Source organism: Coleofasciculus sp. G2-EDA-02, from assembly GCF_040226375.1.
Taxonomy (GTDB): domain Bacteria; phylum Cyanobacteriota; class Cyanobacteriia; order Cyanobacteriales; family Coleofasciculaceae; genus Coleofasciculus.
In genome coordinates this window covers 1-53029 of sequence record NZ_JAVKEW010000171.1, presented here as the reverse complement: position 1 = coordinate 53029, position 53029 = coordinate 1, and the positions used below count along the sequence as shown (strand labels likewise).

General features: G+C 46.4%; 47 protein-coding genes, 1 tRNA gene and 1 pseudogene. 28 read left to right on the top strand and 21 right to left on the bottom strand.

The window, feature by feature from the left end; all coding sequences use genetic code 11:
• Window positions 1–264: 264 nt before the first annotated feature.
• The 6 genes from RLO19_RS20635 to RLO19_RS20610 all read left to right on the top strand — a co-directional run bounded on the left by RLO19_RS20635 (window position 265) and on the right by RLO19_RS20610 (window position 6178).
• Window positions 265–1449 (top strand): NAD(P)H-quinone oxidoreductase subunit H, encoded by a 1185-nt coding sequence (locus tag RLO19_RS20635; protein ID WP_446359307.1) that lies wholly within the window; start codon window positions 265–267, stop codon window positions 1447–1449.
• 135 nt (window positions 1450–1584) lie between these two features.
• Window positions 1585–2466 carry an ACP S-malonyltransferase gene (fabD, locus tag RLO19_RS20630; protein ID WP_446359306.1) on the top strand — a complete coding sequence of 294 codons (882 nt, stop codon included), beginning with the start codon at window positions 1585–1587 and terminating at the stop codon, window positions 2464–2466.
• Window positions 2467–3216: 750 nt separating this feature from the next.
• Window positions 3217–3930 carry a PspA/IM30 family protein gene (locus RLO19_RS20625; RefSeq protein ID WP_446359305.1) on the top strand — a complete coding sequence of 238 codons (714 nt, stop codon included), beginning with the start codon at window positions 3217–3219 and terminating at the stop codon, window positions 3928–3930.
• A 3-nt stretch (window positions 3931–3933) separates the two neighbouring features.
• Window positions 3934–4863, top strand: a complete 930-nt coding sequence (locus RLO19_RS20620) for a phosphate ABC transporter substrate-binding protein (RefSeq protein ID WP_446359304.1) — start codon at window positions 3934–3936, stop codon at window positions 4861–4863.
• 173 nt (window positions 4864–5036) lie between these two features.
• The gene (locus RLO19_RS20615) at window positions 5037–5498 is read left to right on the top strand and encodes a TAXI family TRAP transporter solute-binding subunit (RefSeq protein WP_446359303.1); all 462 of its coding nucleotides are present in this window, start codon (window positions 5037–5039) and stop codon (window positions 5496–5498) included.
• Window positions 5499–5539: 41 nt separating this feature from the next.
• Entirely contained in the window at window positions 5540–6178 is a 639-nt protein-coding gene (locus tag RLO19_RS20610) for a lysophospholipid acyltransferase family protein (RefSeq protein WP_446359302.1), read from the top strand.
• A 42-nt stretch (window positions 6179–6220) separates the two neighbouring features.
• On the opposite strand, the gene RLO19_RS20605 is transcribed toward RLO19_RS20610, so the two are convergent.
• Window positions 6221–6724 (bottom strand): DNA recombination-mediator protein A, encoded by a 504-nt coding sequence (locus RLO19_RS20605; RefSeq protein WP_446336392.1) that lies wholly within the window; start codon window positions 6722–6724, stop codon window positions 6221–6223.
• A 187-nt stretch (window positions 6725–6911) separates the two neighbouring features.
• On the opposite strand from RLO19_RS20605, the gene RLO19_RS20600 reads away from it, so the two are divergent.
• A tRNA-Val gene (locus RLO19_RS20600) sits at window positions 6912–6985 on the top strand.
• A gap of 141 nt (window positions 6986–7126) precedes the next feature.
• Here RLO19_RS20600 and RLO19_RS20595 read toward each other — a convergent pair.
• Together RLO19_RS20595 and RLO19_RS20590 are read right to left on the bottom strand one after the other, a co-directional pair.
• Entirely contained in the window at window positions 7127–9211 is a 2085-nt protein-coding gene (locus RLO19_RS20595) for a thioredoxin domain-containing protein (RefSeq protein WP_446359301.1), read from the bottom strand.
• 195 nt (window positions 9212–9406) lie between these two features.
• The gene (locus RLO19_RS20590) at window positions 9407–10768 is read right to left on the bottom strand and encodes an NB-ARC domain-containing protein (protein ID WP_446359300.1); all 1362 of its coding nucleotides are present in this window, start codon (window positions 10766–10768) and stop codon (window positions 9407–9409) included.
• A gap of 224 nt (window positions 10769–10992) precedes the next feature.
• Between RLO19_RS20590 and RLO19_RS20585 the strand changes: the two genes are divergently transcribed.
• Window positions 10993–11430 (top strand): hypothetical protein, encoded by a 438-nt coding sequence (locus RLO19_RS20585; RefSeq protein ID WP_446359299.1) that lies wholly within the window; start codon window positions 10993–10995, stop codon window positions 11428–11430.
• Between the two features lie 245 nt (window positions 11431–11675).
• Here RLO19_RS20585 and RLO19_RS20580 read toward each other — a convergent pair whose 3' ends face one another.
• From RLO19_RS20580 to RLO19_RS20560, 5 genes and pseudogenes are all read right to left on the bottom strand, one after another.
• Window positions 11676–12017, bottom strand: coding sequence for a DUF5615 family PIN-like protein (locus RLO19_RS20580; RefSeq protein ID WP_446359298.1), 342 nt, complete (start codon window positions 12015–12017; stop codon window positions 11676–11678).
• Between the two features lie 3 nt (window positions 12018–12020).
• Window positions 12021–12347: a DUF433 domain-containing protein gene (locus RLO19_RS20575; protein WP_446359297.1), complete on the bottom strand. Its 327-nt coding sequence runs from the start codon at window positions 12345–12347 to the stop codon at window positions 12021–12023.
• A 176-nt stretch (window positions 12348–12523) separates the two neighbouring features.
• A pseudogene (gene mutT, locus RLO19_RS20570) lies at window positions 12524–13063 on the bottom strand (8-oxo-dGTP diphosphatase MutT); the annotation flags it as partial.
• 99 nt (window positions 13064–13162) lie between these two features.
• Entirely contained in the window at window positions 13163–13498 is a 336-nt protein-coding gene (locus RLO19_RS20565) for a DUF760 domain-containing protein (protein WP_446359296.1), read from the bottom strand.
• Between the two features lie 125 nt (window positions 13499–13623).
• Window positions 13624–14583: an RNA polymerase sigma factor, RpoD/SigA family gene (locus RLO19_RS20560; protein WP_446359310.1), complete on the bottom strand. Its 960-nt coding sequence runs from the start codon at window positions 14581–14583 to the stop codon at window positions 13624–13626.
• Window positions 14584–15071: 488 nt separating this feature from the next.
• Between RLO19_RS20560 and RLO19_RS20555 the strand changes: the two genes are divergently transcribed.
• Both RLO19_RS20555 and RLO19_RS20550 read left to right on the top strand, forming a co-directional pair.
• Window positions 15072–15710 carry a histidine phosphatase family protein gene (locus tag RLO19_RS20555; RefSeq protein WP_446359295.1) on the top strand — a complete coding sequence of 213 codons (639 nt, stop codon included), beginning with the start codon at window positions 15072–15074 and terminating at the stop codon, window positions 15708–15710.
• Window positions 15711–15722: 12 nt separating this feature from the next.
• On the top strand, window positions 15723–16763 hold the full coding sequence (locus RLO19_RS20550; RefSeq protein WP_446359294.1) for a glucokinase: 1041 nt from the start codon (window positions 15723–15725) through the stop codon (window positions 16761–16763).
• A gap of 5 nt (window positions 16764–16768) precedes the next feature.
• Here RLO19_RS20550 and RLO19_RS20545 read toward each other — a convergent pair whose 3' ends face one another.
• Window positions 16769–16924, bottom strand: a complete 156-nt coding sequence (locus RLO19_RS20545) for a hypothetical protein (RefSeq protein ID WP_446359293.1) — start codon at window positions 16922–16924, stop codon at window positions 16769–16771.
• 220 nt (window positions 16925–17144) lie between these two features.
• Here RLO19_RS20545 and cysC point away from each other — a divergent pair, with 220 nt between their 5' ends.
• A complete protein-coding gene (gene cysC / locus RLO19_RS20540) occupies window positions 17145–17699 on the top strand; it encodes an adenylyl-sulfate kinase (RefSeq protein ID WP_446359292.1) in 555 nt (184 codons plus the stop codon).
• A gap of 259 nt (window positions 17700–17958) precedes the next feature.
• On the opposite strand, the gene RLO19_RS20535 is transcribed toward cysC, so the two are convergent.
• The gene (locus tag RLO19_RS20535; RefSeq protein ID WP_446359291.1) at window positions 17959–18468 is read right to left on the bottom strand and encodes a hypothetical protein; all 510 of its coding nucleotides are present in this window, start codon (window positions 18466–18468) and stop codon (window positions 17959–17961) included.
• Window positions 18469–19265: 797 nt separating this feature from the next.
• Here RLO19_RS20535 and RLO19_RS20530 point away from each other — a divergent pair.
• Complete coding sequence (locus RLO19_RS20530; RefSeq protein WP_446359290.1) at window positions 19266–21146, top strand: glycoside hydrolase family 10 protein; 1881 nt, start codon at window positions 19266–19268, stop codon at window positions 21144–21146.
• A gap of 256 nt (window positions 21147–21402) precedes the next feature.
• Here the strand turns inward: RLO19_RS20530 and RLO19_RS20525 are convergent, their stop codons facing one another.
• Window positions 21403–21846, bottom strand: a complete 444-nt coding sequence (locus RLO19_RS20525) for a hypothetical protein (RefSeq protein WP_446359289.1) — start codon at window positions 21844–21846, stop codon at window positions 21403–21405.
• Between the two features lie 755 nt (window positions 21847–22601).
• Between RLO19_RS20525 and RLO19_RS20520 the strand changes: the two genes are divergently transcribed.
• Window positions 22602–23243, top strand: a complete 642-nt coding sequence (locus RLO19_RS20520) for a DUF938 domain-containing protein (RefSeq protein ID WP_446359288.1) — start codon at window positions 22602–22604, stop codon at window positions 23241–23243.
• Here RLO19_RS20520 and RLO19_RS20515 read toward each other — a convergent pair.
• Window positions 23234–23845 (bottom strand): hypothetical protein, encoded by a 612-nt coding sequence (locus RLO19_RS20515; protein ID WP_446359287.1) that lies wholly within the window; start codon window positions 23843–23845, stop codon window positions 23234–23236. The genes RLO19_RS20520 and RLO19_RS20515 overlap by 10 nt on opposite strands.
• A 339-nt stretch (window positions 23846–24184) precedes the next feature.
• Between RLO19_RS20515 and RLO19_RS20510 the strand changes: the two genes are divergently transcribed.
• Window positions 24185–25414: an RNA-guided endonuclease InsQ/TnpB family protein gene (locus RLO19_RS20510; protein WP_446359286.1), complete on the top strand. Its 1230-nt coding sequence runs from the start codon at window positions 24185–24187 to the stop codon at window positions 25412–25414.
• A 109-nt stretch (window positions 25415–25523) separates the two neighbouring features.
• Here RLO19_RS20510 and RLO19_RS20505 read toward each other — a convergent pair whose 3' ends face one another.
• On the bottom strand, window positions 25524–28526 hold the full coding sequence (locus RLO19_RS20505; protein ID WP_446359285.1) for a glycerol-3-phosphate acyltransferase: 3003 nt from the start codon (window positions 28524–28526) through the stop codon (window positions 25524–25526).
• 364 nt (window positions 28527–28890) lie between these two features.
• Here RLO19_RS20505 and RLO19_RS20500 point away from each other — a divergent pair, with 364 nt between their 5' ends.
• Together RLO19_RS20500 and RLO19_RS20495 are read left to right on the top strand one after the other, a co-directional pair.
• Window positions 28891–29376 (top strand): TerB family tellurite resistance protein, encoded by a 486-nt coding sequence (locus RLO19_RS20500; RefSeq protein WP_446359284.1) that lies wholly within the window; start codon window positions 28891–28893, stop codon window positions 29374–29376.
• Between the two features lie 168 nt (window positions 29377–29544).
• Complete coding sequence (locus tag RLO19_RS20495; protein WP_446359283.1) at window positions 29545–30435, top strand: tRNA-dependent cyclodipeptide synthase; 891 nt, start codon at window positions 29545–29547, stop codon at window positions 30433–30435.
• Window positions 30436–30997: 562 nt separating this feature from the next.
• Here the strand turns inward: RLO19_RS20495 and RLO19_RS20490 are convergent.
• Entirely contained in the window at window positions 30998–32920 is a 1923-nt protein-coding gene (locus tag RLO19_RS20490; protein WP_446359282.1) for a transglycosylase domain-containing protein, read from the bottom strand.
• A gap of 492 nt (window positions 32921–33412) precedes the next feature.
• Between RLO19_RS20490 and tyrS the strand changes: the two genes are divergently transcribed.
• The 5 genes from tyrS to RLO19_RS20465 all read left to right on the top strand — a co-directional run bounded on the left by tyrS (window position 33413) and on the right by RLO19_RS20465 (window position 38392).
• On the top strand, window positions 33413–34585 hold the full coding sequence (gene tyrS / locus RLO19_RS20485; RefSeq protein WP_446359281.1) for a tyrosine--tRNA ligase: 1173 nt from the start codon (window positions 33413–33415) through the stop codon (window positions 34583–34585).
• A gap of 750 nt (window positions 34586–35335) precedes the next feature.
• Complete coding sequence (pyrF, locus tag RLO19_RS20480) at window positions 35336–36058, top strand: orotidine-5'-phosphate decarboxylase (RefSeq protein WP_446359309.1); 723 nt, start codon at window positions 35336–35338, stop codon at window positions 36056–36058.
• Window positions 36059–36402: 344 nt separating this feature from the next.
• Window positions 36403–37062 carry a hypothetical protein gene (locus tag RLO19_RS20475; protein ID WP_446359280.1) on the top strand — a complete coding sequence of 220 codons (660 nt, stop codon included), beginning with the start codon at window positions 36403–36405 and terminating at the stop codon, window positions 37060–37062.
• A gap of 119 nt (window positions 37063–37181) precedes the next feature.
• Window positions 37182–37982, top strand: coding sequence for an ion transporter (locus RLO19_RS20470; protein ID WP_446359279.1), 801 nt, complete (start codon window positions 37182–37184; stop codon window positions 37980–37982).
• A gap of 167 nt (window positions 37983–38149) precedes the next feature.
• The gene (locus RLO19_RS20465) at window positions 38150–38392 is read left to right on the top strand and encodes a hypothetical protein (protein WP_446359278.1); all 243 of its coding nucleotides are present in this window, start codon (window positions 38150–38152) and stop codon (window positions 38390–38392) included.
• Between the two features lie 19 nt (window positions 38393–38411).
• On the opposite strand, the gene rsgA is transcribed toward RLO19_RS20465, so the two are convergent.
• The 6 genes from rsgA to grpE all read right to left on the bottom strand — a co-directional run bounded on the left by rsgA (window position 38412) and on the right by grpE (window position 44020).
• Window positions 38412–39515 carry a small ribosomal subunit biogenesis GTPase RsgA gene (gene rsgA, locus RLO19_RS20460; RefSeq protein ID WP_446359277.1) on the bottom strand — a complete coding sequence of 368 codons (1104 nt, stop codon included), beginning with the start codon at window positions 39513–39515 and terminating at the stop codon, window positions 38412–38414.
• Window positions 39512–39781: a sulfurtransferase TusA family protein gene (locus RLO19_RS20455; protein WP_446359276.1), complete on the bottom strand. Its 270-nt coding sequence runs from the start codon at window positions 39779–39781 to the stop codon at window positions 39512–39514. The genes rsgA and RLO19_RS20455 overlap by 4 nt, the downstream gene beginning before the upstream one ends.
• Window positions 39778–40902, bottom strand: coding sequence for a molecular chaperone DnaJ (gene dnaJ / locus RLO19_RS20450; RefSeq protein ID WP_446359275.1), 1125 nt, complete (start codon window positions 40900–40902; stop codon window positions 39778–39780). Before dnaJ ends, RLO19_RS20455 begins: the two co-directional genes overlap by 4 nt.
• A gap of 22 nt (window positions 40903–40924) precedes the next feature.
• Window positions 40925–41056, bottom strand: coding sequence for a hypothetical protein (locus tag RLO19_RS20445; RefSeq protein ID WP_446359274.1), 132 nt, complete (start codon window positions 41054–41056; stop codon window positions 40925–40927).
• A gap of 12 nt (window positions 41057–41068) precedes the next feature.
• Window positions 41069–43039: a molecular chaperone DnaK gene (gene dnaK / locus RLO19_RS20440; RefSeq protein WP_446359273.1), complete on the bottom strand. Its 1971-nt coding sequence runs from the start codon at window positions 43037–43039 to the stop codon at window positions 41069–41071.
• Between the two features lie 174 nt (window positions 43040–43213).
• A complete protein-coding gene (gene grpE / locus RLO19_RS20435) occupies window positions 43214–44020 on the bottom strand; it encodes a nucleotide exchange factor GrpE (protein WP_446359272.1) in 807 nt (268 codons plus the stop codon).
• Window positions 44021–44748: 728 nt separating this feature from the next.
• On the opposite strand from grpE, the gene RLO19_RS20430 reads away from it, so the two are divergent.
• The 4 genes from RLO19_RS20430 to RLO19_RS20415 all read left to right on the top strand — a co-directional run bounded on the left by RLO19_RS20430 (window position 44749) and on the right by RLO19_RS20415 (window position 50252).
• Window positions 44749–46752, top strand: a complete 2004-nt coding sequence (locus RLO19_RS20430) for a GspE/PulE family protein (RefSeq protein WP_446359271.1) — start codon at window positions 44749–44751, stop codon at window positions 46750–46752.
• 112 nt (window positions 46753–46864) lie between these two features.
• Window positions 46865–47986, top strand: a complete 1122-nt coding sequence (locus RLO19_RS20425; RefSeq protein WP_446359308.1) for a type IV pilus twitching motility protein PilT — start codon at window positions 46865–46867, stop codon at window positions 47984–47986.
• An 89-nt stretch (window positions 47987–48075) separates the two neighbouring features.
• Window positions 48076–49296, top strand: coding sequence for a type II secretion system F family protein (locus RLO19_RS20420; RefSeq protein WP_446359270.1), 1221 nt, complete (start codon window positions 48076–48078; stop codon window positions 49294–49296).
• A 371-nt stretch (window positions 49297–49667) separates the two neighbouring features.
• A complete protein-coding gene (locus RLO19_RS20415) occupies window positions 49668–50252 on the top strand; it encodes a hypothetical protein (RefSeq protein ID WP_446359269.1) in 585 nt (194 codons plus the stop codon).
• A gap of 65 nt (window positions 50253–50317) precedes the next feature.
• On the opposite strand, the gene bioU is transcribed toward RLO19_RS20415, so the two are convergent.
• Window positions 50318–51316 carry a (S)-8-amino-7-oxononanoate synthase BioU gene (bioU, locus tag RLO19_RS20410; RefSeq protein ID WP_446359268.1) on the bottom strand — a complete coding sequence of 333 codons (999 nt, stop codon included), beginning with the start codon at window positions 51314–51316 and terminating at the stop codon, window positions 50318–50320.
• 382 nt (window positions 51317–51698) lie between these two features.
• On the opposite strand from bioU, the gene RLO19_RS20405 reads away from it, so the two are divergent.
• From RLO19_RS20405 to RLO19_RS20395, 3 genes are read left to right on the top strand one after another with little or no spacing between them, the layout of a single operon-like run.
• Window positions 51699–51908 (top strand): DUF2997 domain-containing protein, encoded by a 210-nt coding sequence (locus tag RLO19_RS20405; protein ID WP_446359267.1) that lies wholly within the window; start codon window positions 51699–51701, stop codon window positions 51906–51908.
• 33 nt (window positions 51909–51941) lie between these two features.
• Window positions 51942–52328 carry a DUF1257 domain-containing protein gene (locus tag RLO19_RS20400; protein WP_446359266.1) on the top strand — a complete coding sequence of 129 codons (387 nt, stop codon included), beginning with the start codon at window positions 51942–51944 and terminating at the stop codon, window positions 52326–52328.
• Entirely contained in the window at window positions 52328–52783 is a 456-nt protein-coding gene (locus RLO19_RS20395; protein ID WP_446359265.1) for a ferredoxin, read from the top strand. Before RLO19_RS20400 ends, RLO19_RS20395 begins: the two co-directional genes overlap by 1 nt.
• The last annotated feature ends 246 nt before the right edge of the window (window positions 52784–53029 follow it).

Below are 53029 nucleotides of genomic sequence, written 5' to 3'. Positions count from 1 at the left end.
TAAATTTCTTGAGTTTTCTGTTGCTTCTTGCGGCGTGGCATCGTTACTTTTCCTCAACTAGATGCTCTAATCTATGCATAGCTTGCGCCTAAAGAGTTATGCAGAGATTTAAGCATATTTTAGGGGATCTGTCGAACCGCTATCACTAAACGCGCTATCTGGGGCATAATACTATCGTACCCTGACCCCGGAACCTCACCTGAATGTCTATGGTAAATAAATAGGCGTCATCGCTAAAAGTTGGGTAAACCAAATACATTACTTATGGCACAACTCGAAACCAGAACTGACCCAATGGTTCTCAACTTGGGTCCTCACCATCCCTCCATGCACGGCGTTCTCCGCTTAATCGTCACCTTAGACGGGGAGGATGTAATCGATTGCGAACCGGTTCTCGGTTACCTGCATCGCGGCATGGAGAAAATAGCTGAGAACCGCACGAATATTATGTATGTCCCCTATGTGAGTCGGTGGGACTATGCCGCGGGCATGTTTAACGAAGCGATTACAGTCAATGCCCCAGAAAAATTGGCAGATGTTCCAGTACCCAAACGCGCCAGCTATATCCGCGTGATTATGCTGGAGTTGAATCGAATCGCCAATCACCTGCTTTGGTTAGGACCATTTCTCGCCGATGTCGGGGCGCAAACTCCTTTCTTCTACATCTTCCGGGAAAGGGAATTGATTTACGACTTGTGGGAAGCCGCAAGCGGACAACGACTGGTTAATAATAACTACTTCCGCATTGGTGGAGTAGCGGTTGATCTTCCTTATGGGTGGGTTGACAAATGTGAAGACTTTTGCGACTATTTTGACCCCAAAGTCAATGAATACGAACGCTTAATTACCAACAACCCAATTTTCCGCCGTCGCGTCGAAGGCGTGGGTACGATTACCCGTGAAGAAGCGATAAACTGGGGACTTTCAGGTCCAATGTTGCGGGGTTCTGGCGTGAAGTGGGACTTGCGGAAAGTTGACCACTATGAATGTTACGACGACTTTGATTGGGAAATCCACTGGGAAACTGCCGGGGATTGTCTTGCTCGGTATTTGATTCGGATTCGGGAAATGCGGGAATCCCTGAAAATTATTCGTCAGGCATTAAAAGGATTACCAGGCGGTCCCTACGAAAATCTGGAAGCCAAACGCATGGCTGAAGGAAAGAAATCTCAGTGGAATGATTTTGATTACCAGTATATTGGCAAGAAAATCGCTCCAACCTTTAAGATTCCTCAGGGTGAACACTATGTTCGCCTCGAAAGTGGTAAAGGAGAACTGGGAATTTTTATTATTGGGGATGATAATGTTTTCCCGTGGCGTTGGAAGATTCGCCCACCAGATTTCAACAACTTGCAAATTCTGCCCCATATTTTGCGGGGAGTCAAGGTGGCAGATATTATGGCAATTCTCGGTAGTATTGACGTGATCATGGGTTCAGTAGACCGTTGATTGAGCAACAGATATTGAGAGAAAGTGGTACGTTGCTTGACGTGCCACTTTTTTTAATTAGCGTTGAATCAAAATAATTGATTGTGCATTTCTCCTGAGATAATGAATACCCTGACCCACCGTAAGGAGTAGAAGATGACTAAAACCGCATGGGTGTTTCCCGGACAGGGTTCTCAAGCTGTCGGTATGGGAGCGGATTTAGCCGATTTACCCATTGCTCAAGCTAAATTCGCACAAGCCCAGCAAATTTTAGGCTGGGACGTGCTAGAACTGTGCCAAAGTTCCGAAGAGAAACTTTCTCGCACTTTGTATACTCAACCCTGTCTCTATGTCATCGAAAGCATCTTAGCTGATATCATCCAAGAACGAGGACATAAACCGAACCTTGTCGCGGGTCACAGTTTGGGCGAATATGTAGCACTTTATGTGGCTGGTGTCTTTGACTTTGAGGCGGGGTTAAATTTGGTCAAACGTCGTGCTGAACTGATGGATAGTGCATCAGGGGGCATGATGGCGGCTTTAATTGGATTTAACCAGGAACAGCTTGACCAACAAATTCAGCAGCATGATGATGTGGTATTAGCCAATGATAATAGTCCGACGCAAGTCGTGATTTCCGGAACTCCTGATGGCGTGGAAGCGTTATTGAGTCAGGTTAAAGCCAAGCGAGTGGTGCGGTTAAATGTATCGGGGGCGTTTCACTCTCCGTTCATGACATCAGCCGCCACCGAGTTTCAGACGGTGTTGGAGTCTGTTCCCTTTGCTGATGCTAAAATTCCTGTTTTGTCCAATGTAGAACCCATACCCGCCACAGAAGCCACCATACTCAAGGAACGCCTGCAACGTCAGATGACGGGAAGTGTGCGCTGGCGAGAAATTTGCTTACAACTGTCAGAGGAAGGGATTGAGAAGGTGGTAGAAATTGGTCCAGGAAAAGTTCTCACGGGTTTGATTAAACGGATGTGTCGGGATATAGTTTTGGAAAATAGGGGAAGTTTGGCGGATTTAACGGGTTAAAACCACTTTCTCACTGTTGGAATTGTAAGTTCTGCCAGTTAGTCTGACAATATTGAACAGATAATGGCAAACACAAACCCGACGGTAGGGACACTGCAATGCCGTGTCCCTACTGTTGAATAAGAACAGAGCCGCTAGTTTTAGTTATCAATGGATAATTAATAATTGATAATTGACAATTGATTAATTGGGTCTAAGACCTCTTCGTTTACAAAGAAATTAAAAAAGATTTTCCTTAATTTCAATCCTCTTCTTTTAAGGAGAGGTCATTATCCATTGTTCATTATCCATTGTCAATTTGTGAATCTGTGTAGTTTTTGCGTCAAAGGGCAACATCTCGATATCACGCGCACTAAAAAGTCCATTGACAAACTTAACTATTCCCACGGGTACTCAAACTTGAGGCACGGTAACCGTCTGACAAAATTTTTGCTTGTTTAATTTGACTCTTGTAGCCCGACTGATTAATTCTTAATTTATTAACCTAATGTTAACCTAATGAGTCTACTGTAAGTTATATATTTTCCATTTCTCTGTTACCTGTTGCCCAAAATCCGTCGGTGACACTTGCAGGTATGGGATGTGGTCGCTGTTTTCGGAAAATCGTCATTTTGTAAAGAAATATTACAAAATTGATCCTTTTTCGTAAAAGGCAAGACTAAACCTTGAGTGATGTGTAGAACGAATAGTTCTTCTATTGAATCAATAGTCAAAACCAAGAACGAGCGTATTTACAGTGAGTTTAAATCGATGAAAAAAGCAGTTTACTGGCTCATGGGAGAAAAAGCAGGACGGGTTGCCGTCGGCACCTGGAATTGGCTGTGGGGGATGCCTGTAGAAACAGGTGGCAAAGTTGCCGTAGAGGTAGCCGAACAATCCCTGCGCTCCATGCAAGAATCCGTGCAAAAGCTTGCCCATGCCGTTTCTACCCAAGTGGCGGCTTATGAAAGAGCCAAGCAAAAATATGAGGCGAAAACCCAGGAATTGCAGAACTTTGAACGGCAAGCCGCGATCGCGCAGCAAAATGGCAATGAAGAAGGCGCTCGTTTAGCGATGACAAAGGTACTGCAAATTGAGCAGCTTTTGCCTCAGTTAGAAGAGCAAGTTAAACAGGCAGAACAGTTCGTCAATGCCTCAAAAGATAAGCTGAATCGGGAACGAATGAAGCTGGAACAATACAAGACTGACATGCAGAACATGAAAGACATCTCAGAGATTAACGAGGCATTATCGGCAATGGCAAAAGTTAACAGCGACTTGAGTATTGATTCAGCCAGAGCGCAGTTTGAACAAGCCAAAAGTGCGGTTGATCGGCGTAATTTGCGTACCAAAGCCTACGCTGAACTATCTGAAAATCCGGCGGAAAAACTCAGCGCTGACTTGGAAACCATGGCGATAGACGATGCCGTATCCCAACGTCTGCAAATGTTAAACAATTCTAGTCCCAAGGAACTTCCTGAATAAATTATGGCAAAGACAAGTAGCGGTCCTCCTCCGATTGTTTTTATCCTGATTGTTCTGCTGTTGCTGTGTGGTGGTTACTGGTGGTTTGTCATGCGCTCAAAACCAACCCAACCGGGAGCGATCAACCCACCGCCAGGGGGTCAAGTCACACCCCAACAACCCCCTGGGCAATCAGCCCCCACCAGTAGCACATTTCCCTTGCCTACGTCAGTTCCTGCTGGCACAACGGTGAGGATTGATGGCTCAACCAGCATGGTTACCATTAATCAGAACCTCAAACGTGGCTTTGAGACTCAGTTTCCCGGTACAACGGTAACAGCCCAAGCTAGGGGTTCCGAGGTGGGACTTCAAGCTGTCCTAGGGGGTCAAGCAGACATCGCCGCCGTATCCCGCCCCCTCACTCCCGCAGAACAAGGTCAAGGCTTGATGGCACAGCCAATTGCCACGGATCAGATTGCCGTAGTTGTGGGACAAAACAATCCGTTTTCAGGTTCCCTCTCCTTGGCTCAAGTTGCTGGTATTTTCCAGGGACAAATTAATAATTGGTCTGCTGTTGGCACAGCATCAGTTCCGATTCGGGTGATTAATCGCCCACCGGTGAGTGGCACTCATCAAGCGTTTAAGGAATTAGCCCTAAATGGTGGGAATTTTGGCACGACACCCAATATTATTACCTTACCCAGAGATGAGACAACCGGTTTGCTGCGAGAACTGAACACAGACGGCATTGGCTATGCCACTTATGCCCAAGTTATCAACCAGCAAACGGTGCGATCTGTACCAATTGATGGGGCAGCACCAGGAACGCCTAATTATCCCCTGCAACGGCAGTTGTATTACGTGTATAAAAATCCCGCTAACCCAGCCGTTCAAGCCTTTGTGGGTTATACGACTTCACCCCAAGGACAACAAGCTATGTTTATTGGCAATTAAGGAGCTTTGTCATTTGTTTATGTCATTCGTCATTTGTCGTACCTAACTTGAAAAGGGGGTGACTTCATCGGATTTGGTATTACACTAGAACCGTCACCAGTTTCCTATCCGTTCTCACAGCAACAGAAGCCATGCTCCAGACGTAGCCTGTCTGGAAGCGGGGACGAGGAATTGTGTCAGCAGAACGTTTATTAAACTCAGGTACTCTGCTAGCTATGTCCCATCGGTATCCAATTCGGTTAAGCCGTAAAATTTTCCTAATTCTCTTCAGCCTAGGCTTAATTGTAAGTTTAACCGGCTACGTGGTTATTAAGCGTAACCGAGTACATCACCTCACCATCGCCGCCGGGTCGAAACAAGGGGAAAGTTACCTCTTTAGTCAGGCAATGGCACAAGTCGTTGCTAAATATAACCCGAAAATTCAGATCAAAGTCCTGGAAACCAAGGGTTCAAAGGAAAATATAAGACTGCTAGAAGAGAAGAAAGTGCAACTGGCGACAGCCCAGGCGGATATCCCTGCCCTACCCTCGGCGCGGATTGTGTCTAAATTATTCCCTGATATGTTTCAGTTGGTTGTCCAAGCCAACCAACTGGAAAAGAAACAGAAAATTGGTTGTCTCCAACTGATACTCTAATACAACAGCCCCATCAGGGGGGATTATGTTTAAGATGTTCTGTGACTAGAAACCGCGAACCCTTTGCTAGCCTAATCCTCTACCACGCCTTTAAATGGTCGGTAGTCAGCCCAGTGCTTAACATTTACCTACGAGGTCACATTCATGGTGCTCAACATGTGCCGATGGATGGTCCACTGGTTGTCGTCAGTAACCACGCCAGTGACTTTGACCCGCCCATTGTGTCCAATTGTGTGCGGCGTCCGGTGGCATTTATGGCAAAAGAGGAATTATTTCGCGTACCAGGACTCAAGCAAGCCATTCAGTTGTATGGTGCTTACCCAGTGAAGCGGGGTGCAGCAGACCGGAGTGCCATTCGTGCGGCGATTGAGTGTTTATCACAGGGGTGGGCTGTGGGTGTCTTTTTACAAGGAACGCGCACGGTGGATGGTCGTATTCCTGAACCCAAGCTTGGTGCTGCCTTAATTGCAGCTAAAGTAAACGCCCCTCTACTGCCCGTAAGTTTATGGGGGACTCATACCATTTTCCCAAAAGGTTCACCGATACCGCGTCCTGTACCTGTAACCGTGCGAATTGGTCAACCCATTGACCCCCCGGCTTCGACGAAACGACCTGATTTAGCCACAGTGACCCAGAAGTGTCAAGCAGCTATTCATGCTTTACATGATTTAGGACGATGAATCATATCGACCTATCGCATCGGGTACAGGACGTGCTTGTGCTTAATCAAAATAGAAAATTGTCACAACCTTGCGTTGTTCTTCTGCCTCCTCACAGGTTTTCAGCAAGGTTTTGCTGTCATGAAAGGCGAAGCAGATAAGCTGTTGACATCGGGAAATGATTTCGGAGTTACACAATGCACTAGCTTCTGCCAGAGACAGATGATCATTTTCTGGGTTTTCTACTAAGTGCATGACTTGTTGAAGTTGAACTTGCGACTCCCGTGGCTGACGTTCTAAGCTTTGGGGCAAAATGACCGTCAGCAAATTAGCGTCAGCACGCATTGCACCGCGAATCGCGGCTGAGTTCGTACCTGTGGCGCCAGAGGTCATCAGACGATTGCCAGCTAGAACCAAGGCATAACTCATCATCTCGATCAGATGTTGATGGGTAATGGGTACATGACGCGATCCTAACAGGGCAATCCGCTTAGAACCCGTTTGCTGGATTGTCGCAAGTTCTTGCGCTAAGGTATCTACACCGGAGATTTCTACTGATTGATTCAAAGATGCTGGTTTAAGCTGAACAACCTAGGTATTTTAGCAAAACCAGCGACAGTTAGGACTATTAGCTCGCAAAAAGGTGGCGGAGGGGCTCCAGGTTCAGGGTGCGGGGGGATAAAAACCATTTGTACCATCCGACTTGCTTGCCACTTTAGTAATATTCGTGCTATATTTATTTACTGTTTGGTTAGGACGCATAGCTCAGTTGGTTAGAGCACCACGTTGACATCGTGGGGGTCACTGGTTCGAGTCCAGTTGTGTCCATTTAATTCAGAGTAAAAGGAAAAACCATCGGTTCGTGAAGCAGTTTGTTAACAATTCCTCGCGTTAAGGCTCTCCCGTACTTATAGTGAGCCAGTTAGCCTCACTGAACTGACTGATAGATGTAATTCCAATGAAAAATTACTATCCCCTCGTTTGACTTTTCTGCACTTGCGCCAATAATTGTTCTTGAGTATGAGCCGTGGGTTTACAACTGAGTCCCTGACAAACTAAGCCAATCGCATCCTCCGGAAGACTGGTTTCTAATCGATACATGCTTGCCGGAAAATACTGAATCATTAGGGATAAAATCTGATCCGCGCTGGTGCGAATTAGGGTAGAATTGCGGAACCAATCGAGAGCCGTAAACAGACTGGGACAGGATTGGGGCGACTTATTCATCACACTCCCAAACGCATTGAGGGCAAGTTCTGCGCGATCGAGATAGGATAAATTTTCAGTGAGTAACGTCAGACGCACCAAATTCGCGATCGCGACTCCATTCGCTGCCGGTGTGGCATTATCGGTATAACTGCGTTCCCGCACCAATAAATCCCCACTACTATCATTAGCCGCGTTATAGTAGCCTGCGAGTTCTACACTCCACAGATATTCGTCAAATTCTTCTTGTACCTTGATCGCCTCCTCTAACCAGATATCAGGGATTGGCGATTGGGAAGACTCCTGTGCTGTGGCTAATCCTAGTGAAGCTTGATGCAAATCCAATAAGGCTTTAATAAATAAAGCATAATCTTCCGACTGTGCCAATACAGACGCTTGACCTTCGTAATTCAGCCGATGGAAACGCTGATCAACCCATTGATTCTCTAAAATAAATTTAGCTGCCGTTGTTGCTAATTCCAGGTATTCTGGTTTACGAAATACACCATGTGCCTGGGCTAAACCGGAAATCATCAGGCTATTCCATGCCACAATCATTTTCGTATCCGTAACTGGGGGAATACGACCTGACCAATTCCTAGTTTTTGCCTCCTGATTATTCTGGGCTGGGGGGAAGGTTTCTATAGTATTGGGTGGGGAACCATAACGGGCACTAAACAGTTTAGCTAATGCCGTTTCTAAGGTATCATTTAACTGATCCGAGTAACGACGCTGCAAAACATTTTGTCCTTCAAAATTGCCCTCAGACGTCACCGTAAATTGTTCTTGCAGTTCTGCCAATTCTTCAGCGGTGAGGAGTTGCTGCAATTGAGCATAACTCCAGACATAAAATGCCCCTTCTTCCGGTTCGGCGGCGCCAGGTTCAGTAAAACTATCAGCATCTTGAGCGGCGTAAAAATAACCTGAAGATGAGGTCATTTCCCTTGTCAGCCATTGCACTGTCCCCGATATTGCCCGTTCAAAGGCGGCTTCCTTAATCCCCGCACTCCACAGATTTGCCAGATACTCGACAATCTGCCCATTATCGTAGAGCATTTTTTCAAAGTGGGGCACTGTCCAAGTGGCGTCTACGGTGTAGCGATGAAAGCCGCCGGCGACGTGATCATAGATTCCCCCTTTGGCTAAGTCTAACCCACGCGATCGCGAAGCTTGGTAAGCATCAACCTCTGTCGTCTTGTCGAAGCGAATTCCCCGTAATGCTAAATCCGCATAAGGAATCATGGGAAAACTTGGTCCATAACTCCCACTAGCCACAATTTGGATAGTCTTGTCCATCCCTTGGTGGAGTAACTCAGCCGTGAGTTGTCCTGAGGCGGGGAGGATAACCGACTGTTGCAGATGACCAAGAATTTCTGCTTTAAAGTTTTGCAGCTTGGTTTTTTCGACATCATAGAAGCGGCGAATTGCTTGTAATACCTGTAAAAAGCCCGGACGCCCATAGCGTGGTTCGACAGGGAAATAAGTACCACCGTAAAAGGGAACTCGATCATCTGGCGTCAGAAAGATATTTAGGGGCCAACCCCCTTGACCGGTCATCATCTGCAACGCCTGCATATAAATGCTATCAATATCCGGGCGTTCTTCGCGGTCTACCTTAATCGGTAAGAAATTAGCATTCATGTACTGCGCGATCGCTGGATCAGAAAAAGCTTCCCCTTCCATTACCGTACACCAGTGGCAGCTTGAGTAACCAATCGACAGGAAAATCGGCTTATTTTCTGCCTTGGCGGTGAATAACGCTTCATCACTCCAAGGCCACCAATCGATAGGATTTTCCGCATGCTTACGCAGATAAAGGCTTTGGCATTGGGCAAGGCGATTGGTCATGACAACTCAACTGTGGTTACTCTAGATGCTCTCTGGTTTAGTTTATCGCGGTTTGCGGTTTTGTTCGTAGTTCCTAGTAAGGGATGCGAGCCCTTCCCGTTCGTAGTAAGGGCGCGAGTCACATCCCTTGTGCAACCGAAAAGCTAGTCGTGAAAGTGAACCCCGACACAGGCGCCCGGTTAGGAGAATGCAAGTCTATATCTCTTTCACATACGCTTTAACTAAAGCTTGAACAGCGAACAGCGATTCTCCGTTATCGGTTATTTTTTCAATTAAACCCCGTTTTCTCAAAGACTGTACCGCCTTCAAAAAATCGGCGTCAGACAATGCTAATTCTGCGGGTTTGTGGGAAATGTCTGCCGCATTTTGGTGCGCTAACCAAAGCATTACCATTTTCTCCGATTCAGATAACCGTTGATACTGTGCCTGCAATCTGGGTTCTAAGTCTCCCAGAAATAGACTGGGATAGGATAAGAAGCGATTAACGCTACCGTTAAATAAATCTTGGATGGTAGAGGCGATTATATTTAACCAGGAGGGATTGCCACTGTACCGTTTGATAAGTTCTAACCATTTATCATCATCGGTTAACCCTTTATTCGTCAATAGTTCCGCCGCTGACTCTGCCAAACCACCAAGTTGTAACGTGCGGCAGTGGCGGTTTTCTCCTTCTAAGATGGCAATTTCTGTGGGTTTTTCCCAACTCATGAGGAGGAAGCAACTGTGGTGAGGTGTTCGCGCCATTTGTTGCCAGAATTTGCTGTAATTTTCACAGTCTGGCAGATATGTGCCTGCTAATTCTCCAGGGGTAAATAGTTCTTGGAGATCGTCGATGATGATTAGGCATGGATGCGATCGCAGATAGTCAATTAGGGAGGGGAGTTTGGTTTCTCTATCTTGGAAAAACAACTGAATTAAGTTAGTTTGTAGGCATTTCAGCGTCAGAGTTTCAGTACAGTTGCGCCAGAGGATATAATCAAAATCATCTTTAATTTGTTCTACGAGTTCTCTAGCAAGGGTGGTTTTGCCGATACCAGGCAATCCAAAGATAGTGACGATGCGGATTTTTTCTTGGAGTATCCACTGTTTGAGGGTGGTTAGTTCTGTGGTGCGGTTGTAGACGCGATCGCATTCCGGTGCTTCGGTTAAATCATGGCGTTTTTCAGGTTGGGTACTGGTGGCGTTTGAGGGGCGCGATCGGTTTTGTATAGTTTCGTCAGGATGCCGATTTTCTCTACAGAGATTGATGTTACTTCCCCAAAATTTACTCTGTGCAAAATCACCAACATTAGAATTAGAAATATAATAACGTTCCATTGTAGCGCGGAAGTTCGATTTATTAACTTGTTCGTCCAATTCTTCTGATATCAGTTGCCATAAACTGCCCGCTACTCTTTTTACATTCGCTTCAGTACAGTGATAGTCATCCGCGATTTCTCTGTATTTTCGACTATTCCAGACCCCAGCTAACACCGCCTGTTGCAGATTATTTAAGTGTTTTCCCGTTTTGGTAAACACTAATTCATCAGCCCAGTTGAGAACTTCTTGGACATCCATCGGCGAGCCGCATATTTATTTGGGGTTATTTTACTACTTTTTTAAACTTTTAGCAACTTTTTGCGACTAAATTATACTTTTTTTACTAATTCATACTATACAATACTTATTCAAGTCTATACTTATCTAGGCTTTTTATGACTTTGTAAATCAGAAATAAAGTATATTATGAAAAAATATCGTCAGACTGTTTAATATCGTCCATTGAGAAGGAGAAGCATAAAATGACAGCAGCAGTCGTATTGAAACCTCGTCACACTAATTTGTCTGAGTTACCTGAGAATGCTAAGCTACTTGCAAAAATTAAAGCCTGGGACTTTAGTGCGGAAATGCGGCGGTTTCAAAAAGAGTATCCTAGCGAAGATGTACAAAAAGCTGTAGAAGACTTCCGGCATTTTATGTATCTATGCGTAGCTGATGAAGCACAGTATTTTATCCCTTCGTTTGAGGCAGATCACTTCTGGCACGTTTGCTTGTGGTTTACCCACAATTGGATGGCATTTTCCAAGGAAATTTCTGGTAATTTTATTCATCACAACCCACTTGAAGAAGCTTTGTTACCAGAAGACGCACGTATCAAATTAGATGAAATCCGTGCTGCATCTATTCGCCACTTTGGTAAAGAGGTACTTAAAATCTCTGATGTAGTTTGCTGTATGTAACTTTACAGTAACCTGAATTGGATTACAGAAATTTACTATGATTGTTCAATCATAGTAAATTTCTTAAAACACTACTTAAAAAATAATCCCAAAAAGTAATCATAGGAAGCCAAGAGCAAATATTAAAAAAGCTTTTTGTGTAAGTTAATCAATTTAGTATTCAGGGTTATGATAACGAAAGTTGAAAATTAATGGGTATTCCGGACAAGCGTGTGCTAAACTTTATAAAGGATAAAATTCTAGCTTCAACTGGCAGGACGCACGACACGAATTAACTTTCCCCGCAAAGGTTCCTCTCGTGTAACCGCTTCGTCTATCCGAACGGCAAACTCTTCCCAATTGCGATTGTTGGTACAAACAACAATGCCAAAATGATTAGGATCGAGACGATGCAGATGGATGAAATCATCTCGGTTGATTGTCAGAATTGCCCGCTCTTGAGAGATAGCAAACGCAAGCACGGCTTCATCGGGAATTCCTTGATTGGCATTACCCGCTTCCTGAGCCGTCAAAACGTTATGGTCTAAATTGCGTAATAACTCCACTACCGGGAAAGGAAATTGCTCATCGGCATAAAAACGTGCCATAAACTATGCCGCTTCGTTGCGTTGAATGGCGCATTCAATTTCATCAGGGTAGGCTTGTGCATAAGCCCAAGCATTGGCTATATCGACGGCAGAAAGGGTTGGATAGCTCTTCAGGAGATCAGAATCACTATATCCAAGGCGACAAGCTTCCACGAGAACCCAAATCGGAATTCGAGTATTGGTGATACGAGCGTCTCCACCACAAACACCAGGAGTTTTCTTGATTCCTTGCCAAGTATTACCCAAGCTCTGAGCTAGTAGTTGAATGGCTTTTACCTTTTCAGACGGACTTAGGGCTAACAGATGTTGTTTTAGCTCTTTGAGAGTCATAGGAATGGCTTCCTTTTCCTTCTTGTTGTAGTGCTTCCTACTGTGAATTTTAATTGAATAGTATTGAATAGTAATGATATCATGTCTGGTTGAACACCAAGGAAAATGCCTGAAACCTTTGCTGTTAAAGCCTTGCAATTATGGGCAATCATCAGGATATGATATGAATAGCTGAATTAGCCCTCAGTCTCTTGACGTAATGCCGCAATAATCTGACTATTAGCCTTGGGGAACGGAAACTGGTCAATTTCCTCTAGAGTTACCCAACGGATTTCATCACATTCTAAGGCTTGGGGGACACCAGACAGATGACGACAGTGATGAACCATCAACGTCACCCGAAAATGGCTATAGGCATGATCAACCGTGATTACGCGATCGCCTACTTCGATCTCGATTCCTAATTCTTCCCGAATTTCCCGCTTAATACAGTCTGTCACAGTTTCATCTGGCTCAATTTTGCCGCCAGGAAACTCCCATAATCCACCCAGTAACCCTTGAGCAGGGCGGCGGTCAATTAAAATTTGTCCTTGGTCATTCCGAATAACGGCAACACCAATGATTTTGTGAGGTAAGGGCGTAGAGGCTTCACGCATGGGTAACTTAGATGCAATACCTAGATTGTACGCCTGACAGTGACTTTGCCAAGGACAATGGGAACAATCGGGGTTTTTGGGAGTACAGATAGTCGCCCCTAAATCCATTAACGCCTGATTCTAGATGTAACTCGCGCCCGCCCTGACTCAGAGGTCTAGACTTCTAGGGAGGGGTTTTTCCCCTAGTTAAGTGACCAATCGTATCCTTTACTTCACAGCTTACTCTCTGCCGGAGGAATCGGTCTTTTGCAGAGACTTTTCAAACGTCATGCGTTGTTCAGCGTTACGTAGAAAATAACCACTAACCATTGCTGAGGCTAATAAACGTCCGAGATTTTCGCGGCTAGTATTAATGGTGACATCAAAGTGGTCTGAAGGAATATTCCCCAACAATCCCACCACATTACGTTCGATGACCTGAAACACATCAGCCGAGGTGGGTTTGGATAAATGGGAAACGATTTCTGGACTCAGGGATTGTACGTACTCCCACAAAAGATTATTGTCTCCATTGCCGTCAAAAAATTCTGGGTCACGATCAGATTGGTTGTTCACCGTTTACCTCCGAGCAATAGCTCTCTATCTGTAATTTAATTTAACAAGGGACTTTTGATCATCAGGTAGTTGGAACCGAACCTCACCTATTGGGTTGTCCCACAAAACATAAGACATAAGACAAACTAACTGACTGCAATATATTCGCGCATTTCGGCTTGGCGCTTGCGAAGCTTAGACAGGGCTTCCCGTTCAATTTGTCGGACTCGTTCACGGCTGATTTTGAGTTGATCGCCAATCTTGGCGAGTGTCATGGGTTGACCATCGACTAAACCAAAGCGTAGCATTAATACCTCACGTTGCTGCTCGCTCAAATCCGCCATCAGCTTCTCCAGATCGACTTGCATGGCTGAATAGGTGGCAAAATCTTCTGGCGAAGGTCCGCTATCTTCGAGCAGTTCTCCGAGTTCCGTATCTTGATTATCGCCAACCCGCAGATCTAATGACAGAGGTTGACGCGCTTTCTCCAGGTACTCCCGGACTTGCTTTGGTGTCAGGTCTAATTCTGTCGCCAATTCCGACATAGTGGCTGCACGCCCTAGCTGCTGGGAGAGTTGGCGCTGGGCTTTTTTGATTTTGTTGAGCTTTTCTGTGATGTGGATTGGTAAGCGAATCGTTCGTCCTTTTTCTGCGATCGCACGGGTAATGGCTTGGCGAATCCACCAGTAGGCGTAGGTGGAGAAACGATACCCTTTGGTCGGGTCAAATTTTTCTACACCCCGTTGCATACCAATCGTACCTTCCTGAATCAAGTCCAGCAAGTCTACATTGCGCTTGATATACTTCTTCGCCACGGAAACCACCAGACGTAAATTGGCTTCTACCATTTTGCGCTTAGCGACTTGACCCGCCCTAATGCACCCTTTTAACTCAGTTTCCGATAGGGACGAGGCTTTCGCCCACTCACACAGCGTTGGTTCGTAACCCAATTGTTCAAACAGCGACTCTTTGATTTGCTCTAGGGCATTTAAACGCTGTACTTGTTTTCCATATAATATCTCTTGCTCGTGGGTCAATAGGGGTACACGACCAATTTCTTGGAGGTAAGTCCGGACAAGGTCTGTAGAGGTCTGAGCAGTTTTCATAGCGATCGCTATATCATGAGTGAAGTTCAAGCAACTAAGCTCCTTTTCAGGAGGGTTCACCTCAGGCTTGGGTGAACGCTTCTCTATGAGAGAAATGTTAATTTTTATTTCAATAGCGGGAGAATAGATTGATTAGAAAACTCGAAACTTGGATGAACAGAGTAAGTCAAATTCCCCATCCATAACCCCAATTTAGGGCTGGCTATCCGATTTCTTTGTTTTTGCCTCTGCCTATTTCATAAGTTATCTGCCACAATCCAACACTTCGTTAAATATTGTAACATATCTTAATCAAAAACCGTTCATCTAGAACAGGAAGGCAGGGGTGCACCGTTGTAGGGGCGGGTTTTACTGATAACGTTTTGGAGAAAACCTCTAACCTGACTAAACCCGCCCTTGTTAGAGAGCAAGAGCGCAGGTTCTTGATGTGCTATGGCGCTATAGCGAGCGGTTTTCCTAGATTTTTTGTATTATCGGTTATTTATGTCATGACTCAAACCGTCTGGATTGCCCGACACGGAAATCGCCTCGACTTCGTTAACCCGGAGTGGTTTAACACAGCTCAACGTCCTTATGATCCCCCTTTATCGGAAGATGGCGTTGGTCAAGCCAAGGAATTAGGTCAACGGTTACGCGGTGAGACGATTAAGCATATTTTCGCCTCACCGTTTTTGCGAACGGTACAAACAGCGAACCAAATCGCTCAGATTCTGGACTTACCCATTAAGATAGAGGCGGGTTTGAGTGAATGGCTGAATCCGGAATGGATGAAAACAGAGCCAGAACGACTGTCTGTTGAGGAAATGCAAAAGCGCTTTCCCTGTATTGATTCGGGTTATACCTCCCGCGTCATCGCTCACTATCCAGAAACCAACGAGAAGGTGCTAGAACGCACCGCTCAAACAGCACGCCGACTGACCACAGAATTCACAGACGATATCTTATTGGTAGGTCATGGTGCCTCAGTCGTCGGTGCGACCTGGGGATTAGTTGGGGGTCAACCCGAAGTGAACGCGGCTTTATGCTGTTTAGTCAAACTCGTGGGTCATGGGGAAAAATGGGTGATGGAACTCAACGGGGATACATCCCACCTCAGTCAAACTGAGAAGGTAATTCGATTTAATTAAAGTTAAGATTCTATGACATTAATACTGGCAGGAGATATCGGCGGGACTAAAACGATTTTGCGACTGGTGGAGGAAAAAGACTCTCAATTGTTGCAGGTTCTCCATGAAACCCGTTATCCTAGCCGTGATTTCCCAGACTTAGTACCTCTCGTCGAGAGGTTTGTATCGGAAGCGGGACAAAAGCTACAGCGGAAACTGACCATCGAAAAAGCCTGTTTTGCGATCGCAGGTCCTGTAGTCAACGATACCTCCAACCTGACCAATTTGGCGTGGGTACTGGACGCCAGACGCTTAGAGGAAGAACTCGCAATCGCCAAAGTCACTCTAATCAATGATTTTGCGGCGGTTGGTTACGGGATTCTCGGTTTAGACTCGGACGATGTATGTACTCTACAATCGGTTACTCCCCAATCCGAGGCGCCAATTGCGCTACTCGGTGCGGGTACAGGTTTAGGACAAGGATTTCTGATTCAGAACCAGGACAGGTATCAGGTTTTTCCCTCTGAGGGCGGACATGCTGATTTTGCCCCCCGCACTGAACTGGAGTTCCAACTTTTACAATATTTACGCGAGAAATACGATATCCAGCGCATTTCCGCCGAACGAGTCGTTTCCGGTCAAGGAATTGTCGCCATTTACCAGTTTTTGAGAGATCGGCAATTTGCCCACGAATCCCCAGAAATTGCCCAAGTTGTCAGAACCTGGGAAGGAGAAATGGGACGCAGTGAGAAAACCGTTGATCCGGCGGCGGAGATTTCTAAAGCGGCGTTGCAAAAGAGCGATAGCCTCAGTGAACAGACTTTAAAAATGTTTGTGGAAGCCTATGGTGCTGAAGCAGGGAATCTGGCGATCAAACTCTTACCCTACGGGGGGTTATATATTGCTGGCGGGATTGCGGCTAAGATTTTGCCCTTGATGCAGGATGGTACTTTTGTGCGAACCTTTACGGAAAAAGGTCGGGTTAGTCCCCTGTTGGAAAAGGTTCCGGTTCATATTGTGATGAACTCCCAAGTTGGGCTAATTGGTGCAGCAATATGCGCCTCTCAATTGTAAATCCCTCAAAACGTTTTCGGTTGTTGCGATCGCGGCGAAACCAGAGAAGCAGGAGAAGCCATGTTCCAGACGTGCCCTGGCGCGTCTTTGATCAGAGGAGACTTTTGGCACAACAGAGTTAAACTATTGTCAATCCTGAACTTAGGTTGAATAGCACTCAAAAGCGTGCATTTTGGGAGCGCCAAAACCCTTGAGCTACCGTAGGGTGGGCATTGCCCACCAGCATACCAGTCAGTGACATTCAACTTAGGTTAAAATCTAAGCCTGATCAGCAAACAATCTGTTATTCCAGAAAACAGAAGCTTGACGATTAGTGTTTCACCTGAGAAAACAGGATCAGTTGTACTTACATTAGGTTTTAGGACAGCGACAGAAATAATTATGAATCAGCGCGGTGTAACAATATGGTTCACGGGTCTAAGTGGTGCGGGTAAAACCACGATTACCCAAGCATTAGCCAAAACCTTGCAAGACAAGGAATGTAAGCTAGAAGTGTTAGATGGCGACATCGTTCGCCAGAATCTTACCAAAGGATTGGGCTTTAGCAAAGAAGACCGCGACGAGAACATCCGTCGCATCGGTTTTGTCTCCCACCTACTTACCCGCAATGGTGTAGTTGTCTTGGTATCGGCTATCTCGCCCTACCGTGAGATTCGAGAAGAGGTACGCCAAAAAATTGGTGATTTTTTAGAAGTTTACGTTAATGCTCCTCTGGCAACTTGTGAAGAACGAGATGTCAAAGGATTATATAAACGCGCCCGCGCTGGAGAAATTATAGGGTTTACCGGAATTGACGATCCTTACGAACCCCCCCTCAACCCAGAAGTGGAATGCCGTACTGATCAGGAAGAGTTATCGGAGAGTGTTGCCAAAGTGCTGCAAAAACTGGAAGAGTTGGGTTATCTACCAAAGCAGCTTGCTGCCGAAAGCGTTTAGAGACTAGTAAAAGAAGGCTCCAAGGCAGTAATTGGTATCTGCTTTTTAGTCTACTGCACGCTTTGTGGACGTGTAACCACAGCCGTCACCCGAAGTAGAGACGCTTCAAAAGCGCGTCTCTACATAAATGATGTCTCCTAACCGCTATGGCGGTTGCTATCAAAACGTGGGGGATTGGGGGAGCGATAGAACTCCATCCTCAACGAAACGGAGTGAAGTAGGGTGGGGAGGATGTCAAATCACATTCTGAGCTTATTTGTTATTTCACATGAGCGCAAACCATCTTGTAAGCTTGATAAAAAGCTCGCTGGTTGCAGCATTCCAACCGAATGGGATTCGCTGCCCAACTTTTAAAATCAGGAGCTAATCGAATCATCTTTTGCAAAATTCTATCATCGATCCACAAAACGAGTGGAAAAGGAAACTGTTTGCGAAACTCCTCACGCACGAGATTAGTCGCACTCAATACTTGATCAACAGCAACCACCGAATCAAGACCAAAGACGACTAAAGCAGGTGGTGGTGGTTCATCCAATGCTGTGAGGATTGCCGTAAACAGAGTATCTACTGAGGGATGCAACCTCACACCTTGAATAGGAAGTGAAGAGAGTTCTTGCAACTGGTTTAGTACGCATAGCGGTTGGGGTGAAAACTTGCAGCATACCAAAATCAGGGCAAAGTGACCTTGGGACATAACAATCGCTCTGGCAAGCTTTCTCAGAGATTGTCCGTTATTGGCGTTGAAAGCTTGTGCTTCTATATCAGTCATAGGAAAATGCTGACAGTTTGTCCTAATTTGAATGCTTGGATTTTATCTAAATTTTCCGGTGGCATTCTTTTTACTTTTAAATAAAAAATAATCCCACTTCCTAATTTCTAATAAATCTTAGGGGATGGATGAATGAGTATGAACCGATAGAGAACCACAGGGTGTGGGTCTCCTAATCCGTTCAATTGTAATAAAACTTAAAACTTCCATCCAGTTCAGATTCCCTGGGCTAGGGTGGAAGTCTCTAGTGCCCCATGGCAGGCTAACTAGCTCAATCTCCCCTGCACCTTTCCACCCCCTCCTCTCCCGTCTTGTTGCCCTGAACCGTTCTACTCATCTAACGCCCAGTTTTGTTAACCTAGCCGATGGAGATGGGTTCAGCCGTAATGGGATCTTTATCCTAAAAGCGCCTGGGGCAATCATGAGCATAAGGGGAGAGCAGCTAAGATTCCTGACCTGAAGACAGTATTACTCACAAGATACACTTTAAATGTGAAATTTTTGGGTAAGTCTGGAGAGTACCCCAGTCGAAAAATGTTGCAAAACTTAAAATATTGTGCCAATTCACCATGTCATTCACCAAGAACGCAGAAATGTTTGTCGCAAAAAATACAAAAATCTCCCGATCAACATTCCGAATCAGTCAGAGTTTCAAAATTCAAAACGATTCCCTCATTCCTCATCCGATAGCCTTGGGCGACAAGTATCTTTGGCAACCTTTACCTAGCCCAGCCAGTCATTCCTGATCAGTAAGGGGTGCAGCCTCTCAATAGTGATATCTCTAGACTTGCTACTTTATGAAACAATTTGTCAAAACTTTATTGACCGCCTTTGCCAATGGGCTAATTGCGTTTAGCCGTGCTTTTGGGCATCAGGCTTGGTTAATATTTCTATTTATATTTGGCTTGTGCTTAGCCTTATGGCTGCCCACCCTAGCTTATGCTCAAACGCGGCTGAGTGATATCCAAGGAAATTGGGCGCAATCGTGCATTGAAAAGCTAGCACAGCAGCAGATTATTCGCGGTTACCCAGATGGTCATTTTAAACCCGATTCCCCCGTCACCCGGGCTGAATTTGCTGCCATGCTGGGTCAAGCATTTCCGGATGCGCCAGAGATACGCACGGGCGGAAAATTTGCCGATGTGCCAACTCAACACTGGGCAAGTCAGGCGATTCGCCAAGCCTATCAAACTGGGTTTTTAGCGGGCTATCCGGGCGGACTATTCCAACCCAATCAACCGATCCCCCGTGTGCAAGCCTTAGTATCCTTAGCCAGTGGGTTGAAGTATGTTCCCCAGCAACCTGCCATTGAAACCTTGACATCAGCATTTGAGGATGCTAAAGCGATTCCCAATTATTCCCAAGGCGCGATCGCAGCCGCTGTAGAAAACCAGCTTGTGGTCAATTATCCCACCGTACAAACCTTCAAGCCGAACCAAAATGCCAGTCGGGCTGAAATTGCTGCTTTTTTGTGCCAAGCCACTCAAACCGCCGAGTTGATCCCCTCCCAGTACATTGCCAAAGTCGATACTCAAGTCCCCAATTCGGCTCAAGCAGAGTTACGAGGGGTGTGGCTGACGAATATTGATAGCCAAGTCTTATTTTCTACTCAAGGAATTACCGACGCCATTCAACGCCTAGAGCAACTCAACTTCAACACCGTCTATCCTACCGTTTGGAACTGGGGTTATACCCTCTACCCTAGTCAAGTTGCCCAGCGGGAAATTGGGCGGGCGGTGAGGCTTGTGACTCCCCTAGATCAATCCCCTGATCCCGATAGGGGCACCCAAGGACGAGATATGCTCAAAGAAATCATCCAGCAAGCCCATCAAAAGGATATAAGGGTGATTCCCTGGTTTGAATTTGGTTTTATGGCACCGGCTGACTCGGAGTTAGCCAAACGTCATCCCGATTGGCTGACGCAAAATCGCCAAGGTGTGAAAATTTGGCAAGAAGGAAGTCACGATCGCGTCTGGCTCAATCCCTTTAATCCTCAAGTGCAGCAGTTTATCCAGGATTTAGTAGTCGAGTTAGTCAACAACTATGACATCGATGGGATTCAATTCGACGATCACTTCGGCTTGCCCTCTGATTTTGGCTATGATCCCTTGACAATTAAGCTTTATCAACAAGAGCATCAAGGTCAATCACCTCCCCGTGATCCCAAAAACCCAGAATGGGTGCGCTGGCGGGCAAACAAAATTACAAACTACTTAACCCAGCTTTGGAAAGCGATTAAAGCGCAAAAGTCGGATGTGATTATCTCCCTTTCTCCTAATCCTCAACGTTTTTCATATGAATTCTTTCTAGCCGATTGGTATACCTGGGAACGCCGTGGTTTAGTCGAAGAATTAATTGTACAGATTTATCGCGATGACTTTGATCGGTTTATTTCAGAACTCGAACAGCCGGAAGTGCAGGCGGCGCGACGTCATATTCCTGTGGGGATCGGTATTTTAGCGGGTTTAAAAAATAAGCCAATTTCTTTATCGCAAATTCAAAACCAAGTAGCCGCCGTGCGTCAACGGGGATTTGCTGGAGTGTCGTTCTTTTTCTACGAAACCCTGTGGAACAACGCCTCAGAACCCTCACCACAGCGTCAGGCGGCGTTTCAGGCACTCTTTCCTCTGCCTGCGCGATCGCCTGAGATTTCAGCGGATTGGGAAGTCTCTGATTAGATAGGGATTCACCCTGGGGAAGTTTTAAGTTTTGAGTGTTGATCCTTTGCTTCGCTAGTCTGGCATGGTTTGTCGGGGCGGGTTTATGTGATGCCAGTGCCAGCTATTGATGGCAACGTTTATTCAAAACCCGCCCTGACCGATGTGTAGGGGCGGGTTTTACTATTATCGTTTCTTTCCTCACCAGGGATGTGACTAAACCCGCCCTGACAAATGACGAATGACAACCCTAACCCGTTCAATCGTGCTAACCTACTTAGTTATTGGGATCAAGGTTACTGCGTTCTAATTTAACCACGGAACCGGAAGCATCCGTGCGATAGATCCAGCGGCGTTGTCCATTGGCAACAGCCACTTGCCATCCAGAGACAGGCATTGGCTTACAAGAGGCTTTTTCCTCAGCCAATCCTAGACAATTATCAGACCAGGTATGGGGTTGCACATCCACTAGGTCGAGTTTAGAAGAAGGCACTCGCGTATGCTGCGATGCATGTTGCAAAACGATATGACCAATCGCCGCAGATAACTGAGAATTTGCCTGAGTAGACTGATTGATCATTCCTTTATTATTGGGTGATAGATAATCCGCACTAAAGGACAAAATCAGAGTAAAGGCAATGGCTTGCAGAACTAGACGGGGTTGGATGGCACTGTTTTGACGGGTTTGTTTTTCTGAGTTAGTTGCTTTAATCGTTTTCATAACAAATCTCGCATAAGGGGGCTTGAGTCGGATAGCGTACCAATCGGTAGATCACAGCACCCCAATGCCGAATTTATCCGGAATTTAGCAGCTTATTCCGATTGCAGCATTTTTAAATCGATTGCGATAAGATGGTTAACTCAAATAAAGTAGGAAAGATGTTGTTTGATTGGACGCTACCCAAAGGCAACATCTACAGAATCAAGTTAAACGTTGTTCTGTTGGCTTAACTCAATCCTGATAGTTTGTCAGTCTAGTCACTCAGCTTTACAGATACTTGGCTTTCCTACAACTTTAAACAGGGTGAGCTGCTAGGGTATAAGGGTTAACACAAGACCCAATCTATCCTCTTGAGTAAGAGGATCTGTGGTTGAGCGAGTTATTAGTAAGCTCTAGAAAGGCTTAAAGGTCATCCCTCAAGCCGGCGCTGTACCGCTTGTATCGGTCAGCGTGGGGTCAGTGACTCTGGCTGTGTTTACCCTTAGCTGTTCTTTGTATATATTATTTTAACTGATAAAACAATAAATTTCGACGCGCCAAAGACCCGGATGCTTATAAACTAAGCGTTACAAACACTACCCTCGCGATCGCGCCCTGAGCTAATTTCTCTGACAAGCTTTGGCTTTTCCCAGAGGAGCTAATGCCCGATGCTCACCTTCAGCCTTACTGATGCCGACTCCTGCCCTGCTCACGCAACAGATAAGGAACCGGGTAAGTGCTAGACATTAAACCAGTCTAATCGATAAGAATAAATTATGAGTAAAACGGACGACGAACGGCAATACGCACCTGCCACCCAACGCAACCGCGAACCGATTCTGGAGATTCTACGGCGCGTGCTGCCTGCAAAAGGTACAGTTTTAGAAGTTGGTAGTGGTACAGGGGAACATGCCATTTTCCTTGCCCCACGTCTAAAGCCACGTCAATGGTTACCTTCTGATCCCAATCCTCAGATGCGTGCCAGTATTGCCGCATGGTCTGCTGGCGAAGCTGCTGATAATCTTTACCCGCCCCTAGATATTGACGTGCACACACCGGTTTGGTCTGTGGAGAAGGATGCGCCTGTGGATTGGGAAACCTCACCATTAAATGCGATAGTCAGCATTAACCTGATTCACATCGCCCCCTGGTCAGCTTGCTTGGGACTGATAGCCGGGGCGAGTCGCCTGCTTCCTCCAGGGGGCATTCTCTATTTATATGGCCCGTTCAAGCGCAATGGACAGCATACTGCTGCTAGCAATGCTGCTTTTGATGCCTCGTTGCAGGCGTCCAACCCAGACTGGGGCGTGCGTGACCTTGAGCATGTTGTGGCAATAACCCAAGATCAACATCTAGTCTTGCACCAAATCTACCCGATGCCTGCGAACAATCTTTCAGTAGTTTTTCATCATTCTTGAGCGGTTTGCGTCGCTTTCTCCAAAATATTGGTGCGAATACATCCGCTATGCCAAGTCCAGTTCGGTTGAGAGTCTAGGGGATTGTATTGCGCCCAAATCTTGCCACTATGGGTTTGATAAAAGTCTACAATTTCTGCTGTCGCTTCACCGCCCCAAGGTGCTTTTACCGTAATCTGGTCGCCTTTTTGAAACAGTTCGCCTGCTTTGTTTGTCGCTTCTGTAACCGGAGGGGGTGGCGGTTGCTTTTCAATTAATTTGGCGGGGATAGGTTTGGGTTTAATGACTATATAGGGTCTTTTTTCTGCCGCCGGAGGGCTGGCTGGGGCACAACTCTGGGTTGACTCGGTTTTTTTTTCTGCCTCTGGAGGGCTGGCTGGGGCACAACTCTGGGGTGACTCGGGTTTTTTTTCTGCCGCTGGAGGACGGGCTAGGTCAGAACTGTGGGTTGACTCCTCAGTGGGAGGAGGATTAACCTCAGTGGTGTTTTGGGTTGATTCCTCAATTGTTTCTGTGGATTCGGATGTCTCTGACGTTTCAGGAACATTCGGTGTCAGAGATTCGATATGGGTTTTTTTGCGGCTGGATTTTTTTTTGCGAGCCATAGCAGTCTGGTAGTTGTCAGCTTATTAGAACCTGAATTTTCCTGTCGGGGGGGTGGGGGTATTACCCCTCATCCCATCCTGAACGAGTTGGGTTATGTTTTATGTCTGGGGTGCATCTACATTTACCCCATAATACTCATAGATTCAGGAAATTCTATCAAAACGTGGGGGATTGGGGGAGCTATAGAACTCCATCCTCAACGAAACGGAGTGAAGTAGGGTGGGGGTACATTGGACTCCCCCAAGGTAAATTCAATCTGGTCAACCCCGATTGAATTTAAAGAGGTATTGCTTTCTTCTACAAAATAGAATATTCTTTGTAGAAAGGAGGTAAGACGTGTGTTGACATTAACTTACGAGTACAAGATTGAGCCAACAATTGAACAAGTAGCGGCAATTGAGCGTTATTTAGAAGTTTGCCGTAAGGTTTGGAATTACGCCTTGCGTGAACGAAAGGATTGGCTTAATTCTCGAAAGTCTGATGTTAACGCCTGTTCCCTGATTGCTGAATACATTATACCTGCCGATGCGCCATTTCCTAACTACAACAACCAAGCTAAGTCTTTAACAGAGGCAAGGAAAAACAATCCTGACCTTAAATCAGTAAATGCTCAGGTTTTACAACAGGTGTTGAGAAAGCTTGAAACCGCGTTTCTTGATATGAGACGCAAAGGGATGGGTTTTCCTAGATTCAAAAAACCAGGAAGGATGCGTTCCTTTGTGTTCCCTCAGTTTAAGACTAATCCTGTCAAGGGAGACTTAATTAAGCTGCCTAAGTTGGGATGGGTCAAAATGAGGTTATCCCGCCCAATTCCAGACGGGTTTACCTTAAAGCAGGTTCGCATCGTTAAAAAAGCTTCTGGGTATTTTACCATGCTGTCATTACAGTGTGATGTACAAATACCTGATGCAATGCCTCATGGTCATCCTATCGGGATTGACTTAGGGTTAGAAAAGTTTTTGGCAACCTCTGATGGTGAGTTAATCGCTAGACCTCGATTCTTTGATTCATTGCACCGTAAGCTGAAATTGCTACAACGCCGATTGAAGCACAAGAAGAAAGGGTCTAAAAATTGGCGCAAACTTAACCAAAAGATTGCTAGATTACACCAAGGAATTCACGACACTCGAAAAGACTTTCATTTTAAACTAGCTCATCACCTAGTCCAAAATGCCGGAATGGTATTTGTTGAAGATCTTAACTTCAAGACTTGGGCGAAAGGGATGCTAGGAAAACATACCTTGGATGCTGGCTTTGGTCAGTTTATTAATATTTTGCAATGGGTTTGTTGGAAAGAACAAGTTTACTTTGCCAAGGTAGACGCTGATTATACGTCGCAGCAATGTCCTCGTTGTAAAACACACACAGGCAAGAAGGATTTATCAGTAAGAATTCACAGTTGCCATGAGTGCGGATATACAACGGATAGAGATGTAGCTGCGGCACAAGTTGTGATGATTCGAGGTGTAGGTGCGACTGGGCAAGCCGTACCTGAAATTGCCTGGCCAGACGTACTGCCGGGGGTCATTGACCTAGGTAAGTGTCCGCGAACCAGGAAGTCTCCGTAGCGATACTGGGAATCCCCAACTTCAACGAAGTAAGTTGGGGAGGATGTCAAAGATTGATCCTCTCGCTTTCCCACATAGGAAGTCGTGGGAAGCAGAATGAGAGTTATCCTCACTCCAAAACCTCTACGATTCCGGATTGTCCATCAATCCTTACCCGTTGACCATTGCGGAACATCTGAGTCGCGTTATGAATATCCATTACCGCTGGAATTCCATATTCCCGCGCCACGATCGCGCCGTGAGATAGCCGCCCTCCCACCTCAGCAATTAAGCCGCCTGCACGCGCCAATAAGGGTGCCCAACCCGAATCAGTATAAGGGACAACCAGAATCGTTTGGCGGTCAATTTCTGGAACTGATTGTAAGTTATCTAAAACTCTAACCCAACCTTCCACTTGTCCAGCACTTGCACCAATTCCCACAAGACGCTGTTGAGCGGGTTCGGATTGGGTTTGCATCAGCAAGGAAACGGCGGGAGGATTGCCATAGAATAGGGGAGGTACACTGACTAATTGACGATGCTCCTCTAAGAGCGATCGCCGATAGTTAATCAATCTTGGAAGTTCCTCTCGCAAAACCCCATCTGTTTCAGCCATTAGACGCTGAATTTCCGCAAATTCTAAGAAGAAAATATCCCCAGCCTCAGATAGTAAACCTGACTCTAACCAATGCTTTTCCAGTTCCACAAAACTCCAACGCAATTGGGCTAAAAATTGCGAATATACTTCAGTCACTTGCCCTTTTAGATTCAAACGCGCCTGTACCACTTCTGCTTTCCATCGCTGACGCTTGGGTGGTTTAGTCGCTGGGGGAGGATCGCATAAAAACTGAGCAAAGAGTTGCCGTATCGGTCGCGGGTCTTCTTTCCAAGTGGGAACGGCAATATCTGTGGCGACATCGCTGAGATAGCCATATTGTGTCAGAAATTGATCGAATTGTTCCAACACACTTTGAGCATCGGGAATTTCTGACAAGGATGTAAATACAGAAGCGCGATTATCACAATTAATTTGTTTGGGACTTAGTAAATGGCGCGTATCATGGGCTAATTGGGCTAGCGATCGCACGCTGGCAATTTCTGGAGTTTGGCTATTATCTAATTCTTTATCCTTTACCTTTAGCAACGCTTGCCGCAGAGACAGACTTAAAGGGGCGAGAATACTATAATAAGTTGCTCGTTGTAATTCCGATAAAATCTGGTTCACTCGTTCCAGAATTTCGGCGTCTGATAATTCACAAACCGGTTGTTCTTGCAGTTGACTCAAAGCCGGAGCAAAATGGTGTTGATAATCTTGCTCAAAATCCTTATCTAAATTCCATTCTCGACCTAATAGACGAAATAATCCGGGGATGTTCCGCAGCGTGGATTTCAGGGGCGGTTTAGAAAATTTAGCCCCCCGCGTCAGAAATTCCAAACTTTCTGGCGGTAAACCCATGCGCCGGAAAATATCGCCTAACAATGTAGCATTAAAATAGGCGCGAGCATAATGCAGTGTAGCGGTTTGATTAAACTCCAATCCCTGCGCCCGTTCTTTTAACACGATTGTAAAAATTTCCCCCCAAACGCCACAGGTGAGGGGACGGTTAATTGACCAGGTAAGGGGTCGAATCAGTCCGGGAATTACCTCCGCCGCAATCTTGCGCGTCCAGATGGGTTGTAGATTGGTAATCGGTCGCGCTTGCAGTAGCCATAATTGCTGACCATCATAGGTCCATTCAATATCTTGGGGAATCCCATGGTAGCGGTCTTCCAATTCCCGCGCCAAAATAGCCACCTCTTGGACTAACGCTGAGGGTACATCCCCTTGTCCTTCAACTTGTGCGGTTTCTCCGCTTCCAGACACCCCATGGCGCGTCTCTACATTGCTTCCTGACTCCTCCTGGGGGGTGGGTTTAGTCGAGTTATCGGTTTGTTCCTGAATATTATCAGTCAAACCCGCCCCGACAAGCCCAGATTCCGGGAAAGATACTCGATATTGTTCTGGGGTGACTTGACCCGATACAATGCGGGTGGCATCTCCGGGTAATCCTTCTATGACTACGGTGTCTTGTTGTTGCTGGATGGGGTCACGACTAAATGCGACACCGGAAAAGACGCCCTGAATTTGTTTTTGAATTAAGACAGCCATAGCCGTGTCTGGCAAATCCCGGTTACGGCGATACCCTCTGGCGGCGGGGTTATGATAAGAGGCTAAGACTTGGGTAATCGCTTCCTGTAAAGCCGGACGGCTGGTTACCTGTAAAACCGTTTGATATTGTCCGGCGGCTGACGAGAGTGCTGCATCTTCCCCAATAGCAGAGGAACGGACAACCAGGGGTTCTGATTCCGAAACTGGGAGATATTTGACCAAGGGTTCTATATCATCCCCTGGAGGTAAGACCCATCCCTTTGGCACAGCGTAACCCCAACGTTTAAGCTGGGATAAGGTAGCTGCTTTGGCTCCAACCTGTTGTGGCTCAAGCTCGCGCTCAAGAGGAATAATCGCTTTATCGCCTCGGAAAAAATGAAACACGGATTGAGATTCTGATTTAGCTTGTTCGGTGGGAAGGTCTAAGTCATCGGGAATTTTATGATAAATCCAACCGATAATCAGACCCAGCGCGATCGCACTGACAATTCTAGCGAAATCATGGGGGTGCAACAGCGCCAGAATTAGGGGAAATAGAACTAAAACACCGATACGTCCCGTCGTGCGATCGCGGATAATCGTAAAGCCTATACCCCCAATTAAAAATACCAATAACGCCACTCGCCACTCATGCACCACAAATCCCCAGACCACATTTGTGGTTCCGGCACCTTTACCCATCCAGTAGCGCCCCATAACTAGCATAATCAGGGCAATAATTTCCCAGGTGGGTTCCCTGGGAAAGAAATAACCCGCCAGCAAAACAGCCGCGATTCCCTTCAAAGCTTCTGATAATACGGCTAAGATACCCACCCAACGTCCACCGTGGTAGAACGCAGCGGAGACAGATACATTACCCGTACCGACTTGAGAGAGTTGGCGTCTGGTGAGTAGGTAGGTAATCCAGGAAATCAGGGGGAGTCCACCCAGTAGGGGACAGAGGACAAAAATAAGTAAAGCACCCCAAACCTGTGTTAGCGTCATCGGACATTTATTAGTTAGATTTCCTTGATCCTACAAGGGAGATGGGGTAGTACCGACGTGACCGTGAAACGTCTCTACTCTCCATGCTTGCACAAAGGTGGCCAGAAACTTTTGCCGAGATGCACTAGACACAATCTTTTCAAACCTGAAAAACGCCAACTCCTTACTCAGCAACCTTTATCCGGATTGGTATATTTTGGTTACCAGACTATTGACAAATGGAACATAATCTTAAATTGCCGCCAATGGTGGTACACCGATCGCGATCGCAACAGGAGATTTATTCAGCTAGCCTGACTTACTTGCTCAAATGACTCAAGGGTAATAGAATACCGAATGTATGTTCTAAGCAAAGGAGCCAAATATGAGTAGTGGAAACAGTTTGGAACCCACTCAATATGCCAAGCATCGATACAATATCACTCAACCCATTGATTTTGATGTGGCAGTAAAGTATGGTGGTGCCCTGATGGCGATCGCCGGAGCCGATGGCGAACTCAGAGAAGCTGAATTCCAGTGGTATGTTGATGAACAAGAGCTTTTGATAGTAGACCCTCAAGAATACATCGAAGCCCTACGTCAATTCGATTGGAAGGGAGCCAATATTGAGGATCTATTAAAGGGGATCAGCTATGATTTCCCTCTAAATTTTCGCCGCTCCATGTTGTACCAAGCGATTAAGATGAGCCGAGCTGATGGTAATTACCATGAAAAAGAAAAAGCGGCTGTGGCTAAAGCAGCAGAGATTTTAGGCATAGAACGCAGTACTGTTGTGACTCTAGAGTCCTTGGCTGAATTGGAAGAATCAACCCAGCGACTGCGGCTTGCCTTATTTGAGACAGACGTTTAATTTAGGTTAACACCTTTATCTAGAGGATTTTGATAGGTTTGTATTATGAGTAAGTCTATCAAAATCCTGTTTTGATATCTGGGAAAAAACTGTGGAGAAAATAGGGAATCAGGATTTCAGGATAATAGTTATCGTTCTTCCAGACAGTCCCCAAGAATATTTAATTGTATGAATAGTCATAGAGATGAAGAAAAAATCATCGAAAACTTTGACTGGAATCAGCTTTCCCTAGAGCGGTTGAAGCTGATTCAATCTAAAATTGGTAAAGCAATTTACATTAAGAAAAAATGCTTGAACTTGACCAATTCTACAGAAAAAATGTCCCAGATTCATGGGTACAAGGCAAGTTTAGCTAAAGTCTTTCCATCTCGTCTACGTAGTTCACTATCTGAATATAAACAGTGTGTTTTCGGAATCAGCCTTGGCAGTAAAAACTTTGTTGATCCTAAGCGCATCGAAGCCTGTATCAAATGGATTAGCGAAAACTTTCCGGCTTGCCTAGTCCTAGTTTGTGATAGTATATACCGACTGACAATCGAGGTGAGACAGGGAGTGAAAGGAGATGAAGCTCGCTTGGAGGCAATTCGCACTGGAGAGCAGTTTATCGATGAAAACAGTTACCTGTTCAACCAATACTCCGGACGTTGTAAGTTCGAGTTCCAAAAGACTTCGCAAATTGAGAATCAATCAGACTTTGAGATGTATTACCAGGAACTCCACTGTCTTTATCAAAAAGACCAATCTTTTCAAAACATGGTCAACTCATTTGCCCAGAAATATCTCAATCGAGGTGAACAGGTGGAAGCGGGGAATAGGCAAGACGATTATAACTCAGAAAAAATGTATCTGGGTACAACCTACCTGCTTGAGGAGTCAGCTTTATTAACTTGTCTCGTTAAACAAGGATGGTCTGTTTTTGTTTATCCCGGATCAATCAAAACCTTTGAAGAAATTGTGGAGGGTTTATACCCAGAAGTCCCTGAACCACTCAAGCAGATGGTCTGGGTTAGCTTGCGCCTCAAACAGTGGACAGCTAAAAGTGGACATGAAACCCAATAATGGCATCATATCATGTCCGGTGGAATACTTACACGCTCGTTTCGGACATAAATAAAGATAACTGTGTTCATTTTCAGGAACATACAAAATCCTTGCCCTTGAGTGCGATCGCGTAATGTTACAAAAGTTAATCAGCCTGCCGTTTACTTTTCAGTGTCATCAGTTTAATTAGGGATTGCTGCATTAATGTAGAAGGTATACAATACTTGGGTTTCAAGCATTTTTTTACCGGGGATGGTGCAAGCTTTTGGTACATAAATACTCCTCATCCTTGCATCTGGAGCAGGAAAAATGTATCCCCTGCCTCACACAAGACTCCCAACAGCAGCCCCGAATTAACCTCTCACCTCCCTACGCAAATCTGGACAATAAATCTGTGAAATCAGTGTTTTAAGGACGCGGATACTTAGACGCCGGTTCAAAGTAGCGTACAGGCGAAGTCGAAACCCACCCTACGGTATCTCTAACCTGTTGATAGAGAACTAACCTATCAGTGTAATCCGTGTGACTAACCTCTCACCCCCTACCGCCATCTCTCCAATAAATCCGTGAAATCAGTGTTTTAAGGACGAGGATACTTAGACGCAGGTTCAAAGTAGCGTACTGGCTCACCCTTCAACGCCTGACTCATAAAGTCGCGCCATATTGGTGCAGCAAATCCACCCCCTGTCGCCCCACCCCCTAACGGTCTGTAGTTATCATTGCCAATCCAAACCGCCGTGGATAATTGTGGCACATATCCGACAAACCAGACATCTCGTTCTGAACTCGTTGTTCCCGTCTTCCCAGCCGCTGGGCGTCCAATTTGAGCAGCGGTTCCGGTTCCTCCTTCAATCACGCCTTGGAGGACAGCATTCAGCGAAGCTGATGCCCATGGATCAAGAACAAGGCGAGGTTTCGGGGTATTGTCTAATAACACATTGCCCATACTATCGGTCACCCGGACAATGATCGTCGGATCAGAATGCCAACCTGTATTGGCAAAGGTAGCGTAAGCCCCTGCCATTTCCAAGGGCGTCACCCCAATCGCACCTAGGGGTAAAGAGGTGACAGGTTCCATGGGGCTTTTAATCCCCAGGGTGCGGCACACTTCAATCACTTTATCTAACCCAACGGCTCTGCCCAGCTTAACTGCTGGAACATTTCGCGACTGAACCAGCGCAGTACGAATACTCATCGCTCCGCCGTAACCACCTCCATAATTTCTGGGCGAATACCACCCACTCCCATCCCGGTAGCTGACTGGGGTATCCATAACCGTGGAATAGGGGGTATATTTGCCAGTGGCAAAGGCAGTGTAGTAAACAAAGGGTTTAAACGCTGATCCCGGTTGGCGTCGGGATTGAATGGCTCGGTTGAACTGACTCTTTTCGTAACCGATACCCCCCACCAAAGCTTTGACATAATGGGTGCGCGGATCAACGGCGGCTAGTGCGACTTGGTCAGCATATAACCCCCGGCGGCGCAAGTTCTGGTGAGCGCGAGCGATGGTGTTTTCCGCCATGCGCTGGAAATTGTAATCTACCGTGGTTTGGACGCGCATCCCCCCTTTGAGAACCGCATCTCGACCAAATCGCTCATTCAACTCCGCCACGACAGCTTCTGTGATGTAGGGAAGCTGGCTGGTTTGCCAGGAGGTTAACTTGCCCAAACGCAAGGGTTGAGCTAAAGCATCTTTTTTTTCTTGAGTTGTGATCCATCCCAGTTCCCGCATTCTCTCCAGCACGATTGCTTGCCGTTGTTTGGCTAAGGGATAGTTGGCAAAGGGGCTATATTCTTCGGGAGACTGAATCAATCCAGCGAGCATGGCTGATTCTGCCAAGGTTAAGTCAGTGGCTGGCTTGGCGAAGTAACTCTCAGATGCCGTTTGGATGCCATAATTGTTATGACCCCAATAGATCTGATTCAGATACATTTCCAATATCTGGTCTTTGGTGAAGATTTGCTCCAGCCGGATTGCCATGACTGCCTCGGCAATTTTACGAGAGAACTTTCTCTCTCGAGACAGAAACAAGTTTTTCACTAGCTGCATGGTCAAGGTAGAGCCGCCTTCTACTACAGCCCCCTTCTCCCAGTTGGCTAAAAAGGCTCGACCCACACTGTTGGGGTTAACGCCATGGTGAATATAGAAGTGACTATCTTCCATGGCAATAACCGCTCGCTTGAGATCGGGGTTAATGTTTTCTAACTTAACCACCTCTCGATTCGCTTCACCATGCAGGCTAGCCAGGTGCTTCCCCTTAATATCGTAGACGTAGGTCGTTTCGGTGGGAACATAGCCCCTGAGAACTCTCACATCGGGAAGATTGCGGAAGCTTGTCGCCAAGCCAACCAGCCCACCAGCCACAACCGAGCTAGTTAGCATTGTAATGCCGAGAATGGTTCCGCCTGTTACCTGAGTGACTCCTTGCACGAATCGGAAAGCCGGTGGCAATCCCTGTTTACTATCTCTTTGTTGTTTTTGTTGGATGGTACTAGACGACACAGTGATTTCACTTCCTCACTCAAGAAAAAAATACTGGATGGCTGTGTGGGAGGCAACCTTAGGGGGGATACGTTCTATACCTTCTATAGATGATTACAGAAATTTATGGCAAAGTCAGGATTAGCGATCGATTCGGTTTTGGCGATTCTTGTCCCCTGTAGACGTTGCTCCCAGCGTTGAATCAGTGGTCGGGTTCTCCCTTATATTTTAATGTTAAGCCTGAGATAATCGTTCATGATCAAAAACCGAAGTATTTTGGCTTTTGGCTGAAAAAATGGTAACATTACTTTTCTGGATTGGCATAAACAACGGTAAATCTTAAGCATCTGCTACTCTCGTGTACGTTAACTAATCGGGCAAGAAGTCTCCAGCCATAATCGATGATTGGGAGGCGAGATGAATTGCCAATGGTAGAAAACTTGTTTCCATATCCCTAATGAGCCGTTCACTCCTTAAAGATTTCCCAGACGAATGTCAAACTCCTTAAACACAATGTCTCAGTCATTATCTTGGTTATACCGAGGTGTTAGTGACATTTTTCCCAACCAACCCGATTCTCAAGACCAGAATGAGAACCTAGAGCAACGGATTCTCAAAACTGAGCGTCCCTTGCGGGTCAAGTTGGGAATTGACCCGACTGGGACAGATATCCACTTGGGTCATAGTATTCCCGTGCGGAAATTGCGGGCGTTTCAAGATGCGGGTCATACGGCTATCCTAATTATTGGCGATTTTACCGCAAGAATCGGTGATCCAAGTGGCAAATCTGATGTACGCAAGCAGCTTTCTGAAGCACAGGTGCAGCAAAATGCCCAAACCTACTTGGATCAGGTGCGTCCGATTTTGGATTTTGAAACACCGGGGCGCTTGGAGATTCGCTATAACTCGGAATGGCTGAGTAAACTGGATTTGGCGGAGATTCTCGATTTGTTAGCCACGATGACGGTGGGGCAGATGCTCGCTAAGGAGGGGTTTGCGGAACGATTTAAACAGGAAAATCCGATTTACCTGCATGAGTTTCTCTATCCCTTAATGCAAGGGTATGATTCTGTGGCAGTTAAGGCGGATGTGGAGTTAGGGGGAACGGATCAAAAATTTAATATTGCTGTGGGGCGAGACTTGCAGCGGCATTTTGGTCAAACTCCCCAGTTTGGATTACTCCTGCCGATTTTAATTGGTACAGATGGTGTGCTGAAGATGTCTAAGTCGCTGAATAATTATGTGGGGTTGCAGGAGGCGGCTCAACCCATGTACCAGAAGCTGGAAGGGACTAAGGATAATCTGTTAGAGGAGTATTTTGAGCTACTCACCGATTTACCCTTAGAGGAACTCCCGACAAATCCCCGCGATCGCCAACAACTCCTGGCTTGGACAATTGTCGCCCAATATCACGGTAAAAAGGAGGCGGATGAGGCTGCAGGCGGGGGGGCTATCCCAGAATTTTCCCTCTCCCAAGTCGAGTTTCCGGTTAAGTTGTTCTATATCCTCAATGCTAGTGGGCTGTGCAGCAGTAGTGGCGAAGGGCGGCGACAGATCAAAGGCGGAGGCGTGAAGCTAGAGGGCGATCGCATTACGGATGTAGACGGCACCTTTGATTCCCCAGAGGCTTTAGAGGGTAAGGTTTTACAGGTGGGGAAAAAGAAATCTGTACGGTTGGTTTCGTAAGCTACAAAAAGCACAAAAAGCCTCCCCAAGGGCGGGTGCGAGTCAAGTTTCACCGAAAGTCGCATAAGTTATCTGTAAAACCCGCCCCTACACCCACGATCCCTGGCATTAGCGCAAGTTTAGAGATTTGTCAACCAAATCAGTGAGATCAGGTGGTATTATAAAGATAATCAGACTGTGTGTTCCATAGGAGGTTCGCTCATGTCACCATTATTGCCGCTCATACTGCTATGGGTTTTTCTGGGAATGGCTTTTTTATCGAGCATCCATGCAGAAGGCAGAGCCATTACTTAATTTGGCAAAACATAGAAAGAAAAGCAAAAAACCAAGATACAGCTAGTTTTGCTATACTACGAAGAGAACGAACGTCCGAGGAAGTCGGATTCCTGTAAAGCGGTGCCTCGGAACTGAGTATCGTTCCTCAATAGTTTCGTACAAAACAGGCTATATGCCTGTGGGTCGGGAGAAGTCTTTCCCCTTTTGGGGAAAAAGACACTTCACGCATATCAATACAAAAAAGGGGAAAGAAATTTCTTTCCCCTTAAACTATCTATGGGTTTGTAGGGGCGGGTTTAGAGGCTCAGGTTTGCAACTCACCAATAACGGCTCAACAAAACCCGCCCTTATGCAATTGTAGGGACGGGTTTAGACAGTCAGATAAGTTGGTCAGAGCGCCTTCTTCTATTGCATAAGTTGCACGGTTAAATGAAAATGGGATAATCTGTGGCTACTTATCAACAAGCATTTCCCATGTCAGTAGCAGAGCGGATTATCGTCCCCTTAGATGTACCTACCGAAGCCCACGCGATCGCTCTCGTGGAACAATTACCCCAAGTGAAGTTCTGGAAAGTAGGACTGGAGCTATTTGTCAGTAGTGGATCTGCGATTCTTCAGATTCTCAAAGATCGGCAAAAACGGATCTTTTTAGATCTAAAGTTTCACGATATTCCCAATACAGTAGCCGGGGCAACACGGGCGGCTTCTGGGTACGGCGTAGATTTACTGACAATTCATGCCGTAGCCGGTTCCATGGCGCTCAAAGGGGCGGTAGCAGCAGCGAAGCAAGGAGCAGAAGCCGCCGCCTGTTCACCCCCGAAATTAATTGGGATTTCCCTACTCACCAGTTTGAACTCGCGAGATTTAGCCTTTGATTTAAAGGTTCCAATTGAGTTACCCGAATACGCCCTACAGATGGCGCTTTTGGCGCAAAAAGCCGGATTAAATGGGGCAGTCTGTTCGCCCCAAGAAGTGTCCCAGCTGCGACAAGTGTGTGGCGATGATTTTCTCCTGGTTTGTCCCGGTGTCCGTCCCAGTTGGTCTGAACAGGGCGATCAACAGCGCTCGATGACGCCAGCAGATGCTCTGAAAGCGGGAGCTGATTACTTGGTAATTGGACGCCCCATCACGGCGGCACCTGACCCCGTCGCCGCTTGGGAGAGAATCGGCGAAGAATTACAGGAAGTCATAAGTTAATTGAGGGGCGGGTTTAGCCACAATTGTAGGGGCGGGTTTAGCCACAATTGTAGGGGCGGGTTTAGCCACAATTGTAGGGGCGGGTTTAGCCACAATTGTAGGGGCGGGTTTAGGAACTAAAGTCAGCTATTCACCAATAACGGAACAACAAAACCCGCCCTAGCTCACCAATAACGGCACAACAAAACCCGCCCTAGCTCACCAATAACGGCACAACAAAACCCGCCCTAGCTCACCAATAACGGCACAACAAAACCCGCCCTAGCTCACCAATAACGGCACAACAAAACCCGCCCTAGCTCCCTAATAACGGAACTTATTCAGCAAGCCCTATCTACTAAGTTATGAGTCGTAAGTTAATCCAATGCTTAACAGTCGTCTGTTGGCTGGGATTTCAGATGGATGGTGAGGCATTTAACCCTAATGTTACCCTCGGCTCACCAACGCTGAAGATGAAACCAACAAAGCCAAAAGTCTTCCCCTGTACACCTGCACTCCTGCACCCTTGTCCCCCTATACCCACGCTTCTGGCTCAATCGGCGACTTGTCCCTCTGATGTAGAAACCTTAACATCTCTGATGCTGCGGGATTTGCCTAACTACGCGAATCGGGTGATTCAGCGATCGCGACCTGTAAATGAGGAGATTGATATCAATCTATATATCATCGTGGCAGGGCGGGCGGAATTTCAACCCCTGACCCTTGGGCCTGGTTCCTATAATTCTGTGACAACTGCCAACGTAGAACCCCCGCAGCAAGTGTTTTTCACGACTCTAGAACGCCAATATGTCGAGGGAGGTGCAATTGAAACCCAAAGTTTTCACTGGCTCTTTTTAACCCATACCGATAGTGGATGGCGCTTGGCTCTGATGTTTACGCGCCTAGGTTCAGCTTCACCAGAACGCCCACCCACGCCGCCACGAGAGAGTAGTGATGGTATTATGGGTCGAGCCGTGCAGCTCTGGTTGCGAGATTGTCGGGTGGGCGCAATTCAAGTCTCCTAAAGATAGTGGTTTATCTTACAATTGAAATTATAAATTAGTGCTGAATCTGTTAAATTTTCTTGAGGGCATCTTGGGAAATACCTCAACTCAAGTCTTTAATTTTATGATGATAGTATCTGATGCCCGATAATTTGCGACAAACTCTTGCTCGGTATGTAGAAGATATTGAATCGCCTGTAGGTAGGCGATTTAATTTGCTGATCATGGGGTTAATCCTCTTATCTTCAGCAATTTTTGTGTCAGAAACTTATCCCCTTACCCCGCTAGTTCGCCTAACTCTGGATAGTATTGACCGAATTATATTAGTTATTTTTGTCGTCGAATATTTACTACGCTTTTGGGTCGCAGAATCTAAAATAAATTTCTTCTTTAGCCCGGTTTCTCTGATTGACCTGATCGCAATTGTACCTTTTTTCCTCGGTGTAACTGATATTCGATTTATTTTGATTTTTCGCTGGTTCCGGATTTTGCGGTTAGTTCGATTCTTAACGTTAAAGGTTTATGTTTTTAGGATTAGCAATCAAGATAGCATTATCCTTGCCCGCATATTATTTACATTATTTACCATAATATTTGTTTACTCTGGATTAATTTATCAAGTTGAACATCGAATCAATCCTAAAAATTTTAATACATTTTTAGATGCCTTCTATTTTGCCGTAGTCACGATGACCACTGTTGGGTTTGGTGACCTCACACCAATTTCAGAGGGGGGTCGATTACTAACAGTGCTGATGATTTTGACAGGTATTGCTCTCATTCCTTGGCAATTGGGAGATTTAGTCAAGTATTTACTGAAAACGGCTAACCAAGTGGAGAAAGTCTGTGCCGGGTGTGGTTTGCCGTTTCATGATTCTGATGCTCAGTTTTGTAAAATTTGTGGGACTAAATTAGAGCAGGCTGATTTATTTAAATCTTGATTGTTCATTAATTAAACTTTTCGGCAATCTGTCATTAGATAGAGATATTTAATTTTAATTTAAAACTTTGGGTAGACAGGATGAATAGATAATTAGAGTTAGGATTTATTAATCATACTCGTTCATAAAAAACAGTTATTTCCTAAAAAGACATGGTAAAAAACAAATTGAACTACCTGAAAAAATTAATCAGTCCGATGGGAGTTGCTTATACAAGTCTTTTCTTGACTTTTCCAGCCTTAGCACTCCTTGGTTCTTATTCTAGTCCTTCGCCTAACTATCGAGAGCGTCCTCAGTATAATACTGCATTAATGGTGCAAGTTCGGAAATTTTTGGCTCAAAATCAACCCGACAATACACCATCTAATAAGGGAGTAGTAATGAACTTACCTTCACCGGAAAATGAATAGTGGGAGTATTCTAGCTAAATCAAGGTAAATCTTCGATTTCCTGATACAGTTCCTCTAAATCCTGCTGTTGAGTCCGCCGCGATCGCCGGCGATACTTCTTTGTTTCTAACTTGGGTTCGTACTGCGTTTGCCCCTTTCCTTTGGTTTTCGCCTTAAGAGTGGACTCTGGATCAGCTTGTTGATTCAACCGTTCCTGACGCGCGATCGCTTCCTCTAAGAAACCCAGATAATGATCATAGCGTTCCCACTCTCCCCGTACCGCACAGTTGGGTTCATCTCGATGTAAGCAATCACTAAATTGGCAATTGGCTACCGCTAACCGTTGTTGCGCTTCGGGAAAGTAATGGATTAAATTAGCTGGCGTGCAATCCAAGTCAGGCTGATTAAATCCCGGCGTATCTGCCAATAAACCCCCTTGGGGTAACTCAAATAATTCCACATGGCGGGTGGTGTGGCGCCCCCTTCCTAATTTTCCGGTGACTTCTCCCACTCGTAGGTTGGCTTCAGGGGCAAGTTGGTTAATTAAGCTAGATTTCCCCACTCCAGACAATCCAGCTAAGACAGTAATTTTTTGGTTTAAGCGATCGCTGAGTTCTGCTAAACCTATATTATTGTAAACACTGATAAATATGGGTTGGTATCCCCAAGCTTTCAAGCGCTGCTGCCACTGCTGTTGTTCTTCTTTTGTGACTAAATCACTTTTATTGAGACACAAGCACACCTGGAAGCCCGTTGATTCTGCCTTGACTAAAAAGCGACTCAGTTGATAGGGATCAAGGGTAGGTTCTTCTAACGCAAAAACCAGGAGAATTTGTTCAGCATTCGCAACGGGAGGACGATCCAGTTGGGTAATCCTAGGGAGAACATCCGCGATCGCACCTCGATTCCCTGTCCAGTCCGGTTCTTCGATGACAACGCGATCGCCCACCATGACCCGTTGACCAATTTTTTTCAATCGGGAACGACGAGTACATAATAGTGTAGAGACGTAGCATGCTACGTCTGAGTCTTGATCACAACTAGACTCTAACCTGACCTCATAGAAATTAGCCTGAACTGCCAGAACTGTCCCCAATAAGGGGGGAGATAACTCAGACGGTGGGATATCTACTATCTCACTCATGCAGAGGCTTGAGGACGCCGTACTTTTAGGGCAAAGTAGTCTGTGTGATTTTCGAGTGCTTCTATGGGGTAACCTGCCATCGCCAAACTATCGGGAACCTGTTCAATAGGTTCCCCCGGATCAAGCCACACTTCCAATAAAGATCCGGGCGTCATTTGTTCTAGACGTAGCTTAGTTCGCACAAAGTTAATTGGGCAAGGTGTTCCTCGCAAATCCAGTTGAGCATCGGGTGTCTGATTAATTGTCGATACCGTTGGCTTACTCATCCGCGAAACAGTCCTCCCAAAAAGTCTTCTAGACCGCCTTTGCCGGTGCGATCGCCTTTAATTTTTGCCAGCTTCTCCAGCAACTCCCGTTCCTCCGTCGTGATCCGGGTGGGAATGTCTATTTGAATCGTAATCAAATGGTCGCCCCGACTCACAGGATTCCCTAATTTTGGCACACCATGATTTTCCAACGTTAACACCGTATTCGGCTGGGTTCCTGGGGGAATCTTCAACTCCACCGGACCATCGACGGTATTAACCTGTAGACGACAGCCTAAAATAGCTTGTAAGTAGCTAATTTTCAGATCAGACAGAATATTAATTCCATCCCGCTGAAATTCAGCATCTTCCTCAACAAATAGGTAGACATATAAATCTCCTGGAGGACCACCGCGCGATCCCGCATCTCCTTCTTTAGAAACCCGCAGCCTGGTTCCATTATCCACACCAGGTGGAACCGTAATTTTCAGCTTTTTGGTTTCTTGTTTGCGACCTGATCCCCCACAGGTTTCACACTTATCCTCAATCACCTGTCCTTCGCCGTTACAAGTGGGACAGACTGAAACTTGAGTGAAACTGCCAAAGGGGGTACGAGTAGCGCGACGCACTTGTCCTGTACCGCTACAGGTCGAACAGGTACGTGGTCGAGTTCCCGGTTTTGCTCCGGTACCGTTACAGGTATTACAGGTTTCTTGGTGAGGAATCCGAATTTCCTTTTCCCCACCGAATACAGCTTCCCGGAATTCCAGCTTCAAGTCTAGGCGCAGGTCATCCCCTCGCACCGGTCCACCACGCCGACGCGCTGTTTGCTGACCCGCACCACCAGCAAAACCACTGAAGAAGCTTTCAAAGATATCGGCAAAACCCATATCCCCAAAATCGGGATAGCCAGCTCCAGCACCTGATGATACACCCGCCTCGCCAAAGCGGTCGTATCGTGCCTTCATCTCTGGTTCGGAAAGGATTTCGTAAGCTCGATTAATTTCTTTAAATCGCTCTTCCGCTCCTTGTTCCTTGTTAACGTCTGGGTGGTACTTCCGGGCAAGGCGACGGTAAGCCCGCTTTATTTCTTCTTTGTCAGCGTCGCGAGAGACGCCGAGAACGTCATAGTAGTCAGGCATAGAGCAATGCAGGAGGGTTGGATTACGTTAGGGGGTGGGTTGATAGTGATAGTCTGTTCAGGAGATCGGCTTGAGCGCCACCGATGGCTGATATCCGGCTCACCTGCACGTCTATCCATTTTGGATCAAAAAACCAACGAATTGCTACTTCCATTTATGCATTACCTTAGTCAACTGTTTCATAGTCAGCATTATTTACGGTTTCATCATCAAAGTTAAGAATTAACTCTTCTTCTTCGGGTTCCGATTCTGAGGGTTCACTAACCTCTACTGGTGAGGCAAGTTCTTCCTCGCTTTCGCTAATCTCATCGGGTTCCAAATCGGGCGCACTTTGCTGGTAGACGGCTGCACCAATAGTAAACAGCGTTTGTTGGAAATCTTCCAGTTGCTGTTTAACGTCCTCAACCGTAATCGATGGGTCTTTGAGCGCAGCTTGTAGCTTTTGCTTTTTCTTCTCTCCCTGCGCCTTCAAGTCCTCACGTACCAAATCAGCATTGTCTTTCAGGGTCGATTCGTAGCTGTAGAAGAGGCTTTCGGCTTGATTTTTCAGTTCCACCAGTTGCATCCGACGGCGGTCTTCTTCGGCATATTGCTCGGCTTCTTGGCGCATCCGTTCCACTTCGCCACCACTTAATCCACCGGTGTTGGTAATTCGGATGCTTTGTTCTCTTCCTGTACCTTTATCCGCCGCTGAGACGTTAAGAATTCCATTGACATCGATATCAAAGGATACCTCAATTTGAGGCACACCTCGGGGAGCCGGAGGAATGCCTGCTAGTAGAAACTTACCCAAGCTTTTGTTATCACGAGCCATCGCCCGTTCACCCTGGAGGACGTGAATTTCCACAGAGGTTTGCCCGTCCGTCGCCGTGGAAAAGATTTGCGATTTACTGGTGGGTATTGTGGTGTTACGCTCGATAATTTTGGTGAAAACTTCGCCCAAGGTTTCAATGCCCAGTGAGAGCGGGGTCACGTCTAGCAACAGCAAGTCTTCAACTTCACCGCCCAAGATTCCCCCTTGAATAGCTGCACCTAGGGCAACGGCTTCATCGGGGTTGACCGATTTATCTGGCTGGCGACCGCCGAAAAACTTACTAATCGCTTTCTGGACGGCTGGGATGCGAGTCGAACCCCCGACCAGCAGAATTCGGTCGATATCATCGGGCTTAAGTTCACCATCTTTGAGCGCCTGTTTTACGGGTTCGATGGTACCTTTAATCAGGTCGAGCGCCAGTTCTTCAAACTTCGCTCGTGACAGTTCCATCTCTAGATGTTTCGGACCTGTTTCATCTGCTGTAATAAACGGCAGGTTGATCGAGGTGTTCAACATACTAGAGAGTTCAATTTTTGCCTTTTCTGCGGCTTCTCGCAAGCGCTGTAACGCCATCTTATCGGCGCCTATATCGATGCCTTCTTGTTCCTTGAACTGCTCAATCATCCAGCGCACGATTACGTTATCGAAGTCATCGCCTCCTAAATGGTTGTTGCCAGAGGTGGCTTTGACTTCAAATACGCCGTCACCCAGTTGCATGACCGAGACATCGAATGTACCGCCGCCTAAGTCAAAGACGAGGACTTGTTGTTCTTGGTCTTGCTTATCCAGACCATAAGCCAATGCTGCGGCGGTTGGTTCGTTGATGATCCGCAGCACTTCTAGACCTGCGATGGTTCCGGAATCTTTGGTGGCTTGTCGCTGAGCATCGGTAAAATAGGCAGGTACCGTGATTACCGCTTGTTCTACGGGTTCACCGAGAAAGTTTTCGGCATCGGCTTTGAGCTTTTGCAGGATCATGGCAGAGATTTCCTGCGGCGTATACTGATGGGAGCGGATTTGGACATCAACGGTATCGTCGCGACCCTTAATACAGGTGTAAGGAACCCGCGATCGCTCCTCTACCGTGTCATCCCATCGACGACCAATAAACCGTTTAATACTATGGACAGTATTTTCAGCATTGGGAACTGCCTGACGCTTCGCCAGTTGACCAACCAAGCGCTCATTCGATTTGCCAAATCCCACAATACTCGGTGTGGTTCGTCCGCCTTCCGTGTTGGAAATGACGAGGGGCTGACCTCCTTCCAGGACAGCCACGCAACTATTCGTTGTGCCCAGGTCGATGCCAATGACTTTTCCCATAGCGCTTCGGCCTATTTGATCGGTAAGGTTTTCTTCTTTAGGTGGTAATCTGTGGCTACAGAACTCGCCTGATGTTCGCTCAACCGTTTTTTTCGGGTTGATTAAACCAGCTACAGCTACTTAGACAAGATCTATTTTAGAGACAGACAAGCCAGGCAGGTATACCCCTGCCGCTTAACTTTCTGGTTCTGCCGAGGTGTCCTCCTCTGAGGTTACCATGGGTTCTTGAGCCGCAGCAACTTTAACCATGGCATGGCGCAGCACGCGATCGCCTAAGAAATAGCCACGCATAAGCTGTTCGATGACGATTCCTTCGCCGTATTCATCGCTCGGCTGCCGCATCACCGCTTCGTGGAAATTGGGATCAAACTCCATTCCTTCCGGACGCATCGGCGAAACCCCTAAGCGTTTGAATGCCTCCACGAGTTGCTTGTAGATTCCCTGATAACTCTTATGCACTGCCATCTCCCCATCATTTTGAGGTTTGATGTGCGATCGCGCCCGCTCAAAGTTATCGACCACGGATAATAACTCGCCCAGAGTATTCCGCTTAACTTGATGTTCTAAATCTTCTTTTTCTTTCGCCGTCCGCTTGCGGAAGTTATCAAAATCGGCTGCCATCCGCATGGATTGGCTTTTAAAGGCTTCAAATTGCTGATTAATTTCCTCAATTTGAGCTTTAAGGAGTTCATTTTCCTGCTTTAAGGTTTCGATAACCGCGACATCCTCCTGACTCGGCAATCCGGCGGAGTCTGATTCAGCAGACTCACTCTCCACGCTTTGCCCTGCCGAAGTTTTTGTCCCTTCGGTTGTCACTTCAGAGGTTGCCGCTTCTGCCGTTGATGGTGACTCAACCTCAGGTTGTGTCCCAACCTCCACCTCGGAAGTTGCCTCATTTAAATCGGGGTTATCTGAATTCACTGCCTTATGCTTATCTGTTTGTTGCAACGTAGTATTTTGTTGTTTTTCTTCGTCACTCATGATTCACTCGTACTAAAAACTCGATCAATCTCCTGCTCCTTCTAGGATGGCTTCGTTTACCTTGCCCAGATTAACGGCAAGATTTAGGGTAGGCTAAAGCCCCAGGCATCAAGTCGGGATTGCTACCTCCTCAAATCCTAGTACATACTGGTGAAAATTGTCTGTTAATAATGTGTCTATTGATTCAATAGCACACTCAACAGGATTTCCCGGAGCATGTTCGAGACGTTAGCCACGTCTGGGAGACGGGGAGTATTTTTCTAGCTGGGTAGTTGCCGTCACCCTGCACGAGTAGAGCAACCCTAACCTAGAGATGGGCGAGACTGAGTTTAATTCCAAGGGGTGTAAAACGGTTAAGATAAAACTTGTGGCGGTATCCCCATTTATAATAAGGAATAGAGTATTCTATCAGGGTATAGAGGACTAATTTTGACTTCAGTCAGAATTCTATCACGTTTAGATTATCTGAAGACTTGCATTTCACCCTTGCCAGGATATTGGTAACTCCAGCATGTTGGCATCCGACCTTATTCACGCCTCAAAGTGTTTCCCAGCATGGGTACTCCGATCTAAACCCAGTGAGAAGGGAGCCATCCTGAGATCTGTCGAGCCATTTTATTTGAATCGGCGGCAAGGCGAATGGGGTTACCGTTGCCTTTTTCTCCAGTACGACAAAAGCTAAAACTTTTAGGAATTCTGTAATCTTTAAGGAGATAGTCTCACCCACTATGACTCAATCCCCATCATCATCAGCAAGACGTGCCCTTGTTGTCAAAAACGATTTTTCGCCCTTTGGAAATAAACTAGTTCAATCTGGTTACGTTGATGACGGTCAAATGCGGCAGGCATTGGCGGAAAGCCGTAAGTCAGGACGACCTCTAACCGATGTCGTTGAATCAATTACCGGGCGTCAGTTGCCACCCGACTTAGTGCGTCAGTACAAGAAACAGCAACTATTTGAACTAAAAATACTTTACGGTGTTGAATCTCTTGATCCGGAACTTAGTGAAATTTCAGGTCACCAAGTCAAGGAACTCATAGAAAGCCTGATTCCCATTGACATCTGTAGTCGCTATCGCTTGGTGCCATTATCCAAGAATGACACACAACCGCCATCGGTTCTGGTGGCAATGGTTGATCCGGATAATCTCGACGCCCAAGATGATCTGAACCGGATTCTGCGCCCTCAAGGGATTGGGCTACGCCGGATGGTGATTACCCAAGAAGACTATCAGCATCTGATTAATCAATATCGCGATCACAAACTGGCACAAGAGAAGGAACAGGAAGCTGCCAAGCAGACAGACATCAGTAAGGATCTTGAGAATCTCGACACCCTTTCCGATGCACCGGACGAAACAGAAGCAGATTTAGGGGCAGCCCTGAATGAAGCCGGTGGCGCCCCGGTGATTAACTTGGTGAATAGAATCCTCGCCAAAGCCCTGCAAGAGGACGTCTCTGACATTCACATCGAACCCCAGGAGGAATACTTACGTGTTCGCTTCCGCAAAGACGGCGTACTGAGGCAAGCCTTTGAACCCTTACCCAAAAAGATTAAAGATGCCGTTGCGGCTCGCTTCAAAATTATGTCAGATTTGGACATCGCCGAACGTCGATTGCCCCAAGATGGCAGAATTCGGCGCATGTTCCAAGGGCGCAAGGTTGACTTCCGAGTCAGTACCTTACCCAGTCGCTACGGTGAGAAGATTGTTCTGCGGATTTTAGATAACTCTAGCACCCAGCTTGGTTTGGATATTCTGATCACTGACCCCGAAAGCTTGGAAATTGTCAGGGAAATGGCAGCACGCCCCTTTGGGTTGATCTTAGTCACAGGTCCAACGGGTTCAGGTAAATCAACAACCCTCTATTCAATCCTGGCTGAGCGCAATGATCCAGGCGTCAATATCAGCACAGCAGAAGATCCAATTGAGTATTCCTTACCCGGTATTACCCAGGTGCAGGTACTGCGGGAAAAAGGGATGGACTTTGCCTCAATTCTGCGCTCATTTCTACGGCAAGACCCAGATGTGATTCTGGTGGGTGAGACGCGCGATAAGGAAACCGCGAAAACCGCGATTGAAGCGGCGCTCACGGGACACTTAGTCTTAACCACTCTTCATACTAATGACGCGGCTGGCGCCATCCCCCGCCTGGATGAAATGGGAGTTGAACCGTTCATGGTGTCGGGTGCGCTCCTGGGAGTTTTAGCCCAGCGCCTGATGCGGCGGGTTTGTTCGGAGTGCCGCACACCTTACCAACCTAGTGCGGCTGAACTGGCTCGATTTGGTCTGTCCGCTTCCAGTGAAGGGGAAGTCACGTTCTATAAAGCCAATACCCTACAACCCGATGAAATCTCCGAAGCTCGTGCTAAAGGAACACTCTGTCCAAAATGTAATGGGATCGGATACAAAGGACGAGTGGGTGTGTATGAAGTCATGCGGATGACCGAACGACTGCAAACCCTGATTAACGAAGGAGCGCCTGCCGAACGGCTGAAAGAAGCAGCGGTTGAGGAAGGGATGAAAACTTTATTATTCTATAGTTTAAACCTGGTGCAGGACGGTCATACCACATTGGAAGAAGTAGAACGGGTAACCTTTACTGATTCTGGTCTTGAGGCAGAACTGAAAGCCAAACGCAAGCAATCCCTCTCCTGTAGCACTTGCGGCGCCGGGTTACAACCGGAGTGGTTAGACTGTCCGTATTGTATGACCCCGCGCTTCCGTGACTAACTGTTGCGGCTATTCCTGAATTGTTGTTGGCTTTAACCCCCAACAACAATTTATTCGGAAACAAACACTAATAACCAACAACTGATTCGTATTGGGAGACAACACCATGGCAATGGATTTAATTATTGAAGACTTGATGGAGCAGCTCATTGAAATGGGTGGCTCAGATATGCATATTCAAGCTGGGGCACCTGTCTATTTCCGTATTAGTGGTAAACTCCAACCTTTTGGAGAAGACCCCCTGAATCCCCAAGAATGTCAGAAGCTGATCTTCAGTATGCTCAATAATAGTCAACGCAAAGAATTGGAGCAGAACTGGGAATTGGATTGCTCTTATGGAGTGAAGGGATTGGCTCGCTTCCGGGTCAATGTTTATAAAGAGCGGGGTTACTACGCGGCTTGCTTGCGAGCGTTGTCCTCCAAGATTCCCAACTTTGATCAGTTAGGTCTGCCTGATATTGTGCGGGAAATGAGCGAACGTCCTCGGGGATTAGTGCTGGTTACAGGACCTACGGGTTCGGGAAAAACCACCACACTGGCGGCAATGATTGATTTAATTAATCGTACCAGACCCGAACATATTCTTACCGTCGAAGACCCAATTGAGTACGTCTTTCCCAATATTAAAAGCTTAGTTCACCAACGTCAAAAAGGTGAAGATACTAAAACGTTTGCCAATGCGCTAAAAGCTGCATTACGGGAAGACCCGGATGTGATTCTGGTCGGTGAGATGCGGGACTTGGAGACTATTTCACTGGCAATTTCAGCAGCAGAAACGGGTCACTTGGTCATGGGAACCTTACACACCAGTTCCGCCTCTCAAACCGTGAACCGGATGCTGGACGTGTTCCCCCCTGAACAACAACCTCAAGTTCAAGCTCAGCTGTCGAACTCCTTAGTCGCCGTCTTCAGTCAAACCCTAGTACCCAAGAAAAACCCGAAACCCGGTGAGTTTGGTCGGGTAATGGCACAGGAAATTATGATTGTCACCCCGGCTATCTCTAACCTAATCCGTGAAGGGAAAGTGTCCCAAATGTATTCCGCCATCCAAACCGGGATGAAAATGGGCATGATCACCATGGAACAGACGTTGGCAAATTTCGTCAAACAAGGAACAATTTCCTTTGAAGCAGCTGTGTCCAAGAGTTCTAAGCCCGACGAGTTACAGCGTATTATCGGTGGATCCGCCGGAATGGCTGCCGGGGGCGGTAAAGTTGGTGCTAAGACTCGCTAAGTTATCGGGGTTAGTTTTTTCGTGAACAAAAAACATCACCAGAAAACTAACCCTTCCCTTTAATTCTTTTTTTCATTCAGACGCAAGCCATGCCTACCTTCATTGCTGAGGTTCGGGATTCCAAAGGAAACGTCAAAAAAGAGAAAGTGAAAGCTCTCTCTACTGATCAAGCCCGTGCCCACTTTCAAAATCAATATCCGACTGTTGGTAGTATTCAGAAAGCTTTTAGCCTGGAAGACCTGAATTTAGACGTAATCCAGGAAAAGATGACGAGTGTCAGTGTTAAAGATAGAGCCGTCTTTTCCCGGCAATTTGCGGTAATGGTGAATGCTGGAGTTGCCATCGTTCGCTGTCTGGGTATCTTATCTGAACAATGTGCCAATCCCAAGCTGAAAAAAGCGCTTACTGCCATCAGTAACGAAGTCCAGCAGGGAACTAGTCTCTCCGATTCGATGCGGGATCATCCCGCCTGCTTCGACCAACTCTATGTCAGTATGGTGCAAGCGGGCGAGGTTGGGGGTGTCCTGGATGAAGTTCTCAACCGATTAGCCAAGCTGCTCGAAGATATGGCGCGGCTGCAAAATCAGATTAAGTCGGCAATGACTTATCCTCTGGTGGTTGGTGGCTTTGCTGTATTGGTGTTTTTGGGAATGACCATTTTCCTCATCCCTATCTTTGCTGGGATTTTTGAAGAAATCGGCGGAACATTACCAGCCCTGACTGCCTTTATGCTCTGGTTGAGTGGTGTTCTCAGAAGCTGGTACGCCCTGATTCCAGTTGGGGTGATTATCTTTACCACGGTTGCTGTCAAGCAGTACTACAAAACTCCACCGGGTCGCCTGCAAATCGATGCACTGTTATTGAAAGTACCCCTGTTTGGTGAACTGAATGAAAAATCATCAGTTGCCCGGTTTTGCCGCGTCTTTGGCACGTTGACTCGTTCGGGGGTTCCTATTCTCAATGCATTAGATATTGTTCGGGATACGTCAGGAAACCAAGTGATTGCTAACGCTGTGGAAGCTGCCAAGCAGGAAATTCAGCAAGGGGGTTTGATCAGTGTTGCCATGCAAAATGAACAAGTTTTTCCCAGTTTGGCAATTCAGATGATTAGTGTTGGCGAAGAAACAGGGGAATTGGATTCGATGCTGATGAAGGTTGCTGATTTTTATGAAGATGAAGTTGAGCAAACCGTAAAAGCTTTGACCAGTATTTTAGAACCCGTGATGATTATTGTCATTGGGGGAATGGTGGGTACAATCCTGGTTTCTATGTATCTGCCCATGTTTAAAGTTTTTGAAACCTTGGGTTAAAAGGGGAAAGATTTCCAGTATATGGAGCGCCCATTCCTACAATCATCTGATGGTAGAGGATTTGCTGCGTTGATTCAGCTACTCGTACAGCGCACAGTAAATCAAACAACCTTTCACGCATTGCTGAAACGCTTGCCAGGTAAGCATTTTCAATTTTGAAGGCGTGAATTTCTAGGGAACGGTACTAAGCTGCTATGCAGCTAAATCCAATAATTTAGCTACTGAAACCCTTTGATAGCTTAGATTGCCTTATCAAATTAAATGCGTTACAGCTTAGCAACATGAGCAACCTCTACTGATTTGCCACGACTGTTCGTGAGTATTATTTAAACTAGTCAACAAGACGTTAGTGAATTGCCACTTATTTAAAAATGCCAGTTAAACAATCTAATTACGAAATCAGCTTAGCCGAATATAGCCACCATGAGGGGGCGCTAGGGCTGCTGAAGCAACATCGACCTTACCTGGAAATGATTCCTAGTATGCGCCGCCCTTCGGAAAGTGTGATTACAATTCCTCTACCCATTGTGCGCCTTCGTCATCTCCAATCATCAACAGGACATTCTAACCTGACAAGTTTGAACGGAACTGTTGGCTTACCCTGTGATGTTGTCATGCTGATGTGTGATCCGGAATGGAAAATAAAAATGGGGGTGGAAATTCTCATTTTCATCCATCGCCCCCATGAAGATTTTTCGGATTTATTGAGTCGTTGGCGTCAGACTCAAGTGTTGCTAGATAAAGATTATGAGTGGCTAATGCCCCCCCGCCATCAACATATTCTCAGCGAAGGCGTTGACCAGATTTATCCGTTATTCGTGATCTTCCCGGACACACCTCAACGAATTCAACGCGGTTTACGAGGTGCGGATTTACCTTTTGTCATGCAAAGTCCCGATTATGCGATGGAAGAGGAACAACCAGAAAGTTTATCTACCGAACATCCACCTGCTTAGGGATGTAGAGACGTAGCATGCTACGTCTCTACGTTAGGGGTTCCCCAATCCCCAATCACCGTAGACTATCGAACAAAGTGTGGCATCACTTCAGCCGCTGTTAATAGACCGTAAATACCTCGTTGATGTAATGATATTCCTGCTTTCAGGTAGCCAAAGGCTGGACCACAGACATTAGCCGCCATACTGGTTTCGTCACCTAGAGTAAAGGTATGGGTTGAGATTTTGCCCTCAAAGGTTCTTCCTGTGACTTGGACATTGGTACTCAAGGGTTTTTTCGGATTACGGGTATCAACAATGCCGCCGACGGTGACGCGATCGCGAGAGCATATTCCGGCTAATTCTAACATGATATCATCAGCATGTTCCATATTCTCTAAGGTGAGAATACCATTGGTTTGATCCAGAAGCGCTTCTACATCCCCATCACTCATCTGATGTGCCTGTTCGACATCGTAGCCGGGAAGGTGAGCAATATCTTCTCGAATCGTGGCGCGATAGGCTTCCCAATTGGCAATACCCACACCAAAGGTAATTTTAACGCTGTGTATTTCAGCATAGCTTTGAGCCGCGATCGCAGCCGCAGCCGTTAACAGTCCTGGTGTAGCACCACATCCCGCCATGTAGGTGATTCCCGCCCCTTGAAGTTCATCTTTCATGGCGAGTAACTGTTCCACCGCACTGGTGCGCTTGAGGGCGTCTACGAGTACTCCACGCCACCCTGATTGGATAAACTGACGGGCGACTGATGCCATAAACGTATTCGGCAAATTGGGTAGGGCAAGGAAATATCCATCCACCGCCGCGTTTTCGATTAAGTCGGCAATTGTGTTGTTGCTGAGAGTGCCTGCGGGTTCTAGATAACCCAGTGACCCTTGATTATGATACATTGCGATCGCGCGATCGGGATCTAGCCCAGTCGCATCATAAGCCCAGCCCTGCTTATCAGCCGCCGCCACCCAAATCATCTCCCGTTTACCAGCCAGCACTCTAGCCGCCGCTTGTCCTAATCCGCCAAAGCCTAAAATACCAACTCGAACAGGTTTGTTTAACGTAGAATCCATCGAATTCCTCAGTTGCGTCTCACTCAACAACCTTCCATTATCTCTCCCATCTCCCCCATCTCCCCTAGAAGGGCGGATTTAATGTAGGGGCGGGTTTTACAACTATCATTCACGGTTGCACCCAGATTTGACTAAACCCGCCCCGACAAAATAGACGATCCTGCCGCTTGACTGGGAGGGAAAGATACGCGAAACTTAACAAAAGATTAGTGTATGATACTAATCAAGTATTAATTTCTGTTAAAGTTTGATTCGCTATGATGCGAATAATAACGAGAGACTACTCAACTAGCGACAGAGCGGGTTGTGTAGGCTCACAGGCTGTAGCTGAATTAGTGTTACAGCAAAGAACTGGAGGACTGACCCAACCGTTAACAAACTGATGGAAACCTTAGAATTTGTCATTTATCCAGATGGTCGAGTGCAAGAGAAAGCCACGGGTATCGTTGGCGCCTCTTGTGCAGAAGTGACTGCTGCCATTGAAGCTCAGTTGGGACAAGTCGTCTCGATGGAGCAAACATCGGAATACTTTACCCAACCGACTCAGCAGTCGGCAACAGCAACCGCTCAAGCTACCTATAGCGCTTGGTAAGTTTTTTTGTTCAATTCGCTTTCTTTAACCAAAATGTCACATTTCAGCAACATAAAAACTCAAATCCGCAACCTTACCTCTTTACAATCGGCGTTAACTGACGTTGGCGTAGATTGGAAAGCCGGTCCGAGTCAAGTGCGTGGGTATCGGGGTCAAACCCGCACCGCCGAAGTTGTTATCGAACAAGAGAATAACTACGATGTCGGCTTTGCCTGGAATGGTAAAGAATACGAGCTAGTTGCCGACCTCCAATACTGGCAACAGCCGTTATCTGTCGAGGGTTTCCTCAATCGTATCACCCAGCGGTATGCCTTTCATACCGTAATGAACGAAACTGCCAAGCAAGGGTTTCAAGTTGCCCAACAAGAAAATAATCAAGACGGTTCAATCCGTTTAGTCGTCCAACGCTGGAGTGCGTAATGTCTGATTTCTCCCCGACACCAGAGCGTTCAGGGTTAGAACCCGAACTCGGCGGCGTCTTCCGAGATGCACCAGAGCGTTCAGGTTTAGAACCCGAACTCGGTGGTGAGCTGCGACAGAAAGGTGTTTATGTCGATGAAATCACCTGTATTGGCTGTAAGCATTGTGCCCATACAGCTCACAATACGTTTTACATCGAGCCAGATCATGGGCGAGCGCGTGTTTTTCGCCAAGATGGGGACCCAGAAGATTTGATTCAAGAAGCAATTGACACCTGTCCCGTTAATTGCATCAACTGGGTAGACTACACCGAACTCAAGCAGCTAGAAGACGAGCGACAGTTTCAGGTCATTCCAGTTGCTGGATTTCCGATTGAGTCGGCTGTCGTGGCGACCAAAATGCGGCGCAAGAAAGCCCTTCAACAATATAAGTCAAAGTCAAGCCCAAAACAATAGGCTGTTTATTACAGTCTTTGGTATATAAATCCTCGATGGTTCATCGCCGTTGAGGTTTTTTATCAATGGATAATTAATAATTGATAATTGACAATTGATTAATTGGGTCTAAGACCTCTTCGTTTACGAAGAAATTAAAAAAGATTTTCCTTAATTTCAATCCTCTTCTTTTAAGGAGAGGTCATTATTCATTGTTCATTATCCATTGTCAATTTGTGAATATGTTCGTAGGGGCGCACGGCGTGC

Coding starts and splice junctions, on each gene's coding strand:
- RLO19_RS20515 (WP_446359287.1), bottom strand. CDS start 23,845: ATGGCTCGCAAAAAAAAATCCAGCCGCAAAAAAACCCATATCGAATCT.
- RLO19_RS20535 (WP_446359291.1), bottom strand. CDS start 18,468: ATGACTGATATAGAAGCACAAGCTTTCAACGCCAATAACGGACAATCT.
- RLO19_RS20430 (WP_446359271.1), top strand. CDS start 44,749: ATGACTCAATCCCCATCATCATCAGCAAGACGTGCCCTTGTTGTCAAA.
- RLO19_RS20500 (WP_446359284.1), top strand. CDS start 28,891: ATGAGTAGTGGAAACAGTTTGGAACCCACTCAATATGCCAAGCATCGA.
- RLO19_RS20590 (WP_446359300.1), bottom strand. CDS start 10,768: ATGGATGTCCAAGAAGTTCTCAACTGGGCTGATGAATTAGTGTTTACC.
- RLO19_RS20425 (WP_446359308.1), top strand. CDS start 46,865: ATGGATTTAATTATTGAAGACTTGATGGAGCAGCTCATTGAAATGGGT.
- RLO19_RS20525 (WP_446359289.1), bottom strand. CDS start 21,846: ATGAAAACGATTAAAGCAACTAACTCAGAAAAACAAACCCGTCAAAAC.
- RLO19_RS20455 (WP_446359276.1), bottom strand. CDS start 39,781: ATGAGTAAGCCAACGGTATCGACAATTAATCAGACACCCGATGCTCAA.
- RLO19_RS20475 (WP_446359280.1), top strand. CDS start 36,403: ATGAGTCGTAAGTTAATCCAATGCTTAACAGTCGTCTGTTGGCTGGGA.
- RLO19_RS20530 (WP_446359290.1), top strand. CDS start 19,266: ATGAAACAATTTGTCAAAACTTTATTGACCGCCTTTGCCAATGGGCTA.
- RLO19_RS20555 (WP_446359295.1), top strand. CDS start 15,072: ATGACTCAAACCGTCTGGATTGCCCGACACGGAAATCGCCTCGACTTC.
- RLO19_RS20495 (WP_446359283.1), top strand. CDS start 29,545: ATGAATAGTCATAGAGATGAAGAAAAAATCATCGAAAACTTTGACTGG.
- RLO19_RS20585 (WP_446359299.1), top strand. CDS start 10,993: ATGACAGCAGCAGTCGTATTGAAACCTCGTCACACTAATTTGTCTGAG.
- grpE (WP_446359272.1), bottom strand. CDS start 44,020: ATGAGTGACGAAGAAAAACAACAAAATACTACGTTGCAACAAACAGAT.
- dnaK (WP_446359273.1), bottom strand. CDS start 43,039: ATGGGAAAAGTCATTGGCATCGACCTGGGCACAACGAATAGTTGCGTG.
- RLO19_RS20405 (WP_446359267.1), top strand. CDS start 51,699: ATGGAAACCTTAGAATTTGTCATTTATCCAGATGGTCGAGTGCAAGAG.
- RLO19_RS20415 (WP_446359269.1), top strand. CDS start 49,668: ATGCCAGTTAAACAATCTAATTACGAAATCAGCTTAGCCGAATATAGC.
- RLO19_RS20595 (WP_446359301.1), bottom strand. CDS start 9,211: ATGACCAATCGCCTTGCCCAATGCCAAAGCCTTTATCTGCGTAAGCAT.
- RLO19_RS20395 (WP_446359265.1), top strand. CDS start 52,328: ATGTCTGATTTCTCCCCGACACCAGAGCGTTCAGGGTTAGAACCCGAA.
- RLO19_RS20580 (WP_446359298.1), bottom strand. CDS start 12,017: ATGGCACGTTTTTATGCCGATGAGCAATTTCCTTTCCCGGTAGTGGAG.
- pyrF (WP_446359309.1), top strand. CDS start 35,336: ATGTCAGTAGCAGAGCGGATTATCGTCCCCTTAGATGTACCTACCGAA.
- dnaJ (WP_446359275.1), bottom strand. CDS start 40,902: ATGCCTGACTACTATGACGTTCTCGGCGTCTCTCGCGACGCTGACAAA.
- rsgA (WP_446359277.1), bottom strand. CDS start 39,515: ATGAGTGAGATAGTAGATATCCCACCGTCTGAGTTATCTCCCCCCTTA.
- RLO19_RS20445 (WP_446359274.1), bottom strand. CDS start 41,056: ATGGAAGTAGCAATTCGTTGGTTTTTTGATCCAAAATGGATAGACGTG.
- RLO19_RS20505 (WP_446359285.1), bottom strand. CDS start 28,526: ATGACGCTAACACAGGTTTGGGGTGCTTTACTTATTTTTGTCCTCTGT.
- RLO19_RS20635 (WP_446359307.1), top strand. CDS start 265: ATGGCACAACTCGAAACCAGAACTGACCCAATGGTTCTCAACTTGGGT.
- RLO19_RS20550 (WP_446359294.1), top strand. CDS start 15,723: ATGACATTAATACTGGCAGGAGATATCGGCGGGACTAAAACGATTTTG.
- RLO19_RS20625 (WP_446359305.1), top strand. CDS start 3,217: ATGAAAAAAGCAGTTTACTGGCTCATGGGAGAAAAAGCAGGACGGGTT.
- cysC (WP_446359292.1), top strand. CDS start 17,145: ATGAATCAGCGCGGTGTAACAATATGGTTCACGGGTCTAAGTGGTGCG.
- fabD (WP_446359306.1), top strand. CDS start 1,585: ATGACTAAAACCGCATGGGTGTTTCCCGGACAGGGTTCTCAAGCTGTC.
- RLO19_RS20575 (WP_446359297.1), bottom strand. CDS start 12,347: ATGACTCTCAAAGAGCTAAAACAACATCTGTTAGCCCTAAGTCCGTCT.
- tyrS (WP_446359281.1), top strand. CDS start 33,413: ATGTCTCAGTCATTATCTTGGTTATACCGAGGTGTTAGTGACATTTTT.
- RLO19_RS20470 (WP_446359279.1), top strand. CDS start 37,182: ATGCCCGATAATTTGCGACAAACTCTTGCTCGGTATGTAGAAGATATT.
- RLO19_RS20560 (WP_446359310.1), bottom strand. CDS start 14,583: ATGAAAACTGCTCAGACCTCTACAGACCTTGTCCGGACTTACCTCCAA.
- bioU (WP_446359268.1), bottom strand. CDS start 51,316: ATGGATTCTACGTTAAACAAACCTGTTCGAGTTGGTATTTTAGGCTTT.
- RLO19_RS20620 (WP_446359304.1), top strand. CDS start 3,934: ATGGCAAAGACAAGTAGCGGTCCTCCTCCGATTGTTTTTATCCTGATT.
- RLO19_RS20400 (WP_446359266.1), top strand. CDS start 51,942: ATGTCACATTTCAGCAACATAAAAACTCAAATCCGCAACCTTACCTCT.
- RLO19_RS20420 (WP_446359270.1), top strand. CDS start 48,076: ATGCCTACCTTCATTGCTGAGGTTCGGGATTCCAAAGGAAACGTCAAA.
- RLO19_RS20520 (WP_446359288.1), top strand. CDS start 22,602: ATGAGTAAAACGGACGACGAACGGCAATACGCACCTGCCACCCAACGC.